51 protein-coding genes and 2 tRNA genes are annotated in these 53,116 nt (G+C 59.0%); 24 read left to right on the top strand and 29 right to left on the bottom strand.

All coding sequences use genetic code 11. The annotated features are described in order from the left end of the window. The 3 genes from CF137_RS12250 to CF137_RS12240 all read right to left on the bottom strand — a co-directional run. Positions 1–137: GTP-binding protein (locus tag CF137_RS12250; protein ID WP_240038550.1), on the bottom strand; the 137-nt coding region annotated here is incomplete at its 3' end. Positions 138–309: 172 nt separating this feature from the next. Further along, a tRNA-Gly gene (locus tag CF137_RS12245) sits at positions 310–384 on the bottom strand. 38 nt (positions 385–422) lie between these two features. Next, positions 423–507, bottom strand: a tRNA-Tyr gene (locus CF137_RS12240). Positions 508–770: 263 nt separating this feature from the next. On the opposite strand from CF137_RS12240, the gene coaA reads away from it, so the two are divergent. Beyond that, on the top strand, positions 771–1,709 hold the full coding sequence (coaA, locus tag CF137_RS12235) for a type I pantothenate kinase (RefSeq protein WP_139719297.1): 939 nt from the start codon (positions 771–773) through the stop codon (positions 1,707–1,709). Positions 1,710–1,790: 81 nt separating this feature from the next. Here the strand turns inward: coaA and birA are convergent, their stop codons facing one another. Together birA and murB are read right to left on the bottom strand one after the other, a co-directional pair. Next, positions 1,791–2,756, bottom strand: a complete 966-nt coding sequence (birA, locus tag CF137_RS12230) for a bifunctional biotin--[acetyl-CoA-carboxylase] ligase/biotin operon repressor BirA (protein ID WP_139719295.1) — start codon at positions 2,754–2,756, stop codon at positions 1,791–1,793. Further along, complete coding sequence (murB, locus tag CF137_RS12225; protein WP_139719293.1) at positions 2,753–3,790, bottom strand: UDP-N-acetylmuramate dehydrogenase; 1,038 nt, start codon at positions 3,788–3,790, stop codon at positions 2,753–2,755. The genes birA and murB overlap by 4 nt, the downstream gene beginning before the upstream one ends. A gap of 127 nt (positions 3,791–3,917) precedes the next feature. Between murB and CF137_RS12220 the strand changes: the two genes are divergently transcribed. The 4 genes from CF137_RS12220 (at position 3,918) to CF137_RS12205 (ending at position 7,163) form a co-directional block, all read left to right on the top strand. Continuing rightward, positions 3,918–4,571, top strand: a complete 654-nt coding sequence (locus CF137_RS12220) for a potassium channel family protein (RefSeq protein ID WP_042017933.1) — start codon at positions 3,918–3,920, stop codon at positions 4,569–4,571. Then, positions 4,568–5,923 carry a TrkH family potassium uptake protein gene (locus CF137_RS12215; RefSeq protein WP_139719291.1) on the top strand — a complete coding sequence of 452 codons (1,356 nt, stop codon included), beginning with the start codon at positions 4,568–4,570 and terminating at the stop codon, positions 5,921–5,923. The genes CF137_RS12220 and CF137_RS12215 overlap by 4 nt, the downstream gene beginning before the upstream one ends. Positions 5,924–6,571: 648 nt before the next feature. Continuing rightward, positions 6,572–6,958, top strand: coding sequence for a hypothetical protein (locus CF137_RS12210; RefSeq protein WP_139719289.1), 387 nt, complete (start codon positions 6,572–6,574; stop codon positions 6,956–6,958). After that, positions 6,951–7,163, top strand: a complete 213-nt coding sequence (locus CF137_RS12205) for a hypothetical protein (protein WP_139719287.1) — start codon at positions 6,951–6,953, stop codon at positions 7,161–7,163. Before CF137_RS12210 ends, CF137_RS12205 begins: the two co-directional genes overlap by 8 nt. A 226-nt stretch (positions 7,164–7,389) precedes the next feature. Here CF137_RS12205 and CF137_RS12200 read toward each other — a convergent pair whose 3' ends face one another. The 3 genes from CF137_RS12200 to CF137_RS12190 all read right to left on the bottom strand — a co-directional run bounded on the left by CF137_RS12200 (position 7,390) and on the right by CF137_RS12190 (position 11,962). Then, positions 7,390–9,372 carry a DNA topoisomerase III gene (locus CF137_RS12200; RefSeq protein WP_139719285.1) on the bottom strand — a complete coding sequence of 661 codons (1,983 nt, stop codon included), beginning with the start codon at positions 9,370–9,372 and terminating at the stop codon, positions 7,390–7,392. A gap of 67 nt (positions 9,373–9,439) precedes the next feature. Beyond that, on the bottom strand, positions 9,440–9,937 hold the full coding sequence (locus tag CF137_RS12195) for a response regulator (RefSeq protein ID WP_139719283.1): 498 nt from the start codon (positions 9,935–9,937) through the stop codon (positions 9,440–9,442). Positions 9,938–9,997: 60 nt separating this feature from the next. Then, positions 9,998–11,962 carry an ATP-binding protein gene (locus CF137_RS12190; RefSeq protein ID WP_139719281.1) on the bottom strand — a complete coding sequence of 655 codons (1,965 nt, stop codon included), beginning with the start codon at positions 11,960–11,962 and terminating at the stop codon, positions 9,998–10,000. 277 nt (positions 11,963–12,239) lie between these two features. Between CF137_RS12190 and CF137_RS12185 the strand changes: the two genes are divergently transcribed. Together CF137_RS12185 and torA are read left to right on the top strand one after the other, a co-directional pair. Further along, entirely contained in the window at positions 12,240–13,370 is a 1,131-nt protein-coding gene (locus CF137_RS12185) for a NapC/NirT family cytochrome c (protein ID WP_139719279.1), read from the top strand. Positions 13,371–13,393: 23 nt separating this feature from the next. Continuing rightward, positions 13,394–15,874 carry a trimethylamine-N-oxide reductase TorA gene (gene torA / locus CF137_RS12180; RefSeq protein ID WP_139719277.1) on the top strand — a complete coding sequence of 827 codons (2,481 nt, stop codon included), beginning with the start codon at positions 13,394–13,396 and terminating at the stop codon, positions 15,872–15,874. A gap of 90 nt (positions 15,875–15,964) precedes the next feature. Here torA and CF137_RS12175 read toward each other — a convergent pair whose 3' ends face one another. From CF137_RS12175 to CF137_RS12160, 4 genes are read right to left on the bottom strand one after another with little or no spacing between them, the layout of a single operon-like run. Next, positions 15,965–16,426 carry a hypothetical protein gene (locus CF137_RS12175; RefSeq protein ID WP_033135304.1) on the bottom strand — a complete coding sequence of 154 codons (462 nt, stop codon included), beginning with the start codon at positions 16,424–16,426 and terminating at the stop codon, positions 15,965–15,967. Between the two features lie 41 nt (positions 16,427–16,467). Continuing rightward, on the bottom strand, positions 16,468–17,817 hold the full coding sequence (locus CF137_RS12170; RefSeq protein ID WP_139719274.1) for a sensor histidine kinase: 1,350 nt from the start codon (positions 17,815–17,817) through the stop codon (positions 16,468–16,470). Then, complete coding sequence (locus CF137_RS12165) at positions 17,814–18,470, bottom strand: AHA_4052 family stress response regulator transcription factor (protein ID WP_139719272.1); 657 nt, start codon at positions 18,468–18,470, stop codon at positions 17,814–17,816. The genes CF137_RS12170 and CF137_RS12165 overlap by 4 nt, the downstream gene beginning before the upstream one ends. A gap of 21 nt (positions 18,471–18,491) precedes the next feature. Then, complete coding sequence (locus CF137_RS12160; RefSeq protein ID WP_101318415.1) at positions 18,492–18,830, bottom strand: PepSY domain-containing protein; 339 nt, start codon at positions 18,828–18,830, stop codon at positions 18,492–18,494. A gap of 63 nt (positions 18,831–18,893) precedes the next feature. Between CF137_RS12160 and CF137_RS12155 the strand changes: the two genes are divergently transcribed. Continuing rightward, the gene (locus CF137_RS12155) at positions 18,894–19,142 is read left to right on the top strand and encodes a PepSY domain-containing protein (protein ID WP_101318417.1); all 249 of its coding nucleotides are present in this window, start codon (positions 18,894–18,896) and stop codon (positions 19,140–19,142) included. Here the strand turns inward: CF137_RS12155 and msrQ are convergent. After that, a complete protein-coding gene (gene msrQ / locus CF137_RS12150; protein ID WP_139719270.1) occupies positions 19,139–19,765 on the bottom strand; it encodes a protein-methionine-sulfoxide reductase heme-binding subunit MsrQ in 627 nt (208 codons plus the stop codon). The genes CF137_RS12155 and msrQ overlap by 4 nt on opposite strands. Next, positions 19,756–20,757: a protein-methionine-sulfoxide reductase catalytic subunit MsrP gene (msrP, locus tag CF137_RS12145; RefSeq protein WP_139719268.1), complete on the bottom strand. Its 1,002-nt coding sequence runs from the start codon at positions 20,755–20,757 to the stop codon at positions 19,756–19,758. Before msrP ends, msrQ begins: the two co-directional genes overlap by 10 nt. A 368-nt stretch (positions 20,758–21,125) precedes the next feature. On the opposite strand from msrP, the gene CF137_RS12135 reads away from it, so the two are divergent. Further along, positions 21,126–21,608, top strand: coding sequence for a DUF1097 domain-containing protein (locus CF137_RS12135; protein ID WP_139719266.1), 483 nt, complete (start codon positions 21,126–21,128; stop codon positions 21,606–21,608). 1 nt (position 21,609) lies between these two features. On the opposite strand, the gene CF137_RS12130 is transcribed toward CF137_RS12135, so the two are convergent. The 4 genes from CF137_RS12130 to cydH all read right to left on the bottom strand — a co-directional run bounded on the left by CF137_RS12130 (position 21,610) and on the right by cydH (position 25,007). Further along, positions 21,610–22,890 carry a sigma 54-interacting transcriptional regulator gene (locus CF137_RS12130; RefSeq protein WP_139719264.1) on the bottom strand — a complete coding sequence of 427 codons (1,281 nt, stop codon included), beginning with the start codon at positions 22,888–22,890 and terminating at the stop codon, positions 21,610–21,612. Beyond that, positions 22,887–23,414 (bottom strand): hypothetical protein, encoded by a 528-nt coding sequence (locus tag CF137_RS12125; protein ID WP_414731102.1) that lies wholly within the window; start codon positions 23,412–23,414, stop codon positions 22,887–22,889. The genes CF137_RS12130 and CF137_RS12125 overlap by 4 nt, the downstream gene beginning before the upstream one ends. After that, positions 23,411–24,811 (bottom strand): sensor histidine kinase, encoded by a 1,401-nt coding sequence (locus tag CF137_RS12120; protein ID WP_139719262.1) that lies wholly within the window; start codon positions 24,809–24,811, stop codon positions 23,411–23,413. The genes CF137_RS12125 and CF137_RS12120 overlap by 4 nt, the downstream gene beginning before the upstream one ends. A 103-nt stretch (positions 24,812–24,914) precedes the next feature. Continuing rightward, a complete protein-coding gene (cydH, locus tag CF137_RS12115; protein WP_101318427.1) occupies positions 24,915–25,007 on the bottom strand; it encodes a cytochrome bd-I oxidase subunit CydH in 93 nt (30 codons plus the stop codon). A gap of 126 nt (positions 25,008–25,133) precedes the next feature. Between cydH and CF137_RS12110 the strand changes: the two genes are divergently transcribed. Then, entirely contained in the window at positions 25,134–25,709 is a 576-nt protein-coding gene (locus tag CF137_RS12110; protein ID WP_139719260.1) for a 2-amino-4-hydroxy-6-hydroxymethyldihydropteridine diphosphokinase, read from the top strand. On the opposite strand, the gene CF137_RS12105 is transcribed toward CF137_RS12110, so the two are convergent. Beyond that, on the bottom strand, positions 25,635–26,339 hold the full coding sequence (locus CF137_RS12105) for an SDR family oxidoreductase (protein ID WP_139719258.1): 705 nt from the start codon (positions 26,337–26,339) through the stop codon (positions 25,635–25,637). The two genes, CF137_RS12110 and CF137_RS12105, sit on opposite strands and share 75 nt — an antisense overlap. Before the next feature lie 162 nt (positions 26,340–26,501). Here CF137_RS12105 and CF137_RS12100 point away from each other — a divergent pair, with 162 nt between their 5' ends. Beyond that, entirely contained in the window at positions 26,502–26,906 is a 405-nt protein-coding gene (locus CF137_RS12100) for a CBS domain-containing protein (protein ID WP_139719255.1), read from the top strand. Here CF137_RS12100 and CF137_RS12095 read toward each other — a convergent pair. Continuing rightward, positions 26,903–27,439: a DUF2301 domain-containing membrane protein gene (locus tag CF137_RS12095; RefSeq protein ID WP_139719253.1), complete on the bottom strand. Its 537-nt coding sequence runs from the start codon at positions 27,437–27,439 to the stop codon at positions 26,903–26,905. The genes CF137_RS12100 and CF137_RS12095 overlap by 4 nt on opposite strands. 87 nt (positions 27,440–27,526) lie before the next feature. Here CF137_RS12095 and CF137_RS12090 point away from each other — a divergent pair, with 87 nt between their 5' ends. Beyond that, positions 27,527–28,291 (top strand): substrate-binding periplasmic protein, encoded by a 765-nt coding sequence (locus CF137_RS12090; protein WP_139719250.1) that lies wholly within the window; start codon positions 27,527–27,529, stop codon positions 28,289–28,291. Positions 28,292–28,376: 85 nt separating this feature from the next. On the opposite strand, the gene asnC is transcribed toward CF137_RS12090, so the two are convergent. Further along, positions 28,377–28,838, bottom strand: a complete 462-nt coding sequence (asnC, locus tag CF137_RS12085; protein WP_033135290.1) for a transcriptional regulator AsnC — start codon at positions 28,836–28,838, stop codon at positions 28,377–28,379. Between the two features lie 154 nt (positions 28,839–28,992). Here asnC and asnA point away from each other — a divergent pair, with 154 nt between their 5' ends. The 6 genes from asnA (at position 28,993) to CF137_RS12055 (ending at position 36,353) form a co-directional block, all read left to right on the top strand. After that, on the top strand, positions 28,993–29,985 hold the full coding sequence (asnA, locus tag CF137_RS12080) for an aspartate--ammonia ligase (RefSeq protein WP_139719248.1): 993 nt from the start codon (positions 28,993–28,995) through the stop codon (positions 29,983–29,985). A 473-nt stretch (positions 29,986–30,458) separates the two neighbouring features. After that, complete coding sequence (locus CF137_RS12075) at positions 30,459–31,247, top strand: substrate-binding periplasmic protein (protein ID WP_139719246.1); 789 nt, start codon at positions 30,459–30,461, stop codon at positions 31,245–31,247. A gap of 148 nt (positions 31,248–31,395) precedes the next feature. Beyond that, entirely contained in the window at positions 31,396–32,064 is a 669-nt protein-coding gene (locus CF137_RS12070) for a helix-turn-helix transcriptional regulator (RefSeq protein ID WP_139719244.1), read from the top strand. Positions 32,065–32,085: 21 nt separating this feature from the next. Beyond that, positions 32,086–33,387: an L-cysteine desulfidase family protein gene (locus tag CF137_RS12065; protein WP_162511938.1), complete on the top strand. Its 1,302-nt coding sequence runs from the start codon at positions 32,086–32,088 to the stop codon at positions 33,385–33,387. Between the two features lie 138 nt (positions 33,388–33,525). Beyond that, complete coding sequence (locus CF137_RS12060) at positions 33,526–34,926, top strand: L-cystine transporter (RefSeq protein WP_101318446.1); 1,401 nt, start codon at positions 33,526–33,528, stop codon at positions 34,924–34,926. A 98-nt stretch (positions 34,927–35,024) separates the two neighbouring features. Then, positions 35,025–36,353, top strand: a complete 1,329-nt coding sequence (locus CF137_RS12055) for a CoA-disulfide reductase (protein ID WP_139719242.1) — start codon at positions 35,025–35,027, stop codon at positions 36,351–36,353. A gap of 137 nt (positions 36,354–36,490) precedes the next feature. Here CF137_RS12055 and CF137_RS12050 read toward each other — a convergent pair whose 3' ends face one another. Further along, entirely contained in the window at positions 36,491–37,246 is a 756-nt protein-coding gene (locus tag CF137_RS12050; RefSeq protein WP_101318450.1) for an outer membrane protein assembly factor BamD, read from the bottom strand. 117 nt (positions 37,247–37,363) lie between these two features. On the opposite strand from CF137_RS12050, the gene rluD reads away from it, so the two are divergent. From rluD to clpB, 3 genes are all read left to right on the top strand, one after another. Then, positions 37,364–38,344 (top strand): 23S rRNA pseudouridine(1911/1915/1917) synthase RluD, encoded by a 981-nt coding sequence (gene rluD / locus CF137_RS12045; RefSeq protein ID WP_101318452.1) that lies wholly within the window; start codon positions 37,364–37,366, stop codon positions 38,342–38,344. A 132-nt stretch (positions 38,345–38,476) separates the two neighbouring features. Further along, on the top strand, positions 38,477–39,214 hold the full coding sequence (pgeF, locus tag CF137_RS12040; protein WP_139719240.1) for a peptidoglycan editing factor PgeF: 738 nt from the start codon (positions 38,477–38,479) through the stop codon (positions 39,212–39,214). 171 nt (positions 39,215–39,385) lie between these two features. After that, a complete protein-coding gene (gene clpB, locus CF137_RS12035) occupies positions 39,386–41,959 on the top strand; it encodes an ATP-dependent chaperone ClpB (protein ID WP_101323362.1) in 2,574 nt (857 codons plus the stop codon). Between the two features lie 334 nt (positions 41,960–42,293). Here the strand turns inward: clpB and CF137_RS12030 are convergent, their stop codons facing one another. The 4 genes from CF137_RS12030 to arcA form a co-directional block, all read right to left on the bottom strand. Then, on the bottom strand, positions 42,294–43,700 hold the full coding sequence (locus CF137_RS12030) for a YfcC family protein (RefSeq protein WP_139719237.1): 1,407 nt from the start codon (positions 43,698–43,700) through the stop codon (positions 42,294–42,296). Positions 43,701–43,823: 123 nt separating this feature from the next. Next, the gene (gene argF / locus CF137_RS12025) at positions 43,824–44,828 is read right to left on the bottom strand and encodes an ornithine carbamoyltransferase (protein ID WP_042017978.1); all 1,005 of its coding nucleotides are present in this window, start codon (positions 44,826–44,828) and stop codon (positions 43,824–43,826) included. 78 nt (positions 44,829–44,906) lie between these two features. Next, entirely contained in the window at positions 44,907–45,833 is a 927-nt protein-coding gene (arcC, locus tag CF137_RS12020) for a carbamate kinase (protein WP_101318460.1), read from the bottom strand. Between the two features lie 62 nt (positions 45,834–45,895). Then, positions 45,896–47,116, bottom strand: a complete 1,221-nt coding sequence (gene arcA, locus CF137_RS12015) for an arginine deiminase (protein ID WP_101318462.1) — start codon at positions 47,114–47,116, stop codon at positions 45,896–45,898. Positions 47,117–47,864: 748 nt separating this feature from the next. Here arcA and CF137_RS22095 point away from each other — a divergent pair. The 3 genes from CF137_RS22095 (at position 47,865) to CF137_RS12005 (ending at position 49,153) form a co-directional block, all read left to right on the top strand. Continuing rightward, positions 47,865–48,041: a hypothetical protein gene (locus tag CF137_RS22095; RefSeq protein ID WP_162850438.1), complete on the top strand. Its 177-nt coding sequence runs from the start codon at positions 47,865–47,867 to the stop codon at positions 48,039–48,041. A gap of 97 nt (positions 48,042–48,138) precedes the next feature. Beyond that, positions 48,139–48,786: an AAA family ATPase gene (locus CF137_RS12010; protein ID WP_042012296.1), complete on the top strand. Its 648-nt coding sequence runs from the start codon at positions 48,139–48,141 to the stop codon at positions 48,784–48,786. Between the two features lies 1 nt (position 48,787). Beyond that, a complete protein-coding gene (locus CF137_RS12005) occupies positions 48,788–49,153 on the top strand; it encodes a CopG family transcriptional regulator (RefSeq protein ID WP_101323359.1) in 366 nt (121 codons plus the stop codon). 717 nt (positions 49,154–49,870) lie between these two features. Here the strand turns inward: CF137_RS12005 and hemN are convergent. Genes hemN through yihI form a run of 3 tightly spaced genes read right to left on the bottom strand, consistent with a single transcriptional unit; the run spans position 49,871 to position 52,318 of the window. Further along, entirely contained in the window at positions 49,871–51,244 is a 1,374-nt protein-coding gene (hemN, locus tag CF137_RS12000) for an oxygen-independent coproporphyrinogen III oxidase (RefSeq protein WP_139719235.1), read from the bottom strand. A gap of 31 nt (positions 51,245–51,275) precedes the next feature. Next, complete coding sequence (locus CF137_RS11995) at positions 51,276–51,716, bottom strand: DUF2489 domain-containing protein (protein WP_042018081.1); 441 nt, start codon at positions 51,714–51,716, stop codon at positions 51,276–51,278. Positions 51,717–51,727: 11 nt separating this feature from the next. Continuing rightward, positions 51,728–52,318 carry a Der GTPase-activating protein YihI gene (gene yihI / locus CF137_RS11990; RefSeq protein WP_139719233.1) on the bottom strand — a complete coding sequence of 197 codons (591 nt, stop codon included), beginning with the start codon at positions 52,316–52,318 and terminating at the stop codon, positions 51,728–51,730. Positions 52,319–53,116: the final 798 nt, after the last annotated feature.

Here is a 53,116-nt window from a genome sequence, read left to right as displayed (position 1 = left end):
GCGAAAGCTTTACCACCGTAGGCCTTGGCCAGTACGCTGGTGATAGCTGCAGTCAGGGTGGTTTTACCGTGGTCAACGTGGCCGATGGTACCCACGTTTACGTGCGGTTTGTTACGCTCAAATTTTTCTTTAGACATGATCGTCCCTCTAAACTAACGCTGAGTACGCGGTGGCAAGCTAACCACAGAACAGTTGATAAGATGGGTTTGAATCTGATGAGGAAGAGAGACTGGAGCTGACAGGCAGATTCAACTGCCGACCTCACCCGCAGGCGTGGTCAATGATATCGTTTGAGCCATATCAGCATCTTGGAGCGGGCAGCGGGAATCGAACCCGCATCATCAGCTTGGAAGGCTGAGGTAATAGCCATTATACGATGCCCGCATTTCTCTAACCCAAAGAACTCAAACCGCAGAGAAATATGGTGGAGGGAGAAGGATTCGAACCTTCGAAGGCAGAGCCGTCAGATTTACAGTCTGATCCCTTTGGCCACTCGGGAACCCCTCCAGATGCCAGATTGTCACAACGGTAATTCTGCTTGCACCCGTTGTTTTTATCGCTTTTGCAGGGCAAATAGACGACAGACATTCAAGCGTCGCGCATTTTATTGTAAGGATTTGGGGGATGCAACCACTGAGCTGGGCAAAATATGCTTTATTGCCGGGAAAATAACAAAAAAATGGCGGCAACCCCGCCAATCCTGCCACGTCCCTTGTCGCTCCCCCCCCCTTGGTGTATGGTCGCCGTGCCCAAGAAACAGTGATGACACCATGACGAAAGAGCATAACCCCTATCTGCAATTTACCCGTGAACAATGGGCGTTATTGCGCGATTCGGTTCCCCTGACCCTGACCGAACACGATCTGCAGACCCTGCGCGGGATCAACGAGAAGGTGTCATTGCGGGAAGTGGAAGAGATCTACCTGCCCCTCTCCCGCCTGCTCAATCTCTATGTCAAAGCCAAACAGCGCCGCAGTCGGGTGCTGGAACAGTTCCTCGGCCAGTCCCGTGGCAAGGGCACCTATATCATCAGCATTGCCGGTAGCGTGGCGGGGGGCAAAAGCACCACAGCCCGCATCTTGCAGGCCCTGCTGGAGCGCTGGCCGGAGCATCCAAGGGTGGAGCTGGTGACCACCGATGGTTTCCTCTATCCCAACCATGTGCTGGAAGCGCGCGGTCTGATGCGCCGCAAGGGGTTCCCGGAGTCCTATGACATCCGTCATCTGGTGGAGTTTGTCACCGACCTGCGCGCCGGCCACGAGAAGGTCGAGGCGCCGGTTTACTCTCACCTGATCTACGACATCATTCCCGATGAGAAGAAGGTGGTGGAGCAGCCGGATATCCTGATCCTGGAGGGGCTGAACGTGCTGCAAAGTGGCATGGATTATCCCCAAGAGCCCCATCGGGTCTTTGTGTCAGATTTTGTCGACTTCTCCATCTATGTGGATGCTGAAGCCGAACTGCTGCGCACCTGGTATATCGAGCGATTCCTCAAGTTCCGCAGCGGCGCCTTCTCGGATCCAGACTCTTACTTTCATCACTATGCCAAGCTGGCCGAAAGCGAGGCAACCCTGATTGCCAACAACCTCTGGAAAGATATCAACTACCTGAACTTGCAGGAAAATATCCTGCCAACCCGCGAGCGGGCCAACCTGATCCTGACCAAGGGACAAGAGCACGCCATCGAGCAGATCAAACTGCGCAAATGATGACAGGGTTTGCCGGATAACGAAGAGGGGGCCCGCAGGCCCCCTCTTCCATTTACCATCATCAACCAGCCTCAATAACGGTCAGTCGCCCCGGCGCAGGGAAATCTCCCCCCCCAGATAGAACTTGATCCCCTCCTCTGTCTCCAGCCGCAGGGCACCGCGATCGTCGATACCGCGCGCGATGCCGCGGATCTCTTGCGCCCCCATCAGCAAGCGCACCGGACGACCGGCAAAGTGATCGAGCCGGTTCCAGTCCTCGACAAAGTGCGACAACCCGTGTTGCTCGAAAGCCACCAAGGCTTGCTGCAGGTAGCAGAGCATGCGGGCAGCAAGCTGATTGCGATCCACCAGTTCCGACTGAATATGACGCAGCTCGGACCAGGCCTGATCGATCTTCTCCCCCTCGCGGGCTGGCATCGCCAGATTAAGACCCACCCCGATCACCAGATGACAGCTGGCACCGGCACTGCCGCTCATCTCCACCAGTATTCCCGCCAGCTTGCGCCCCTGATAATAGAGATCGTTAGGCCATTTGAGCTCGACACCTTGATAGCCAAGGGATTCCAATGCCTGAACCACAGCCACCCCGACCGCCAGACTCAGGCCCATGGCAGCCGCCATCCCCTGCTCCAAACGCCAGTACATACTGAGGATCAGCTGGCAACCAAAGGGGGAGACCCATGGCTTGCCACGACGACCGCGACCGGCAGTCTGGCACTCGGCCAGGCAGCTCTCGCCGGATTGCAACCGGCTGACCCGCTCCAGCAAATACTGGTTGGTCGAGTCGATCACCGGGAAGCAGTGCACCGGCGCCATCGGGGCCAGTGCCTGCAATGTCCCCTGCTCATAGAGTGCCATCGGCACCGCTAGCCGGTAGCCCTTGCCGGTCAGGCTGAACAGATCCAGCCCCAGATCCTTGAGCGCCGCCATGTGCTTGCTCACTGCGGCCCGGCTGATGCCCAACTGCTCGCCCAGCTGCTCACCGGAGTGAAACTGACCATCGCTGAGCAAGGTGATCAGGGTCTGCCTGATGGGGGTCAAGGTCATGAGAGCACCTCATCGAGCCAGGTTTCGCTCTGCGGCCCCATGAAGCGCACTTCGTGCTCCAGCACCACGCCGAACTTCTGCTCCACACAATCGCGGACATGAGCCGCCAGCGCGATCAGCTCCATGGCACTGGCGCCCCCCAGATTGACCAGCACCAGTGCCTGCTCTTGATGAACCGCGGCGCGGCCGATGGCGAACCCTTTCAGACCGCACTGATCGATGAGCCAGCCAGCCGCCAGTTTGGCGTGAGCCTCCCCGGCCGGATAGCAAGGCATCTGCGGGTAGCGCGACTTGAGCTTCTCCGCCAGTGCAGCGGGCACCAGCGGATTTTTGAAGAAACTGCCAGCGTTGCCGAGTACGGCGGGGTCTGGCAGTTTGGCCATGCGGGTGGCACAGACGGTATCGAAGATGGCCTGCGCCGAAGGCGCGTCACCGAGGGCCGCCAGCGGGCCATAGCCCAACACCGGCTGCCACGCCTTGGGCAGCTTGAACCCGACGGCGGTGATCAGGTGGGAATCCTGATATTCATGCTTGAAGATGCTGTCGCGATAACCGAAGCGGCACTGGGCAGCCTCAATCCGTTCGACCTCGCCACTGTGCCAGTTGAATGCCTCGACATAAGCGCAGCAGTCCGCCAGCTCGACCCCGTAGGCACCGATGTTCTGCACCGGCGCAGCCCCGACGGTGCCGGGAATAAGTGCCAGATTCTCCAGCCCGTACCACCCCTGCTGCAAGGTGTGGCGCACCAGCTGATGCCAATCCTCCCCCGCCGCCACATGCAGCAGCCAGTGATCGCCACAATCTTCAGCGGCAATTCCCTTGAGTCGGTTGAGCACCACCAGGCCGAGAAAATCGCTGGTGAAGAGCACATTGCTGCCGCCGCCAAGATTCAGACGGGGGAGCAGACTCAGCTCGGGATCGCTACGCAGGGTAACCAGATCGGCAACCTGCTCCACCTCGGCCAGCCAGAGGCAGTGCGCATCGAGGGCAAGGGTGTTGAGCTTCAACAAGGAGGCGTTGGCATTCAGTTTCATCTGTCTATCCCGGCTTGGTGCAAGGGCGCAGTCTACCTCAAGTTGGTCGGTGACGAAAAACCCGAGATCTTTTCTCGCGAATAACAGTGGGTTAGAGTAGACCGCTTCAACTATTGAGGATGAACTCATGAACAACCAGTTTGCCGTCATCGGCCTGGGTCTGTTTGGCAGCGCGCTATGCGAAGAGCTGCAGCGGCAGGATGCCGAAGTGTTGGCTATCGACATCGACGAGAGCAAAACCCGCCAAATCGCCGCCCTCTGCAACCATGTGATCGTGGCGGATGCCACCGACGAGGCAACCGTTGCCGAGCTGGGTCTGGCCAATTTCGACATCGTCTTCGTCGCCATCGGTGACAACCTGGAGACCAGCATCCTCACCACGCTCGTTCTGAAGGAAGCGGGGGTAAAGAAGGTGTGGGTCAAGGCGCGCGACAAGTTCCACGCCAAAATTTTGCAGAAAGTCGGTGCCGACAAGGTGATCAATCCCGAGTGGGATATGGGGCGCCGGGTCGCCCAGAGCATGCTGGACAACCGGCTGTTCGACTATCTGGAGCTGGGCCACGACATGGTGCTGACCGAGTTCGTCATCGGCCTGCCACAAAACGGCAAGGCGCTCGGTGACCTCCACCTGTTGCAACAGAGCGACTTCCAACTGCTCGCCATCAAGCGCGGTGAGGTGTTGCACAACGTGCTGACCGGCAAGATGGCGCTGCAACTGGGTGACATCCTGATCCTGGCAGGTAACAAGCACGCCATCGACCGCTGGCTCGAAACCTTATGATCAACTGGCGCAGCAGCTACGCCTTTGCCCTTCATCGGGAGCGCGACTCCCGCTGGAGCGAAGCCCGGCTGATCCTCGGCAGCTTTCTGATCATTCTGCTGATTGGCACTATCTTTCTGGTGCAACCCTCCAGCCACAATGGCGAGGTCACCTTCGTCAACGCCCTGTTTACCGCCACCTCGGCCATCAGCGTGACCGGGCTTGGCGTGGTGGACACCGGCACCGCCTTCACCCTGCAGGGGCAGATTTTCCTGCTGATACTGATGGAGATTGGCGGGCTGGGTCAGATGACCATGACCCTGCTGCTGATCGCCATCTTCAGCAAGCGGGTCGGTCTGCGCCAGCAGGTACTGGCCAAAGAGGCGCTGGGGCAGGAGGGCTCGGTCAACATCATCCAGCTGGTCAAACGCATCGTGCTGTTTGCCTTTATTGCCCAGCTGATCGGCACCGGCATCATGGCGATCCGCTGGGTGCCGGAGATGGGCTGGGTGCACGGCCTCTATGTCAGCTTCTTCCATGCGGTATCGGCCTTCAACAACGCTGGTTTTTCGCTGTTTGCCAACAATCTCATCGACTATAGAGATGACCCGGTCATCAGCCTGACCATCGCCGGTCTGCTGATCCTGGGGGGGATTGGTTTCACCGTCATCGTCGATCTGGTACGCAACCGCAGTTGGCGCAAGCTAAAGCTGCACAGCAAACTGATGCTGCTGATGACCCCGGCCCTGTTGCTGGTCGGTACCCTGATGTTCTGGCTGCTGGAGCACAACAACCCGGGCACCCTCGGCAACGCCGGGTTCGGTAGCCAGCTGCTGGCGGCCTTCTTCCAATCTGCCAGCGCCCGTACTGCCGGTTTCAATACCATAGATATCGGGCTGATGACTCCGGCGGCCCTGCTGTTCCTGATGATGCTGATGTTTATCGGTGCCGGGGCAACTTCCACCGGTGGTGGTATCAAGGTGACCACCTTCGCGGTAGTGCTGCTGGCGACCAAGGCGTTTCTGACCAAGCGGCCCCATGTCACCGCCTTTGGCCGCACCCTGTCGCCCCAGATTGTGACCCGCTCGCTGGCCATCATCATCGTCAGCACCATGGTGCTGATGCTGGCGATGTTCCTGCTGATGGTGACCGAGGATCTGCCGTTCGACAAAATCATGTTCGAGACCATCTCGGCATTTGCCACCGTCGGCCTCTCTACCGGCATCACCGCCTCCCTGAGCGAGCCGGGCAAGCTGATCCTGGTGCTGGTGATGATCTGCGGCCGTCTCGGCCCCCTCACCCTGGCCTTTATGCTGGCCCGCCCGGTCGAGACCCGCATCCGTTATCCGGAAGAGAGCGTCTATACCGGTTAACTACTCGCAGGAGAGATATACAGGAAAAGGACCTAGGGCCCTTCGCTCTTCCAGCCGATGACAGGGAAGCATGCGGGTATCGGTCTGTGCTGATACATACCCCACGGGATTGTCCTGATCGCTCATCGGCTCGGGAGAGTGCGCATAGCGTGTCGGAGACAGGGGATGAATGGATAGGGCCTCCCATTCAACGTAAGGCCCTTATATGCACTAAGAACAACATCAAAAAGAACGTTTGATACTGTTATTTATTCGCTCTCTGGGTACCGATGTATAGCGCCACAACCAGTACATTTGCCGTTGCGAACTTTGTAATCACCGCACAAAACACACTTCCGTCCTCTTCCACCAGTTCCTCCATGAGGCGGCATTTCCACTGAAAAACCACATTGGGTACACCGACGTCCTTCCGGAGTCAAAAAGAGAGTTTGCCTCTCACAATGAGGGCACATTTTTCCAGCCATTCAAGATTCCTATATTTGCTACGCCAAGAAGTTCAAAATCCTATCACACATACATATACATACACATATACATTCGCGTGTGTGGCGTGATAAGTTATGAGAGCTAACCGTCATGTAGTGCAGCCCGTTAGTCTGTAGATACCGCCACCGTAGGTGCGAGCCACCAACATAGCTGGAGAAAACAGTGTCAAATATCATTAAATTCCCCCCCCCAAAACAAAAGCAAGTATCTGCACACTCATCTGCTTTTGATGCTTACACCGATGAGCTAGGGATGATCTTTGCTAAAAACCTAAGAAGCAATGAGAGAGCTGAATTATTCAAAAAAATCAAGGGCATACTTAGAGCAAGAGGGATTAAGTTTAGCCTTCAACCAACGTTGTCTTCAGGCCTCAGAAAAAATAAGTTCACTATTTTTTTCAACGAGATAAAGGTTGGGTTTCAACTGGGAAACGTTAAACAGCAAATACCAACAGATGGCTGGTCGATTCGCAAACTCCAAGAATCAAGCGATCCAGCATCTAGTGCTGGATTAATTATCACATTCATTGAGGGTAAAAATCATGGCTAAAGCGCCGAAGAAAGAACCGCAAAACAGTATCGAAACGGGTTTCAAAGAGGTCCAAAAAGCCTACAAAAAAGGCGCAGAAACAACGAACAACACATATGCTCGCCAAGCTGGGCAAGACCTTAAATCTGGTGATGCACGCTTAATGACAACCTATCGCGCGAACAAAAGGTCTATAGAGCGTTTGGGTGAAGAGGATGAGGACTAACATCCCAGCAAAAAATTACTGCGTAGGTAAGAGGGGCTTTATAAATCGGCTCCTCTTTTTCCTGCCAGCTCGTGAAGTCCATCACCAACCGAGATGACAACTTTGGAACGCTTGGTTTCGCTTCGCCCTAGCCAGCACGCAGTGCTAGATCCCGAGTAGTAACCCCTGCCACCTCCCCCTTGCAAGAAGAAGTCAAGCCACTCACTTAGCAAAAAAATACTCTAGGTCATGCTGCCTGGCCTTTACTCGTCCGCTTGCCCGCACTTCTGCCTGAACTCTTGCGAGGCGCAGCGCCGCCAGCGGCCGGACTCTTGCGCCTGGTAAAACGCCGCTTGCCGGCACCCGGCGCCTCCTTGGGCAGGGCGCTGAAGCTGGCGCCGGAGTCCTGCCGCGCCCCTTCAATCAGGCCGTTGAGCTGCTCGGTGAGCGGGCCCATAAACTGCTGGTAGCTGCCGTGACGCTCGGCGATCTGGCCTAGGCTCTGCTCCCACAGCGCAGTCATATCCGGCGTGGTGGCGGTGGCTGGCAACGCCTGCACCAGCGCCCGCCCGGTCGGGGTCGCCTTGATGCTCTTACCCTGACGCACCAGAAAACAGCGCCTGAACAGCAGGTCGATAATGCCTGCCCGGGTCGCTTCGGTGCCAAGACCATCGGTGTCGCGCAGGGTCTTGCGGATCTCGGGATCCTGCACATAGCGGGCGATGCCGGTCATGGCCGCCAGCAGGGTGGCATCGGTGAACGACTTGGGCGGCTGGGTCATCTTCTCCAGCAGCTCGCCCCGCTCGCAGAGCAGTTGCTCCCCCTCTTTCAGGGCAGGCAGGGTGCCCGCTTTCTCTTCGTCGTCATCCTCTTCCACCCCGAGCAGCGCCTTCCAGCCCGCCTTGAGAATGCGCCGCGCCTTGGCCTGAAACAGACCACCGGCGATGCGTAGCAGCACCTTGCTGTCGTTGTATTCGAACGGCGGATAGAACTGCAGCAGGTACTGGCGGGCTACCAGGCTATAGATCTTCGCCTCGTCAGCCCCCAGCGTGGCGGGGTTGCCCTGCTTCTCGGTGGGGATGATGGCGTGGTGAGCATCCACCTTGCTGTCGTTCCACGCCTTGCTGCGGATCTTGCCATCTGCCTCGGCCACTGCCTTGGCCAGCGTGGGCGCCGTGGCGGCAATGGCACCGCGCACCTGCTCGGCCCGCTTGAAGTGATCGGTCGGCAGATAGCGGCTGTCGGAGCGCGGATAGGTGATGAGCTTGTGGCGCTCATAGAGGCTCTGGCAGATGTCGAGCACCCGCTTGGCATCCATGCCGAACCGCTTGGCGGCATCGATCTGCAAGCTGGAGAGGTTGTAGGGCAGCGGCGCTCCCTGCTTGCGGGCCTGCTCCTCCACCGACTCGACCTCTGCGGGCTGGCCGTTGATCCGGTTCACCACCTTGTCGGCCAGCGCCCGGTTGAGCACCCGCCCCTCCTCATCCTGCCACGGCAGACAGGCTTCCGATGGCAGCCACTTGGCGGTGAAACGTTCGTTGCCGTCGGTCAGCAGATGAGCCAACACCTCGTAGAAGGGTTTGGGCACGAAGGCCTCGATCTCGAGATCCCGCCGCACTACCAGCCCCAGCAGCGGGGTCTGCACCCGACCGACCGAGAGCAGCTCGCTGCAACCAGCTTTGCGCCCGAGCAGGGTGTAGGCGCGGGTCATGTTGATGCCGTAGAGCCAGTCGGCCCGACTGCGGGCCAGCGCGGAGACCGCCAGCGGCACGAACTCCTTGTTGTCCCTCAGCTTGTCGAGGGCGCGGCGCACCGCGGGGGGGTTGAGATCGCTGATCAGGCAGCGCTGCACCGGCTTGGTTTTCGGGTAGCCGAGAAAGTCGATCACCTCGTCCACCAGCAGTTGCCCTTCCCGGTCCGGGTCACCGGCGTTGACCACGCAGTCCGCCTGCTTGATCAGCCGCTTGATGACGGTGAGCTGGGTTTTGGTCTTGGGTTTGGCCACCAGCTGCCACTGGGCGGGGATGATGGGGAGATGCTCCATCCGCCACTGCTTGAAGGCGGCGTCATAGGCATCGGGCTCGGCCTGCTCCAGCAGATGGCCGATGCACCAGGTGACCACATCCCCCTGGGCGGTTTCGATAAAGCCGTCGCCCTTCTTGTGGGGCTTGGGCAGGGCATCGGCAATGGCGCGGCCCAGGGTGGGCTTCTCGGCGATAAAGAGTCGCATCGGTGGCTACCTGCAATACTGTATATGTAGACAGTATACAACTGCCACCGCGAAAGCCCAACTGCCCCTATTGGTCGAACGGGTGATCGTGGATGGCGGCAAACAGCCGCGCCTGATTAAGCAGCGGCGCATAGTGAAAGGCGTTGTCGCCATCTTCCGCCAGCAGGTAGTCGGTCAGCTGTTCGCGCACCGCCTCTTGCAGGGTCTCCAGCTGCCACGGCTTGGCAAGGTAGTAGTGCAACCCGCCGCGATTGACCGCCTCGACGGTGGCCTCCAGCCCCGCTTGCCCGGTCAGCAGCAACTTGCGGCTGGCTCTGGTCGCGGCGCGCTGGTTCAGCTCCACCAGAAAATCGACTCCCAAGGTCCCCGGCATGATGTGATCACAGAGGATCAGCGCCAGCTTGTTGCCGTCGCTCTCCCACTCATCCACCACCGCGCGCGCCTCCTCGACACTCTCGGCAGCCTCCAGCTCGAAGTGGGAACGGAACGGGGCGAGATCGTGGATCACCGCATCCAGCACCTCCCGCTCATCGTCCACACACAGGATCAGATAGTGTTTGTTCATTGCTCCTCCTTGGCGACATGGTTTGGCACGCCGCGCGATTGATGCTGGCGACGCGACGGCTCAGGCCGCATGCTCCTTGTGGCGGGGATCGCCCCCGTAACTGGCCTGCCCCATGCCATCCAGCGGCAGACAGACCCGCATCCGGGTGTAGCGGCCCGGTTCGGAGGCCACCTCGATCCGGCCATGATGCTGCTGCACTATCTGCAGCGAGACACTCAAACCAATCCCGAGGCCAAAGTGCCCCTCCCGCTTGGTGGTGAAGTTGAGATCGAAGATCCGCTGCCACAGCTCGGGCTCGATGCCGCAGCCGCTATCCTCGATCTCCACCATGGCCCACTCGGGATCCAGCAATCCGGTGCGTATGGTGAGCCGCCCCGGGCCGCTCATGGCATCCAGACTGTTGGCGATCAGGTTGGTCCACACCTGCTGCAGGGCGACGGGGTGACAGCGCACCAGCGGCAGCGGCTGGTACTCCTTGCAGAGCTCATGGTGTTTGAGGCGGTTCTCGAAAATCATCAGGGTATCCTCCAGCCCCTCGTGCAGGTCCACCAGCGAGGGTTCGGCCCGATCCTGCCTCGCATACTGCTTGAGGCTCTTGACCAGATCGCCGATGCGGCGGGCACACACCTCGATATTGCGCAAAAAGCTGCCGGTCTGCTGGAACAGCTCCAGCCGGGTGAGCAGCGCCGCCCGCTCGGCGGCGGTGCGACTGGCAAACCAGCGCTGCCAGCTCAGCTCGTCATCCAGATTCATCTGCACCGCCAGCCGCGCCTGCTGACGATCGCCAAAGCGCCCCTCCGCCTGCCGGGTCTTGTGACGGATCTCGCTGGTCGAGACCGGCTGGGTGGCCAGCGCCTGACAGAGGGTCTGATTACCCAGTGTCTTGATAGGGGCTGGCAGCTCGAGATTGACCAGATCGGGGATGGCCGCCCGCAGGGTCTCGCTGCCACGGATGATGGCCGCCACCGGATTGTTCAACTCATGGGCGACACCCGCCACCAGCTGGCCCAGCATCGCCATCTTTTCGCTCTCCACCAGCTGGGCGTGGGCGGCATCGAGGGAGTTGAGGGTCTGTTGCAGCCGCATCTCGGTACGGATGCTGTTTTGCAGGCGGCGGTTGAAGTGGCGCAGCAGCAGGTTGGTAAAGGAGGGGAGCAGTTCGCTGCGCGCCTGCATCACCCGGGAGAATTGCAGCTTGTCGAGCTTGATCACCTCGGCGCCGGTCAGGGTCACTGCGGTGGTGAAGGCGGGTTCACCAGTCACGAAGGACATGCCCCCCACCAGCGAGCCGGTGCGGTAGTGCACCACCTCCTGATCGATCCCCTGCTCGTCCCGCTTGCGCAGCACCACCTCCCCCTTGGCGATAAACCAGAGAAAGCTGTTGGCTTCCCCCTCCCGAGTCAGCACATGGCCCGGACTGTAGTGGCGGCAGACCCGCGCCTCGTCGTTGCCATCGAAAAACTGGTAGAGGCCGTCGATCACCACCCGCGACAGCTCCTCATCGCTGCAGTGGGTGTAATCCATAAAACCCTGCCGATAGGCCGCCAGCTGGCGATCGACGTGGGCCCGCAGCAGCTTCTGGTTGTCGAGCACGGCGGCATAGCTCAGCAGGTCAGCCTGGGGTTGGAGCAGCACAAAGTGGCTGGCCTGCTCGATCACCGCCCGGCGCATACTGCCATCGCGCCAGGGGCGTTGCAGGTAGTAGTCGAGACGACCAAGGTTGACCGCCTCGATGATCGATTTCATCTCGGGCTGGCTGCCCAGCAGGATCTTGCGGCACGTCTCGTGGCGGTTGCCGAGGCGGATCAGAAAATCGGCCCCTCGCCCATCCCCCAGATCGCTGTCACACACCACCACGGCGGGCGGCTGCCCCTTGCGGTCCAGCTCGTCGAGGGCCAATTCCGCCGACTCCTGCCCGACCACCACCACCAGCGCAAAATGGCCGAGCAGCGGGGCCAGCTCCTGTTCAAATTCGGCCAGCAGTTGCACGTTGGCGGCGACACACAGCAGTGAGAAAGGGCTCATCAGCGACACTCCGTTGTGGCTCACTGCTCACTATATCAACGAATCCGGCAAGGTTTTGCGAGGGGGCTAACAGCTGGCGTGGAAAGTGTACAAATCGCTCAACTGGCGATTGATTGAATTAAATTCGATAAAGAAGTCAATATCAAAACAAAAGACAAAATGTGACGACAATCAAAAAATATAAACCATGATGGAGGTCAACGCCTTATCCCTGTCATTACTACTACTATTGGGCTAGTACTATGTTGGTAAAAATTGACCACAGGAAAACGCCGCCATGATTGGAAAACTGATAAGAAAAACCTGGTTCTGGCTCCTGCTGCTCGGGGCCCTGCTGGGTGTCGCGGCACTGGGTGTCACCGTCACCGTGCTGCACAAGACCAGCTCCACCGAATTCTGCGTCTCCTGCCACTCCATGCAGACTCCGCTCGCCGAGTATCAGGGCAGCATCCACTTCCAGAATCCCAAGGGGATCCGTGCCGAGTGCGCCGACTGCCACATTCCGGGCGACCCTACCTCCTACCTGTGGACCAAGGTGCGCGCCGTGAAGGATATCTATCACGAAGCGATCGGCACGCTCGACACTCCTGAGAAATATGAAGCCCACAAGCTGCGGATGGCACAGACCGTGTGGGACGAGCTGAAGGCCAGCGACTCCGCCACCTGCCGCAGCTGCCACAGCTACGCAGCGATGGACATTCTGGCCCAGCGCCCCAATGCCCGCGCCGAACACCCGGTCGCCATCAAGGAGGGTCAAACCTGTATCGACTGCCACCGCGGTGTCGCCCACATCATGCCTGACATGAGCGGCCTGGCTGCCGCCGGTGCCAGCGAACTGGCGCAGGCTGCGGCCCAGACCCCGGCTAACGTCACCACCCGTTACGCCATCGCCACCACCCCGCTGTTCCTCGATGCCGCCGCCAAGACTGACGAAGGCACCCTGATGCCCTCCACCAAGGTGGACGTGCTGGCCAACGAAAACGGCCGCGCCAAGGTGCAGATCGAAGGCTGGCAACAGGATGGTGTGAGCGAAGTGTTCTACGCCGCACCGGGCAAACGGATCCTCAGCGTACTGGTCGGCGATGCCGCCAAGAAAGCGCTGGTCACCGGCCAGAGCGAAACCGACAGCGCCACCAACCTCACCTGGCATCAGGTCAAGCTGACCGCCTGGGTCGACCAGACCCAGCTCATCGGCGATCAGGGCAAGCTGTGGCAATACGCCTCCACCCTGATGTCCAACAACTGTACCGGCTGCCACGGCCTCACCGCGCTGGATCACTTCAATGCCAACCAGTGGATCGGCGTCATCAAGGGGATGGAATCTCGTACCTCCCTGACCCCGGAACAGGCTCGCATGCTGACTCAGTATGTCCAGAAACATGCCAGTGACATGAGCGCGACCCACTAAGGCTGGAACAGAGGAACACCGTTATGACTTTTTTCAACGACAACAAGACCAATCTGTCCCGCCGCAACCTGCTCAAGGGCCTCGGCGCCTGTGCAGCCCTGCCCCTGCTCGGCGGCATTTTTCCCAAGAGTGCGCTGGCGCAAGCCATCAGCACCGCATTGAGCCAGTTCCCGACCCTAGTGCCCGCCCAGAAGGGCATTCTGACCGGCGCCCACTGGGGTGCGTTTGAAGCGATCGTCGAGGATGGCCGCATGGTGCGCGTCCAGCCGGTGGCCGATGATCCGGCACCGAACGATCTCATCGACATGGCGCCGTTCCAGGTACACGCCAAGAACCGCATCAAGTACCCCATGGTACGCAAGAGCTGGCTGGAACACGGTCCGGGCGCCAAGCCGGAACTGCGCGGCGCCGACCAGTGGGTACGAGTGAGCTGGGAGAAAGCGATCGAACTGGTGGCCGGTGAAATCCAGCGGGTCCAGAACGACTTCGGCCCGCAGGCGATCCACGCCGGTTCCTACGGCTGGAAGAGTGTCGGCATGTTCCACAACAGCCGCACCCTGCTGCACCGCCTGATGAACCTCTCCGGCGGCTTCACCGGTTATGCCGGTGACTACTCCACCGGCGCGGCGCAGGTGATCATGTCCCACGTGATGGGTTCCATCGAGGTGTACGAGCAGCAGACCGCCTGGCCCAACGTGGTGGAGAATGCCGAACTGGTGGTGCTGTGGGGAGTCAACGCTCAGGTGACCCTGAAAAACAGCTGGAATATTCCGGATCACGAAGGGCAGGCTGGCTTTATGGCACTCAAGGAGAAGGGCACCCGCATCATCAGCATCGACCCCATCTACAACGAGACCGCCAAGCTGGTCGGCGCCGAGTGGATTGCCCCGAACGCCTACACCGACGTGGCCATGATGCTGGGTGTGGCCCACACCCTCTACAGCGAACAGAAGCACGATCAAGCCTTCCTCGATCGCTACAGCGTCGGCTTCGACAAGTTCCTCGCCTACCTGCTCGGCAAGGATGACGGTCAGCCGAAGAGCGCCGAGTGGGCGAGCACCGTCTGCGGCGTCGATGCCAAGGTGATCCGCCAACTGGCCCTCGACATGGCCGCCAAGCGCACCATGATCATGGCCGGTTGGGGCATGCAGCGTCAGCAGCATGGCGAACAGCCGAACTGGATGTTGGTGACCCTGGCCGCCATGCTGGGCCAGATCGGCCTGCCGGGCGGCGGCTACGGCTTCAGCTACCACTACTCCTCCGGTGGCAGCCCCACCGCCAAGGGGGGGATTCTGGCGGGTATCTCCGCTGGCAACGCACCGAAGAACAGCCCGGCACCGATCCCGGTGGCCCGCATCGCCGACTGTCTCGCCAACCCGGGCAAGACCATCGACTTCAACGGCCGCAAGGTGACCTATCCGGACATCAAGCTGGTCTACGTGGCGGGCGGCAACCCCTTCCACCACCATCAGGACACCAACAACCTGCTGCAGGCGTGGCGCAAGCCGCAGACCGTGATCGTTCACGAGCCCTACTGGACCGCTACCGCCAAGCACGCCGATATCGTGCTGCCGGTCACCACCAGCTACGAGCGCAACGATCTGGAGATGGGCGGCGACTACTCCCAGCGCTATGTGTTCCCGATGCACCAGTGCGTACCGCCCCAGCACGAGTCCCGCAACGACTTCGATATTTTCAGCGCCATCGCCGCCAAGCTGGGTGTGCAGGAGCAGTACACCGAAGGCAAGGACGAGATGCTGTGGCTAAAGCAGATGTACGATGGCATGGCGGCGCAAGCCCGTGGTGCCCGGGTGGCGCTGCCGCCGTTCAACATGTTCTGGGAGTCCAACAACTACATCCGCTTCCCGATCCCCGAGGCCAACCGCCAGTGGATCCGTCACGCCGATTTTCGCGAGAACCCGCTGCTGAGCCCGCTCGGCACCCCGTCTGGCAAGATCGAGATCTTCTCCAACACGGTGGCCGGGATGGGTTATGCCGACTGCGCCGGCCATCCCAAGTGGTATGAGCCCAAGGAGTGGGTGAAGAGCGAAGTGGCGGCGCGCTATCCGCTCTCCCTCAACACCGCCCACCCGACCCAGCGGCTGCACTCCCAGCTCGACAACACCCCGCTGCGGGACAAGTTCGCCATCGCCGACCGCGAGGCGATCATGATCCATCCGCTGGACGCCAAGGCCCGCGGCATTGCCCAGGGGGATCTGGTGCGCGCCTTCAACGAGCGCGGCCAGATTTTGGTGGGCGCCCTGCTCTCCGAGGATGTGCGTCAGGGGGTGGTGCGGATCTGCGAAGGGGCCTGGTATGACCCGGCCAAGCCGGGCGAAGCTGGCAGCATCTGCAAGAACGGCAACGTCAACTGCCTCACCTTCGACGAAGGCTCGTCCAGTCTGGCGCAGGGTAACTGTGGCCACATGGCCCAGCTGCAGATCGAGAAGTACACAGGCCCGGTGCTGGCCAACACCGCCCATGCGGTGCCAGCCAACGGCTAAGCTGGTTGCAAGCCAATAAAAACGGCGCCCGAAGGCGCCGTTTTCTTATCTGTATCTGTCTGCCAAAGCGCAGACATGGTCGGGATGGATTTAAAAATCCCCCTCTTCCATATACTCCTGCGCGCACTCCACCAGTTGCGGCCACAGCTCTTCCGGCACCCAGGCGTCCGGGTCATCTTCATCCCCGTCGTACTGGCTCCAGAAGTAGCGGCGCAGGCCGGAGGCAAACTCGTCGCTGATCTCGGCCAGCTCCGAGAGCGGCCCCAGCCAGGCTATGCGGCGCAGGCCGGAGGCGAGATCGTTGATGGCATCCATCAGGGTGCGATCGTCGAAGCTCTGCTCCACCAGCAGGGTGAAGCGCTCCCGCGCCTGTTCGGTCTGATCTTCCTCCAGCTCGCCCACATCGGCCAGCAGGTCGACAAAGTCTTCCAGCAGGAACGCGATCAGGCCATCCCGGTCTTCAAACCACTGGATCTGGGCGCCCTTGACCCCCAGCACAGAGGCATCAAATGAATCGTCAAGGTGACACAGTGCCCACGGATCGTCGGTCATGCTTCTCTTCCTCAGGCTAAAACAAATGCCATATGTTATGCCTAGCTCTCGACTCTTGCCACCTTGGGCAACGAGAGGGAGGCAGCCAGACCGCCCAGTTCGGCGCGGCCCATGATGAAACTGCCCCGATAGGCTTCTGCCAGATCGGAGACAATATTAAGACCCAGCCCGGAGCCCGGCACTTTCTCATCGAGCCGCACCCCGCGCAGCACCGCCTTGGCGATCTGATCCTCGCTCATGCCGGGGCCATCATCTTCAATGCGCAAGGTGATCCAGCCCCCCAGCTCGGCGCTGGAGATGCGTAGCTGAGTGGCCGACCATTTGAAGGCGTTTTCCAGCACGTTACCCACCATCTCGTCGAAGTCCTGCTCCTCCACCCCGACCGCCAGATTGGCGGGCACCTGCAGATCCACCACCTTGCCCGGATAGAGGCGGGAGAAGGCGCGGCAGATGTACTCCACCCGCGCCCGCACCGGCGTCGAGACCCCGAGGATCTTGGCGGCACCGGTGACCCGCGCCTTACCAAGGTGGTAATCGATGTGGCGCTGGATCTGGTCGAGCTGTTCGCCGATGGCGGCCTGATCGTCCGGCGGCAACTGGGCCACCTGATTACGCATGATGCTGAGCGGTGTCTTGAGGGCGTGGGCCAGATTGCCGGTGTGGGAGCGGGCCCGTTGCAGCAACTCGCTATAGTGGTGCAGCAGCCGGTTGATATCCTCCACCAGCGGCTGGATCTCCAGCGGGTAGCGCAGCCGGAACCCCTCCTGATGACCCTGATGGACATAGCCCAGCTCGCGGCGCAGCAGATGTAATGGCCGCAAGCCATAGAGGATCTGGAACATAAAGCCGAGCACCAGACCGGCGGCAGCAAAGCCGAGGCCAAGGAACAGACTGATACGGGTCTTGCTGAGGGTCAGCGTCAGGGCGCTGCTGTCCTTGGCCATCACCAGGGTGAACACCCGATCGGAACCTGGCAGCAGCACGGTACGGGTCATCACCAGCAAGGGCTCGCGATTGGGCCCCTTGCCGACAAACAGATCCGGGTCGCCGAAGGCGGACTTAAGCCCCTCGGTTTTCAAATTGGTATCCCACAGGGAGCGGGAGCGACCCACCACATCGTGGCCCAGCTCCAGCTGCCAGTAGTAGCCTGAGTAGGGCTGGTTAAAACGAGGGTCGGTCATCGCCTCGGTGACCACGGGCAAGCCATCATGCTGCACCTCGATCCGGGCGAGCAGATCATAAACCTGCAAACGCAGGCCGTCGGCCTCCGCCTCCTGCCAGTAGTTGCGCATCATGGTCTGCAAACTGAAGCCGGTGGCGAACAGAAAGAGCCCGCACCACACCAGCGCGATGGCAAGCAGTCGCCCCCGCAGGGTTCTGACCAGCCTCATTCGTTGATCCGGTACCCGAGGCCGCGCACTGTCTCAATCAGATCGGGGTTGGTTTTTTTGCGGATCCGGCCGATGAACACCTCGACGGTGTTGGAGTCGCGGTCAAAATCCTGGGCATAGATGTGGTCGATCAGCTCGCTGCGCGACACCACCTTGCCCCTGTGCTGCATCAGGTAACCCAGCACCCGGAACTCGTGGGCAGTCAGCTTGATGGGGGTCCCTTCGTACCACACCTGGGACGCCGCCATATCGAGCCGCACCCCGCCGATCTCCAGAATGGAGCTGGCGTTGCCCGCCGCCCGCCGCACCAGCGCCTGAACCCGCGCCACCAGCTCGGCCACCTGAAACGGCTTGGTCAGGTAGTCATCGGCGCCGGCATTGAGCCCCTCGATCTTCTCGTGCAACTGGCCACGGGCGGTCAATACCAGCACCGGCGTGTCGATACCCTTGCTGCGCCACTCTTTCAGCACGCTCAGGCCATCGCGCCCCGGCAAACCGAGATCGAGAATAATGGCATCATAGGGCTCGGTCTCACCGAGAAAACCGGCGTCGTTGCCATTGTGGCAAAGGTCGGTGACAAAGCCGGAGAGCCGCAGCTGTTCAGCCAACTGCCCCGCCAGCGTTTTTTCGTCTTCAACAATCAGAATTCGCATCAACAGGCTTCCAAACAGAGGTTATTCATCATCCTCGACCGATGGCTTGGGCGGCTCAAACAGCCGCTCCAGATGGTGGCCCTTGGCCCACACCAGCTCAAGGTTATCGGCCCGATAGGCCACCTTGATCACGCTATTTGCCCGGTCGATAACTCGTAGTTCATAGAGCCAGATACCATCCTCTTCCCCCAGATCTACCCGCAACACCCGCACCGGCAATCTGGCCGCCACCTCCATCATTTCATGGAATGGCCGAACCCGTCCCTCATGGACAGCTTGCTGCAGCTGGGCTTCATCAGGCGTGACCGCCTGTGCCAGCACCGGCAGCAATAACCCGAGCAGAGGGAGCGCTCTATTCATGGATGATTCATCTCCAAAAACCTAACATAATGGCGTTTATAGTCTGCCAGCCATGAATCCGGAATGAATATGATCCCGCGCAGTTTCCTGCTGATCCTTTGTCTGTTGAGTGCCACAAGCTGGGCGGCACAGAGCCGTCTCGACATGGCCGGGCTGGTCAAACTCCTGCTGGCGCAAGGGTATCACGACATTCGGGAAGTGGAGCTGGAAGGGGACAAATTCGAGGTCAAAACCCTCAATCGCCAGGATCAGAAGGTGCATCTCATCATCGATGCCTACACCGGCGAGATCAAACAACAAGAGGCCGATTAGGCCTCTTTTGCATTCCAGCGCCCCCGCCAAGGGCGCAGCAGCTTATCTCTCCTCGGCCACAGCAGGGCGCAGGCCAGCAGCAGGTAGATGAGTGGCTCCCCCCAACCGCTCTTGAGCGACCACCAGTAGTGCACCGGCACCAGCAGGGCGATGGCATAGACCCAGTTGTGCAGCTTCTGCCACACGGCGCCCATTCTGCGCTGCAATGCGGGCAGCGAGGTGATGCTGAGGGCGGCCAGCAGCAGCAATGCCACCATCCCCACCACTATGTAGCTGCGCTTGACCAGCTCGCCGCCAATCAGGCCCCAGTCAAACTGCAGATCCAGCCCCAGCCACGCCATGAAGTGGAGCAGCGCCCAGGCAAAACACCAGAGCCCGAGGGGGCGGCGCAGCTTGATAAGCTGCCCCTGCCGCCAGCGCTTGGCCAGCGGCGACACCAGCAGGGTGAGCAGCAGCAGGTTGAGCGCCCCCTTGCCGAGGTAGTGGATAAGCTCGGGCACCGGATCGCCCCCCAACAGGCCTGCCGGAATGGCAAACCCCAGCCAGAGCAGAAAGCCGAGGGAGCCCAGATGCACCAACGCCCGCAAGCCGCTGATATGGGCCGGTTTCAATCTCAGTACCATTGGCGCAGATCCATCCCCTGATAGAGTGAGGCGACTTCATCGCCATAACCATTGAACATCAGGGTCGGCTGGCGCTTGGCGCCAAACACTCCGCCCTCGCCGATAAAGCGCTCGCTGGCCTGACTCCAGCGCGGGTGATCCACCTGCGGATTGACGTTGGCGTAGAAGCCATATTCGTTGGGAGCCAGCAGGTTCCAGGTGGTGGGGGGCATCTCCTCCACCAGCCGGATCGAGACGATGCTCTTGATGCTCTTGAAGCCATACTTCCACGGCACTACCAAGCGGATCGGCGCGCCATTCTGGGCTGGCAGAGTCTTGCCATAGAGCCCCATCGCAAGGAAAGAGAGAGGGTGCATAGCCTCGTCGATGCGCAGCCCCTCCACATAGGGATACTCGATACCGCCCCCCAGACTGGAGGCCTGCCCCGGCAGCTGTTTCGGATCAAACAGGGTCTCGAAGGCAACAAACTTGGCGCGACTGGTGGGCTCAGCACGGCGGATGATCTCTGCCAGCGAGATACCGTTCCAGGGCAATACCATGGACCAGGCCTCGACGCAGCGCAGCCGGTAGATCCGCTCCTCCAGCTCGCTCTTGTTGATCAGATCCCACACATCGAGGGTAAAGGGCTTGGCCACCTCCCCCTCCACCTTGAGGGTCCAGGGTTCGGGTTTGAGGTAGTGGGCGTTGCGAGCCGGGTCGGACTTGTCGGTGCCGAGCTCATAGAAGTTGTTGTAACTGGTGGCCTTCTCTTCCGGTGTCAGCACCAGATTGACTGGCCGCTCGGCGGGTTTGCTGTTGAGCGGCTTGGTGGCTAACCGGGGGGCATCCTCTTTACCGCGCAGCAGATCGAGCACACCGGCCTGAGTGGGAAAGGCCAGAGTGGCAGCGCCCAGACCCAGCCCCTTGAGAATAAGGCGGCGATCCTGATAAACGGCTTCCGGGGTGACATCCTGTTCGGTGAGGGGGTGAGCGGCACGACGCTTGATCAACATGAAAAACTCCCGGGGCTAAGTAAGGCGATATGGATAAGACCCGCCCCGGCAGATTTTAATTTCACACAAATTTACATCATGTGGTGCAGGGGCAGTGCCTTGGCCATGGTGCCGACCAGAAACAGGACTACGAACACCAGCAGGGGGACGATCACATTGGGCACCATCAGACTCACTCCATGAGCAGGACAGGGCCTCTAACTATGGTCGACCGTTTGGCCGGTCACCAATGAATTTTTTTCGCGAGCGCAAGCGTATTCCCGAGTTGAAAAGGGTGATGAAGATCACACACAATTCGCCCCCCGCTTGCCGCCCGGATTGCCGCAGGTAGGCTGCCCCTTTTGCGAAGCCAACTGAAGAGTCGCCCCATGAGCCCACTGATCGCCATCGCCATCACCACTGGAATTCTCTCCGCCATCTGGGGCTGGATTGCCGTCGCGTTCGGCCTTATCTCCTGGGTCGGCTTTCTCGGCTGCACCAGCTATTTCGCCTCCAGCGGTGGCTACAAGGCGCTGCTGCAGACCATCTTCTGCAACACCAGCGGCATGTTGTGGGCACTGTTGCTGATCCATGGTGACAGCCTGTGGGGGGCGGGCGTGGCGGGTTATGTGATGACAGGTGTGGTCGCAACCCTGATGTGTGTGCAGGCCAAGCAGCAGTGGCTCGGCTACATTCCCGGCACCTTTGCCGGTTGCTGCGCCACCTTCGGGGCGGCTGGCGAGTGGCGGCTGATCCTGCCGTCTCTCATCATCGGTGCCTTGTTCGGTTACCAGATGAAGGCGAGCGGCCTCTGGCTCTCCCATAAAACCCGGAAAGCCGATGCCGCTCCGGCGGTGATTGATCCCGCCTGAGTTATCCCTTCGACTTGAAGTTTACCGCCTCAATTGCGTGCCGATTCAATAGCTTGTAAAAATCGGTACGGTTTCTGCCCGCCATATTGGCCGCCAGGGTCACGTTGCCCTCGGTGGTGCGCAGCAGGCGGATCAGATACTCCTTCTCGAACTCGGCCCGCGCCTCGTTGAACGAGAGGATGCCGCCGCCACCGCCACTCAGGGCTGACTCCACCATGGAGACGCCGATCACCGGACTGCAGCAGAGGCTGGCGAGCTGATCCACCAGATGACAGAGCTGACGCACATTGCCGGGCCAGACTGCGGCAGCCAGCATCGCCAGCGACTCCGGTGAGAAACCCATGGCCGCGCAGTCGCTGTGGCGGCTGCGGTAATCATCGAGGGCCTGACGAGCCAGCAGGGGAATATCCTCACTGCGGGCACTGAGGGACGGCAAGGTGATATTGGCGACGTTGAGGCGGTAGAAGAGATCTTCCCGAAAGCGCCCCTCCTCCATCGCCTTGACCAGATCCTGATGGCTGGAGCTGAGCACCCGCACCTCAGGCGTGCCCTGACCGTACTCCTCCATCACCTGCAGTAATTTGGCCTGCAAGGATTCGGAGAGGCTGCCGATCTCGTCGAGAAACAGGGTCGCCCCCTTGGCCTGCTCGAACAGGCCGGATTGACCATCTTCACCAAACAGCTGCAAGTCGAGTGAGGCCCACGGAATGGCTGCACAGTTGATGGAATAGATCGGCTGGTTGCGGCGATGACTGGCCTGGTGCAGTGCCTGCGCCATGGCTCCCTTGCCGGAACCGGATGGCCCCATGATCAGCACCGGCACCTCCATGGTGGCAATGCTGTGGGCCTGGATCAGCAGCTGTTCCAGCTGGGGATTGCGAGTCAGGATCAGCGACTGCCACTCCTGCTGCTGTTTGGGGCGCGTCAGGCTCAGGGCGTGCTCAATGGTGGAGAACAACTCATCCTTGTTGATGGGTTTGGTCAAAAAGCTGAAGACCCCGGAGCGGGTTGCCTGAATGGCATCGGGAATGGTGCCGTGGGCGGTCATGATGATCACCGGCAACCCCAGCCACTGGGCCTGGATCCGCTCGAACAGCGCCAGCCCGTCCATACCGGCCATCCGCAAGTCGCTCAGCACCAGATCGGCCCGTTGCTGACGCAGCCGGTCGAGCGCCCCTTCCGCACTGTCGGCGGTATCCACTTCATAACCCTGACTGCGCAGTCGCAAACTCATCAGTTTGAGCAGACTGACATCGTCATCCACCAACAAGATCCGACTCATGGAATGACCTCACGGCTCTCGTTCAACTTGCGCTGGTTGAGCTGATCGTCGATGGCGGTCAGCTGTTCGATCTGACGACGCAGTCGCTGGACCTCCTGCCGCTGATCATCCCGACGGCTATCACGCACCAGCAACTGCTCGCCAAGGGCGATCCAGCTGCGCAAAAAAGCCTGCGCGTCGAGACCCAGCTCGGGCAGCATCTTCTTCAAGCGGGCCAGACCCGCGGTGCGATTGGCCACCGATTCGGCGGGATGGGAATCGACCATCGCCAAACTGACCCGACTCTCCAGATCGTCGGCACCTTTGAGCCGCTGACGCTCCTGCACCCGCTGCTGGGGGTGGCTGGCCAGCAGCCAGTCGGAGTATTGCAGGCGTACCTGCATCTCTTTGTTGGCAAACTCCATGCGCTTGGCAAAAGCGATATCGGAGGAATCCCGTGGCTCCTGTTGCGGCAGCAAGGTGCAACCCGCAAGCAGTCCTGCCATCAGGGCTGGAAATACCCGTTGTATCTTCATAGACCTCATTTCAACGTCAACCTGAAGCAGACATCTGCCTGCTCATCCTGTACCAGAACCAGTTCCCCCCCCAGACTATGGGCAGACTCGCGGGCGATGGAGAGGCCCATGCCTGAGCCTTTCAAAACCCCTTGCCGCACTGTACTGCCCTGCTCGAAGGGTTCAAAAATTCGTTGCTGTTCAGCCTCGGGGATCTTTGGCCCCTCGTTGGCCACTTCCAGCCAGCTCATCTGTGCATCCTGCCCAACCCTGATCCAGATATTACCCTCGCTGGCGCCGTAACTGACCGCATTGGAGAAGAGGTTATCGAGGATCAGTCGCAGCCGATAGGGCTCTGCCAACAGCGTCACTGCGCTGGTCGGCAAGTGTACACAGATCTGCTTGGACTCCAATGCCAGCCGGTATTCTGCAGAAAGCTCCGACAACATCTTCAGCAGGGGGACGGGCTCCAGTTCGAACGCCTCCTGCTGGCTGAGCCGGTTGAAGTCGAGCAGCCGCTCGATCAGGGTCTGCAGACGGCGACTGTTCTCATCGAGCATCTGGCAGATCTCCAGCTGATCCGGCGTCAAAGGCCCGACCAGCTGCTCGCAGAGCAGATCCGACCCCTCCCGCAGCACCGCCAGCGGGGTCTTGAGCTCGTGAGAAACATGGCGCAGGAACTGGTACTTCTGCAGCTCCAGCGCCTTGAGTTTGTCGTGCAACCAGAGGATCCGCTGCCCCAGCACCACCAGTTCGGCGGGGCCATCAACCGGGTCAGGATCGGGCTCGACCCCGGCCCCCAGGCTCAAAATGCGCGACTCAATCTGTCGTACCGGGTGGATGATGAGGTAGGTGAAGATAAAGACCAGCAGCAGGCTGATCACCGCCACAAAACCGCTCACCCACCACAGCTCTCTGGTCAGCCCGTTGATGGTCACTTGCACCCAATCCATGTGTTCATCAACCCGGCTGCGGGTGACCATTTCAAGCTGCTTGTTGGCATCGTTGAACTGCTCGAGCTTGTCGCCCGCTACCGCCACCCGGGCCAACGCGGCATCCTGCAAGGTGTCGAACCAGGCAAGCCCCTGATCGAGCCCGCTGTAGAGCTGACCGTCAGAGATGGAGTTGCGATGTTCTGCCAGCAACACCCGATAGCCATCAAGTTGCTGCTGATAATTGGTGAGACTGCGGCGATCGCCCAGCACCGCAAAGCGGCGCAGGGTACGTTCAATGTCGATGGCTTGTGCGGTAAGCAAGGTGGCGCGGCGGGTATCCTTGACCGCCCGCTCCATCTCGTCGCTGGTGAGCTGGCTGAGGTTGGCAAGGGCAGTGCTATTGTGCCAAATCATGCCGCCCAGCGGCATCAATACCAACACGAATCCCATCAATACCACCTGCAGCAGGGAGCGTGGGCGAACCTTGGTCATTATCTCTTCTCTTGCATTCTCACCGGTGCGCCAGCATAGCCGCAGCGCCCCAAAAAACAAAACCGGCCAACAGGCCGGTTCAGGTTATCTGAAACCACTAGGTTCACGCCAATCCGACGGATGCCAGACAGATAATCAGGATCATCGCCAGCGCCCCTGATGCGGTCAACAGCGCCCATTTCAGCTCAACACTCATGCCAACCTCCTTATTCTGCCAATCAGAGCCAGATCACAATCGATAAGATAATGTTACGCCATAGTTAATCCGATAACCGTGAGCTGCGTATACATTTCAGATGAGCCCAATCTGAGGAAGGTGAGCATGTTTTATCTGTGTAGCATAGGTTCCAATCTTGATCCCAACACCCACGTCAGCACCGTACTGGGCGAGCTGCTTGCCCGTTTCGGCCCACTGCAGCTGAGCTCGGTGATCCGCACCGAACCGGTGGGAATGCAATCGCGCAACCACTTTCTCAACTGCCTGGTGATCGTGGAGAGCGGACTCGACCCTGCCAGCCTCAAGCAGATATTTGTGGCCCTCGAAATAGCCCATGGCCGGGATCGCAGCGATCCGCTCTGCAAGGTGCACGATCGGCCGCTCGACATCGATATTCTAGCCAGCAGCACAGACGGTGACTTTGCCACGGCAGAGGTCGATTCCTATCTGGCGGAGCTGCTGGCCGAGCTCTACGGCCATGGCGAGGTGCATGACCCCAAGGTAGCGCTGCAGGTGGCAATCCCCGGCCCGTCGGGCAAGCTCAAGCCCGGCAAGGGCCTGCTGACCCGGCAGGTCGGGCTGGGGCCGCTGGTGCTCGGCGAGCCTTCAGAGGGTGGCCAGCGCGCGCCCGCCATCCACCTTGATGCTGGCTCCCGTCATATAACTGTTCCCCACCAGTAGCTGCACCGCCTGCCAGATGGGCTCCAGCCCCCCCTCCCGCGCCAGCGGTGTTTTCGCCAACACCTGCTGGCGCCACTCTTCACCATGCTCGTCGAGAAACAGGATCGGCCCCGGCTCTATGGTGTTGACCCGCACCGTGGGCGCCAGCTCGCGGGCAAAGCTCATGGCCAGCGAATGGGCCCCCGCCTTGGTCGCCACATAGCTGGCAAAACGGGGAGCCGGGGCATGGATATAGATATCGGTGATGTGAATGATGCTGGCGTTGGGATTGCTTGCCAGCTGAGGGGCCAGCGCCCGGTTAAGCTGGAAGGGGGCCGCCATGTGCACCCGGTAGAACTGCTCGAACTGGGCCAGTTGCGCCGCCGGATCGGCCGCCTGCGGCTCGAAGGCCGAGGCGTTGTGGATCACTAGCGCCAGATCCTGATGGGCCGCCAGCACGTCGATCAGCTTGCCGACCTCCGCCTCGCAGGCAAAATCCGCCTGCACCAGCTCAACCCCCAGCGCCGCCAGCGTGGCCAACTCCGGCCGCTCGCTGCGATAACTGCCAGTCACCTGCCAGCCCGCTGCCACCAGCTGTTCACAGAGATAAAAGCCGAGTCGACGGCCACAGCCCGTTACCAATGCACGCATAGAATCTCCTTTCCCTTTCATGGTCTTGCATGAACGAAGCCCGCCTGCCAGCGGATCACCGCCGATGTCCGGTGCCTATCAATCCCTGTGGCATAAGCCATTGGTCGCGGGCCACCCAGCCGCGTCATAGTGGCGGCATCCCCCCCTTGCGGAGTTACCACCATGCTGAAAGTGCACCATCACATGGGTCGCCTGACCCACTCCCTCACGGCCGGACTCGGCCTGGCCGAGGCGCTGGATCGCCTGCATCAATCGGGTCTTGGCGGCCTGCCGGTGCTGGATGAGCAGAAACGGCTGATCGGCTTTCTTTCCGAACAAGACTGCATTCCCAGCCTGCTCACCGGCAGCTACCACTGCGATACCCGCACCCGGGTGGAAGAGATGATGAACCGCACGCCCCTCTCGGTCGGGCCGGATGACAGCATTCTGGAGCTGGCCCGCCAGATGGCCGATGCCAAGCCCAAGATCTACCCGGTGCTGCAACAGGGCAAGGTGGTCGGCATCATCAGCCGCCGTCAAGTGATGCAGGCCCTCAACCAGCAGATGAAGGTGTGCCAGCAGACCTAGATCTGGTAACGCCCCTTGTCACCGATATCGAAGTGCAGGGGCATCCGCCATTTTGCCAGCGCCAACAAAGTCAGCAGGGCCCCGCAGACCAGCGCCACCAGCGCGGCGGCCCACTCCACTTGCAACCACTCCAGCAACCACAACAGCGGCAGCAGCACGGGCACCAGCCTGATACCGGGAATGGCGAAGCAAAACTGCTCCTTGAACGCCAGCCCGGAGAGGGTCGCCAACGCAGCCCCCAGCACCAGCGCATCCGGCGCCCCCACCGTCGCCAGCACCAGCGCCCCCCAACCAAATCCCTGCAGGATCAGGCGAATCCGCTTGTCGTAGATATGCAGCGAGAAGCCGCAGATAGCGCTTGCCACTGTCAGCGACATCAACCATTGTGCCGACGGGAGCAGTGCCATCCCGCTCAGCAGCGCCGCACCGCGGCAAAGCAGCAGCAGGGCGGCCGCACTCAGGCCAAGGCGGTAGAGCGAGACGGTCAACTTGTCGATCCCGTCCAGCGGGCTCTCGATTTCAGGGTTTGCCATAAACAGTCGCTTCTAACGGATCAGGTGCCATCCAATATACTGGAATCAGGCCTTGGAATATCTTCAAACGGGCTCAGGAGACGTAGTTTGCGTGTGATCCCCCTGCTTTGGCTGCTGTTTCCACTCGGGTTACCCGCCAAAGAGCTGGTGATCTGCGGCACCACGGAGCCCCCGCTCAAGTTTCTCGATGCCGATCAGAAGCCCCAGGGTCTTGATATCGACATCGTCACCGCCATCTTCGGCAAGCTGGGGGTTCCTGTCCGGATAGAACTGATCGACTCCGGCGCTCGCCTCACCCGCAATGCCGAAACCGGTCTCTGCGATATGGTACTAACCCACTCTTACAATGCAGCACGAGAGCGCTATCTCATCTACCCCCAGCAGGCCCATCTTCGCCACAGCTGGCACTTCTTCGTGCGCAAGGCCGACCTGCTGCAGATCCACTACGAGACGCTGGCCGATCTCAAACCCTGGCGCATCGGCGTTACCAGGGATTTCTCCTATACCCCCGAGCTCACCGCGGCCATGGCCGATCCGACCTACCACTTCCAGCAAATTCCGATGAATCGGCTGCAACTGCGCAAACTGCTGGCTGGACGCATCGATACCGTGCCCATGCCGCTGGTCACCGCCTTCACCCAGATCAAGGAGGAGGGGCTGACCGGCAAGGTCGATTACCTGCCCAAGCCGCTCAAGAGCAGCCCCTACTTCAACACCTGGACCCGCGCCAAGGCCGACGAGAATACGCCCGCCCAGATGGCCGCCTACGATGTCGAGCTGCTGCGCATGAAGCGCAACGGCAGCCTCAAGGCGCTCTACGACCAGTACGCCATCCCCTATATCGAACCCTGATTAGCCGCTCAGGGCTGCACATCCCGCAGGATTGGGTTTCGCACGGGAGCTGGATCTCTACGCCCGCCCCCTTATACAACCCGACTCAAGGTTTCACGTCCCGCAAGATCGGGTTCTGCAACGAAATTAACGTTTCAGTGGACTGGATCTCGTCGATGGTCTGGATCTTGTTGATCAACACAATCTGCAGTTCATCGATGGAGCGGGTCATCACCTTCATGAAGATGCTGTAGTGACCCGTGGTGTAGTAAGCCTCCACTACCTCGTCCAGCGCCTGCAGCTTGGCCAGTGCCGAGGGGTAATCCTTGGCGCTCTTCAGATTGATCCCGATAAAGCAGCAGACGTCGTAACCCAACTTCTTCGCGTTCACCTGCACCCGCGTCCCCTCGATGATCCCCGCCTGTTTCATCTTCTCCACCCGCACATGGATGGTGCCCGGGCTGACCGCCAGTTGTTTCGCCAGTTCGGCGTAAGGGATCCGCGCATTTTCCATCAGAGCGGTGAGGATGGCCTGATCGAGATTATCGATCCGGTAATTTTCCGGCATTTTTTTGCACTCCCGTTGACGATACCTCATTAAATAACGGCTTATTTTGAAGAAAAAAACACACAAAGCCTATTTCTATTATCGAATATTGAATTTAGTAGTCATTCCGTTGAAGAATCACCACATCCAACGGGGTTTGAAACAGGAATTCAGCATGAAACAGCACTACATTCGCAGCCAACAGCAGATCAGCTTCGTCAAAGAGATGTTCTCTCGCCAACTCGCCCAACAACTGGGCCTGATGGAGGTGCAAGCCCCCATTCTGAGCCGGGTGGGTGATGGCACTCAGGACAACCTCTCTGGCCACGAGAATGCAGTGCAGGTCAAAGTGAAGACCCTGCCAGAGCACAGCTACGAAGTGGTGCATTCACTGGCCAAATGGAAGCGCCAGACTCTGGGTCGCTTCGGGTTCGGCCCGGGTGAAGGGATCTACACCCACATGAAGGCGCTGCGTCCGGATGAAGACAAGCTCACCCCCATCCACTCCGTCTACGTGGATCAGTGGGACTGGGAGAAAGTAATGCCGAGCGAGCGCCGCGATCTGGCCTATCTGCAGGAAACCGTGCGCGGCATCTGGGCCGCCATCAAGGCCACCGAGCGCGCGGTCTGTGCCGAGCATGAGCTGACCCCCTTCCTGCCGACCGAGATCCAGTTCCTGCACAGCGAAGAGCTGCTGACCCGTTACCCGGATCTCGATGCCAAGGGGCGCGAGCGCGCCATCGCCAAAGAGCTGGGAGCCGTGTTCCTGATCGGTATCGGTGGCGCCCTCTCCCACGGTGAACGCCACGATGTGCGCGCCCCGGACTATGACGACTGGAGCAGCCACAGCGAGCTGGGTCTGGCGGGTCTGAACGGTGACATTCTGGTGTGGAACCCGGTGCTGCAAGACAGCTTCGAGATCTCCTCCATGGGGATCCGGGTCGACGCCGAGGCCCTGCGCCGCCAGCTCGCCATCACCGGCGACGAGGATCGCCTGCAGTACGACTGGCATCAGGATCTGCTGGCCGCACGGATGCCGCAAACCATCGGCGGCGGCATTGGCCAATCCCGTCTGGCCATGCTGCTACTGCAAAAAGAGCATATCGGGCAGGTTCAGGTCGGTGTGTGGCCATCAGAGATGAAGGCCGCTATCCCGGGCATGTTGTAAGCCGGTTTTCTCGTAAAGGAGCATATCGACAAACAGGCACAGGTCTGTGTCTGGCCAGCTGAGATGAAGGCCGCCGTGCCGGGCATGCTGTAAATAATTCAACGGGTCTGGCCTGCACGCCATAGCGCGCGGGTCAGCCCTGAAGGTGTGTGGCGGTGCGGACTGAACGAGCGCAGTCCGGACATGCTGTAAGCCGTGTGGTCATCCCTGATGGCCCGCGGCGAAATCGGGGCTTGCCCCCGCGACCCGCTCAACCCACGCCAGGTCGCGTCACTACATTCCTCCCGGCAATCTTCGGATTGCCGTTTTTTTATGCAGAAAACTGGTGCTCGAATCCTGCGCCAATCTGAATCTGCCGTAGTAAGCCAGCTTTGCCGGTGCCGCGACAAGCAAACAAGCACTCGCCGCCTTTTTGTCCTGTCTATTGCCGGGCTTTGTATATGCTCAAATCATATTGATATGGAGATAGTCCCATGGTGTGGCAGCGGTATTGGCGAAAAACGTGGCAACGGGTATGGCTCTATTGCGGGGTAATCCTATCTGGGTGTTTGGCCAGTGGAGCTCGGGCAGATGAGCCACCGACACTGACACTGCTGGCAGAGGTATGGCCCCCCTATATGATGCTGGATGACAGGGGTGAGCCGGTGGGCGCCGATCTCGATCTGGCCCGCACCGTACTGCGCCAGCTGGGCTATGACACCAAGGTGAAGGTACTGCCCTGGAAACGAGCCGTGAAGCAGGCGCAGTTGAAGGAAGGGGATGCGGTACTCGATATATTCTATGTCGAGACCCGTCAAAGCTGGCTCCACTATCCCGAAGAGCCGCTCTCCCAAAGCGGTGAGGTACTCTTCTATCCTGCTGCTCGTCCAGTGCAGTTAGCCCGGATCTCCGACCTGCAAGGGCTGAGGATCGGCACTCAAGCTGACTACGCCTACAGCAAGGCATTTCTGACCGATCCCGGAGTGATCCGGATGCCGATGACCGGTGAGGGGAATGCCGTCAAACAGCTGCATCTGATGATGGCCGGCCGACTGGATGGGGTGGTACTCAACGAGCGGGTCGGGCGCTATCTGCTGCACACCCAGGGACTGCAGGATCAGGTGCGCCATCACCTGTTCCCACTGACCGATGATGACCGCAACTTCCTCGCATTTACCCACAAGCCCGGCCACGATCAGCTGGCTATCCGCTTCTCGGAAGCACTCAAACGGTTCAAGCAGACCCCCGCCTATCAAGAGCTGCTGGCTCGCTATCACCTCTGATTGACCACAGCGTCTGTGCGTGGCTTCACAATTTTTCGCACTTTGTTAAAAGGCGGGCATAATGACGTGCAAAAAGGGGATGCCGCTCAACATTAGTTGATCTTGTTGATAGTAGAATCAACTGCGGTTTACTCAACGTTACTCATATATGTCCACAGCAGCCACCACTGACCACATCAATGCGTTAACCGATGAAGAGCGCCATCTGATCGCCAGTTTCGAACCGGCCGTCGAGGCGTTGGCAGCCCTGTTTGGTACCGGCTGCGAGGTCGTGCTGCATGCCTTCGATAATCTGGATGCCTCAGTCATCAAGATTGCCAACGGCCATGTCACTGGCCGTGGCGCGGGGGCCCCCGTCACTGACTTTGCCCTCAACCGCTTGCAAGGAGAGGCCGGTAGCCAGTGGAGCAGCTACTTCAGCCGCACCCGCGAGGGAGCGTTGATGAAGTCCTCCTCCATCACCATCAGCAACCGGTTGGGCAAGCCTATCGGCATGCTCTGTGTGAACTTCAGTCTGAATACCTCCCTCGGTAGCCTGCTCGATACCTTTGTGCAGCCTGCCGCACCGGCGCAGCTCAATAACGAAACCTTTGCCAGCTCGGTGGACGATCTGGTGACCCAGGTGATTGAGAAGGTGGATCAGGACAGTTCACTCGCCAGCACGGTGCGCAATAAGGAGATAGTGACCCGGCTCTACGACATGGGGATCTTCGAGATCAAGGAGGCGGCCCAGCTGGTCGCCCGGATGCTCGGCATCTCCCGTCATACCGTCTATTTGCACATCCGCAATCACAAGGCGGACCTGAACAAGCCATAACGGCCTGCGGGCGCCATGAACATGAGAAACACCGCAATGAAAGCACAATGGACCGACTTTATTACCCTGCTCAAGCGGGAAGTGGTACCGGCCCTGGGCTGTACCGAGCCGATGTCGGTCGCGCTGGCGGCGGCTAATTGTCGCAAGCTGCTGGGGGAGACCCCGACTCGCATCAGCGTCTGGGTCAGTGGCAACCTGTTCAAGAACGGCATGGGCGTCGGGGTGCCGGGCACCGGCATGATCGGCCTGCCGGTGGCGGCGGCAGTCGGTATCACCGGCGGCAACCCCGATGCCGGGCTGGAGGTGCTCAACACCTTGACGCCAGAACAGGTGGAAGCGGCCAAACTGCTGTTGCCCTGCATTGCGGTGGATGTGAAAGATGTGCCGGACGTGCTCTATGCCGAGGTGCTGGCCGAGGTCGAAGGCCACAGCGCCCGGGTGGTGATCTGTACCGACCACACCCGCATCATTCTGATGGAAAAGGATGGCGAGGTGCTGATGGAGCAAGACAGCGCGCCCGGGGTGCAGATCCAGCCCGCCAAATCCGCCAAGCCGACCATGACCTTGCAACAGATCGTGGAGTTTGCCCTTGAAGTGCCGCTGGCCGAGATCGACTTCATCAAGGCGGCAGCCACCATGAATCAGGCGCTGGCAGATGAAGGGCTGCACGGTTACGGCCTGCAGATCGGCAAGATCCTCACCGAACAGGTAGAGCGCAAGCTGCTCTCCGACGATCTGATGACCCTGGCGATGCGCCTCTCCTCCGCCGCTTCCGATGCACGGATGGATGGCGCCATGCTGCCCGCCATGTCCAACTCTGGCTCGGGCAATCAGGGGATTGCTGCCACCATGCCAGTGGTCGCTGCCGCCCGCTTCCTCAAGGCAAGCGACGAGCAGCTGACCCGGGCACTGGTGATGAGCCATCTGGTGGCCATCTACATCAAGACCTATCAGAACAAGCTATCGGCTCTTTGCGCCGCCAGTACCGCCGCCATGGGCTCCGGTGCGGCCATCACCTGGCTGCTGGGCGGTCAGTATCAACAGATCAGCCACTGCATCAACAACATGATTGGCGATGTCTCCGGCATCATCTGCGATGGCGCGGGCAGCGCCTGCTCCATGAAGGTCTCCACCTCCACCTCGGCGGCGGTGAAGTCCTCGCTGATGGCCATCAACAACCTGCATGTGCCCCAAAGCGAAGGGATCGTCTCCGATGACGTGGACGAGACCATCGCCAATCTGGGCCGCCTCTCCAAAAAGGGGATGCTGGATACCGATATCGAGATCATCAACATCATGCGAGCGAAACAGCAGAAGCGTTGAGTTCGCGCTAAGGGGGGCAACAGACCCCCCTGGTTCATGTCATGACGGGTCAGGCCGTCTGACACTACGGTTGCCAGGACAAGCATGGCGCTTGTTCTTATTTCTCGGGCGTAAGCCCGCTTTTTGGGGAGTCATACCATGACATTCAGCGTTATCGGTAATCTGGCCATCCTGGCCATGTTGCTGTTCTTTCTCTACCGGTTACAGCAAAAACATGTGAGCTTCACCCGCAGGGTGTTTGCCGGTCTGGGCCTTGGCATCCTGTTCGGTGCCGCTCTGCAGCTGCTCTATGGCGCCGGTTCACCGGTCATAGTCCAGACCATCGACTATCTGGATATCGTGGGTGGCGGTTATGTGAAGCTGCTGCAGATGATCATCATCCCGCTGATCATGGTCTCCATCATCAGCGCCATCTTGAAGCTCAATGGCGGTACCGCCCTTGGCAAGATTAGCGCCATGACCATAGGCGTACTGATCTTCACCACCGCCATTGCCGCCGGTGCGGGCATCCTGATGTCCAACCTGTTCGGCCTGACCGCCGAAGGGCTGACCTCCGGCGCCGCCGAGAGCGCCCGTGGTGCCGCGCTGCAGACTACCCTCGGTAGCGTCGAGAGCATGTCGTTTGCCAAGATGATGCTGGAGTTCATCCCTGCCAACCCCTTCCTCGACATGACAGGGGCGCGCAAGACCTCCACCATCGCCGTGGTGATCTTCTCCATCTTCATCGGCATCTCTGCCACCGGCATCGCTCGCAAGAAGCCGGAGATCTTCGCCAGTTTCGGCCACTTCATCGCCGTGGCTCACGCCATCGTGATGCGAATGGTGACCCTGGTGCTGCGTCTGACCCCGTTTGGCGTGCTGGCGCTGATGACCAAGGTGGTCTCTGGCTCCAACTACACCGACATCATCAACTTGCTTAGCTTCGTCATGGCCTCTTATGGTGCCATCGCTATCATGTTCGCGGTACACCTGCTGCTGGTGAGCATGGTCGGCATCAACCCGCTGCGTTTCCTCAAGAAGATCACCCCGGTGCTGGCCTTTGCCTTCACCTCGCGCACCAGCGCGGGCTCCATCCCGATGAACGTACAGACCCAGACCAAGTCACTGGGTATTCCGGAAGGGATCGCCAACTTCGCCGCCTCCTTCGGTTCCACCATCGGCCAGAACGGCTGTGCCGGTATCTATCCGGCGATGCTGGCGGTGATGATTGCCCCGACTGTCGGGGTCAACCCGATGGATCCCGGCTTCATCATGACCCTGATCGCCATTATCACCGTCAGCTCCTTCGGGGTGGCCGGGATTGGTGGTGGTGCTACCTTTGCTGCGCTGATCGTGCTCTCCGCGCTGGACTTCCCGGTGGCGCTGGCCGGTCTGCTGATCTCCATCGAGCCGCTGATCGACATGGGCCGCACCGCGCTGAACGTCTCCGGCTCCATCACCGCAGGGACGGTCACCAGCCGCCTGATGGGCGAAACCGACATGCATGTGTTCAACAGCGATCACGAAGTGAGTCTGGACGGCGAAGAGTCCACCGTCTGATTTGCTGCAGGTTGATCTGCGCGTGGAAAGGGGTGACCCTTTCCCGCCATAGACCGCAGGGAGGGCATGCCCTCCCTGCGCCATTGAGAGGAAAAACTATGAGAATCCTGATCATCGGTGGCGAAGCCGCCGGTATGAGTGCGGCCGCCAAGGCGCGCCGACTGGCCAAAGAGGCCGAAATCGTGGTGTATGAAGCCTCCGAGGTGATCTCCTTCGGTGCCTGCGGCCTGCCTTACTTCGTCGGTGACGAGTTTCAGGAGCCCGGCTACATGGCCGAGTTCACCCCCGAGCAGTTCGCCGCCAAGGGGATCGAGGTCAAGATTGGCCATCGGGTGCTGAGCGTCGACGCAACAGCCCAGACCCTGCAGGTGGAGCACAACGGCGACACCTTCACCGATCGCTACGATCGGCTGATGATCGCCACCGGTGCCCGCGAAGTGATGCCCCCCATCCCCGGCTTGCAGCAACAAGGGGTATTTAGTCTGCGCCGCATGGCCGACGGACTGGCGCTGAAGGCGGCGGTACAAGACAAGAACAATCGCCGCGCAGTGGTGATCGGCTCCGGCTTTATCGGGCTGGAAGTGGTAGAGGCGCTGGTCCATCAGGGCAAAGAGGTGCGGCTGATCGAGCTGGCGGATCGGGTCATCCCTGATGCGTTTGATGGCGAGATCACCCAACACATCGAAACCGAACTGCGCGAGCAAGGGGTCTCTCTCCATCTGGGTGAGCGAGTTGAAGCGCTGCTGGGGGATGGCCGGGTGACCGGCGTGCGAACCTGCCAGGGCGAGTACGAGGCCGATATCGTGGTGGTCTGCACCGGGGTCAAGCCCAACACCGAGTTTCTGGCCGATACCGGCATCGAGCGGCTCGGCAACGGCGCCATCAAGGTGGACCGGCAGGGGCGCAGCTCGCTGGCCAATGTCTGGTCGGCTGGCGACTGTGCCAGCGTCTGGCACAGCGTGAAGCAGCAGCAGGTCTATGTGCCGCTCGCCACCATCGCCAACAAGCTGGGGCGCATGGTGGGTGAGAACCTGGCCGGGGCCGAGCAGGAGTTCCCGGGCACCCTCGGCTCTGCGGCGCTCAAAGTGCTGGGGCTGGAGGCGGGCCGTACCGGCCTCTGTGAGCAGGAAGCCAAGGCGATGGGCATCGACTATCGCACCGTGGTGATCAAGGACAAGTGCCACACCAACTACTGCCCGGGCCAGTCCGACATCCACATCAAGCTGGTCTATGAAGCGGGCAGCAAGCGGCTGCTGGGCGGCCAGATCCTCGGTCGCAAGGGGGCGGTCCACCGCATCGACGCGCTGGCGGTGGCCATCACCATGGGAGTGACCACCGAGCAGCTCGGCATGCTGGACTTTGCCTACGCGCCGCCCTTCTCCCGCACCTGGGATGCCCTGAACGTGGCAGGCAATGTAGCCAAGTAGCCGAACCGTAATGACGGCGCATCAGCTGCGCCGTCAGCCAATTTATCCGCCGACCACGCTGGTCTGCAGATAAATTGCAGGCATAAAAAAACCGATGCCTTGGCATCGGTTTTTTGTTACCGGTTCATTCACATTACTCAGCCACGGCCGAGACGATTGTCCGGGTAGTTCTTGGCCAGCACTTCGCGGGCATTCTTGGCCAGCTGCGGCATCTTCAGGGTCTCGTAGGACTCGACCATGATCTCCAGCGCAGCCTCGGTTTCAGCGGTGTCGGGATAAGTCTCGACAATCAGCTTGGCCCGGTTGGCAGCGGCGATGAGCGCATCACGCTTGACGTAGTACTTGGCCACGCTCAGGTCATATCTGGCCAAGCGATTCTTCAAGCCAGTCATGCGCGCGCGTGCATCGGCGGCATAGACGCTGTTGGGATAATTCTGCAGCAGGGTCTTGAAATCCTGGAAGGCCTGACGGGCATAAGCCGGGTCTTTGTCGTCCCGATCGATTCCGAACAAGTCCTGGAAGAAATTATAATCCGCCGCCATGTTGGTCAGGCCGCGCATATAGAAGACGTAATCGATATTTTTATGCGCCGGATTAAGGCGGATAAAACGGTCGATATTGGCAATCGCCTGAGCGGTGTCATCCTGCTTGTAGTAGGCATAGATGAGGTCAAGCTGAACCTGGTTTGAGTAAGCACCGAACGGATAACGAGAGTCCAAAGCCTCAAGTAATTCAGTAGCTTGCACGTAATTACCAACATCCAGTTTGAGGCGTGCTTTCTGGTACAGGGTCTCCGGCGGTTCGTCGGGTACCTTGGGTTTGGTGCTGGAACAGCCCGTGATCAAGGTAGCGACCAAGGCGAGCGACATCAGCAGGTGAGACTTCTTTCCCATCAACAACATCCGGTCCATTTCCACGAAATTGGCAAAGTATCCGTTATGCTTGGCTAAAAGAAAAGCTAGAATACCCTGATTATTTCGAATTGATACCCCCCGCTCAAGAGACCATACATGAGCCAGCATATTGAACTGACAGGCGAATTCCAGGATCACCAATTCGGGCAGCGACTCGACCAGGCCCTGGCCGAATTGTTTCCAGACTACTCCCGCACCCGCATCAAGGAGTGGATTTTACAGGACAGAGTGACCCTGGACGGTCAGGTTGCCAACACCCCGCGCGAGAAAGTGATTGCCGGGCAACAGGTGCATGTGGATGTCGAGCTGGAAGATGACACCCGCTGGGATGCCCAGGATATCGCGCTCAACATCGTGTATGAGGATGAGCATATTCTGGTGATCGACAAACCGGCTGGACTGGTAGTTCACCCGGGTGCAGGTACACCGGATGGCACCATCCTCAATGCCCTGTTGCACCGTTACCCCAGCATTGCCGAAGTGCCCCGTGCCGGCATAGTGCACCGTCTGGATAAAGACACCACAGGTCTGATGGTAGTTGCCAAGACAGTGCCAGCCCAGACTCATCTGGTGGAAGCGCTGCAGGCGCGCCAGATCACCCGTGAGTACGAAGCAATCGCCATCGGTCACATGACCGCAGGCGGCACTGTGGATGCGCCGATTGGGCGTCACCCGACCCAGCGTACCCACATGGATGTGGTGCCCAATGGCCGACCTTCCGTGACTCACTATCGGGTACATGAGAAGTTCCGTGGTCACACCCGTCTGCGTCTGCGCCTGGAAACCGGCCGTACCCACCAGATCCGTGTCCACATGGCACACATCAAGCACCCGCTGGTGGGTGACCCGGCATACGGTGGCCGTTTGCGCCTGCTGCGCAACGCGACCCCTGAGCTGACCCAGATGCTGCGTGGCTTCAACCGTCAGGCGCTGCATGCCACCATGCTGCAACTGGCACACCCCATCACAGGTGAAGTGATGCAGTGGCACTCCCCAACCCCGCAAGACATGGTGGAGCTGATGGAAGTGCTGCGTGCCGATACCCTCGTTAATCCGGATGACATCGTCTGGAGTTGATGAGCCAGGCGGGTATGCGACCGATCTTGCCGTAACCCGCCATCAAGCATGTCTGACACCCCAAACGGGGCGCCTTAACTGATGACAGCTAAGGCGCCCCGTTTTTATATCGGTGAATTGAAGGAGTCACAGATGAAATGGATCGAACCTGACTGGCCCGCGCCGGCCAACGTCAGAGCCCTGTCAACCACTCGGGATGGCGGGGTAAGCGAGGGGGTTTTCGCCGGGCTGAATCTGGGTGCCCATGTGGGGGATGATCTGGCGCGGGTCGAGGCCAATCGTGGCCACCTGCAACAGGTAGCGGCCATTCCCGGCCCCCTCAACTGGCTTAATCAGGTACACGGCACCGTCGTTCATCCGGTCAGTTGCCATTATGAGCAGGCACCGGACGCCGACGCGGCGTGCGCCCATGAAGTGGAGCAGGCCTGTATCGTGATGACCGCCGACTGCCTGCCGGTGCTGTTTTGTGATCGGGCCGGTACTGTGGTCGCCTCCGCCCATGCTGGCTGGCGTGGACTGAAAGAGGGCGTGCTGGAGGCGAGTATCGCCGCCATGGCTTGCGATCCTGTCGATATCCTTGCCTGGCTTGGCCCGGCCATCGGCCCCACCGCGTTCGAAGTGGGTGGTGAGGTGCGCGATGCCTTTATGGCGGAGCAGGCCGAGGCGGCGGCAGCCTTTGTGCCCTCCCCCAACCAGGGTAAGTGGCTGGCGGATATCTACCAGCTAGCGCGGTTGCGGCTGGCCCGCGCCGGGGTGAACGCCGTTTACGGCGGTGAGCACTGCACTTTCAGCGATGGCGAGCAGTTTTACTCCTATCGCCGCGACGGCCAGACCGGCCGGATGGCCTCCCTTATCTGGCTGACGGCCTGATTGCGCTCCCCGTCCTTTGGCTCAACAGGACGGGGATCCCGCCCCCGCCCCGTGTTGCAGAAAAAATAACCAGCCCTGCCCCTTGAAATAACCCGTACCGGCCGCATCTTTCTTGTCAGAAAGTTATGTTGTTTGCCGCGCAAGCGGCGTCTGCCTCAAAGGGGGAGTGCGATGCGTCTCGATCGCCTGACCAGCAAATTCCAGGTTGCTATTTCCGATGCCCAGTCACTTGCACTGGGTCGTGATCACCAATTTATCGAACCCGTCCACTTGATGACCGCACTGGTCAATCAGAACGGCGGATCAATCCGTCCACTGCTTACCCTGACCGGAATGGACATCAATACCCTGCGCTCGCGCCTTGGCGAAGAGCTGGATCGACTGCCCAAGGTAAGCGGGGTAGAGGGGGATGTTCAACTCTCCAGCGGCCTCGGCCGCCTGCTCAACGTCTGCGACAAACTGGCCCAGCAGCGCAAGGATCAGTTCATCTCATCCGAACTGTTCGTGCTGGCGGCCCTCGACGAGAAAGGCAATCTGGGTGAGCTGTTGCGCGCTCAGGGCCTGAGTAAAGAGAAGCTTGAAACTGCCATCGACAAGGTGCGCGGCGGTAGAAAAATTGAAGATGCCAATGCCGAAGAGAACCGTCAGGCGCTGGAGAAGTACACCATAGATCTGACCGAGCGGGCCGAACTCGGCAAACTCGACCCGGTGATCGGTCGTGATGACGAGATCCGCCGCACCATTCAGGTGCTGCAGCGCCGCACCAAGAACAACCCCGTGTTGATCGGTGCTCCCGGGGTCGGCAAGACCGCCATCGTGGAAGGGCTGGCTCAGCGCATCATCAACGGTGAAGTGCCGGAAGGGCTCAAGAACAAGCGGGTGCTCTCCCTCGACATGGGGGCACTGGTGGCCGGTGCCAAGTATCGCGGCGAGTTTGAAGAGCGGCTCAAAGCGGTACTGAGCGATCTGGCCAAAGAGGAAGGCAACGTCATCCTCTTTATCGACGAACTGCACACCATGGTCGGCGCCGGCAAGGGCGAAGGGGCCATGGATGCCGGCAATATGCTGAAACCGGCACTGGCCCGTGGCGACCTGCACTGCGTTGGTGCGACCACGCTGGATGAGTACCGTCAGTACATCGAGAAGGATGCTGCGCTTGAGCGCCGTTTCCAGAAGGTGCTGGTGGAAGAGCCGAGCGTGGAGGACACCATCGCCATCCTGCGCGGCCTCAAAGAGCGTTACGAGCTGCACCATCACGTGCAGATCACCGACCCGGCAATTGTGGCGGCAGCCCAGCTGTCGCACCGCTACATTGCGGATCGCCAGCTGCCGGACAAGGCCATCGACCTGATTGACGAGGCGGCGGCCAGCATCCGACTGCAGATCGACTCCAAGCCGGAGGCCCTCGATCGTCTCGAGCGTCGCATCATCCAGCTGAAACTCGAACAGCAGGCGCTGATGAAGGAGGATGACGACGCCAGTCGCAAACGGCTGGATCTGATCAATCAGGAGATTGGCGAAAAAGATCGGGAATACAACGAACTGGACGAAGTGTGGAAGGCCGAGAAGGCCGCCCTTGCCGGTACCCAGCATATCAAGGCGGCGCTGGAACAAGCCCGTCAGGATCTCGAAGTGGCACGCCGTGCTGGCGATCTGGGGCGGATGTCCGAGCTGCAATATGGTCGCATCCCCGAGCTGGAGAAACAGCTGGATCTCGCCACTCAGGCCGAGATGCAGGAGACCAGCCTGCTACGTAACCGGGTCACCGACGTGGAGATCGCCGACGTGCTGGCCCGTGCCACCGGCATTCCGGTGGCGCGGATGCTGGAAGGGGAGCGCGACAAGCTGCTGCGGATGGAAGAGCAGCTGCACAGCCGGGTGATCGGGCAGGAAGAGGCGGTTGAAGCCGTTTCCAACGCCATTCGCCGCTCCCGTGCCGGACTGTCGGATCCCAACCGCCCTATCGGCTCCTTCCTGTTTTTGGGGCCAACCGGGGTGGGCAAGACCGAGCTGTGCAAGGCGCTGGCAGAGTTCCTGTTTGATACCCAGGATGCCATGGTGCGGATCGACATGTCCGAGTTCATGGAGAAACACAGTGTAGCCCGTCTGGTGGGGGCGCCTCCCGGATATGTGGGTTACGAAGAGGGCGGTTATCTGACCGAGGCGGTACGCCGTCGCCCCTACTCGGTGATCCTGCTGGACGAAGTGGAGAAAGCCCACCCGGATGTGTTCAACATCCTGTTGCAGGTGCTCGATGATGGCCGCCTGACCGATGGTCAGGGCCGCACCGTCGATTTTCGCAACACTGTGGTGATCATGACCTCGAATCTGGGTTCTGATCTGATCCAGGAGCACCACTCCGAGAAGGATTACGAGGAGATGAAAGCCCTGCTGATGGAGGTGCTGACCCGCAGCTTCCGGCCGGAATTTATCAACCGGATCGACGAGACTGTGGTATTCCATCCCCTCGATGAGGCTCACATCAAATCCATCGCCCGCATCCAGCTCAAGAGCCTGATGGGCCGACTGGAGGCGCAGGGTTACGAGGTGACGGTGAGTGAAGCGCTGCTCGACAAGCTGGTACACGCTGGGTTCGATCCTGTCTACGGAGCACGCCCGCTCAAACGGGCAATCCAGCAAAAAGTGGAGAACCCGCTGGCGCAGGCCCTGCTCTCCGGTCGCATCGTGCCCGGCAAGACGCTGGTACTCGGGGCCGACAGCAACGGCTTGACCATGACCCAGTAAGTGGCCCGATGAAAGACCAACCCGTCACACCTTGCTGCTGACAAAACGCCATCGCTCGGTGTGCAAGAGCTAAAAAACCCCGAAACCATGGGAATGGTTTCGGGGTTTTTATCGCCATCACTGTCATTCGTGACTTCATTCATCCTGTCACGGCACTCAGTACTTCGGACTCTCCCCCTCTTCGCTTACTCTCGCGCTCATCCCCTCTCTGCGCAGAGAGTGGCTGCTGGACTACCGCGCCAACCCCACAGCGGGATATTCAAAAAATAATGCCAGTCAGGCTAACTGACTGGCATTCACCCTCGCGAGCTGTTGTTACATCTTGCGAGTCATCTTAGGAGAGCAGCGCCCCCAGGCTCAGGCAGACCACAATCAGCACAGTCAGGATACCGAGCAGCGGAGCCACCCATTTCAGCCAGCGCACATAGGGCACCTTGGCGATGGCCAGACCGCCCATCACCACGGCGGAGGTCGGGGTGACCAGGTTCACCAGACCGGACGCTGACTGGTAAGCAGTCACCACCAGATCGCGACCCACGTTGGCGAAGTCGGCCAGCGGCGCCATGATCGGCATGGTCAGTACGGCCAGACCAGAGGAGGACGGCACCAGAAAGGAGAGCACCAATTCCAGCACGAACATCACGTTGATGAACACCACGGTAGAAAGACCGGTCACGATCCCTTCTGCGCTGTGCAAAATGGTGTGGGTGATCATGCCGTTATCCATCACCACCACGATACCGCGGGCGATACCGATGATCAGGGCCACACCCAGCAGGTCGCGGGCACCGTCGATAAAGTTTGTGGTCAGCTCCTCTTCGCTCATGCGGGAGATGATACCGACTATGATGGCGGCAGCCAGGAACACGCCGGAGATCTGCGCCATCCACCAGCCCAGCACGGCCACACCGTAGATCATCACGGCGAAGGCGGCAACGAAGATACCCAGCACGATTTTACGGGTCAGGGTGAACTCCAGCATCTGGTCGCTCTTGTTGCCAAGGAAGTGGGCACGGTTCTCTTCCCACTTGTCAGCCACCAGGGATTTGCTCGGATCGCTGCGCACCATCTTGGCGTAACGCATGACGTAGGTGACACAGATCAGCCAGCCAGCTATCAGCATGGCGACACGCAGCCAGATACCGTCGGTAAAGGAGATACCGGCCGCGTTGGCGGCAATCACAGTGGCAAACGGGTTGATGGTAGAGCCTAGGGTACCGATACCGGCCCCCAGCAACACGGTTGCCGCAGCGACGACCGGGTCGAAACGGGCAGCCATCATCACCGGCACCAGCAGGGTGTAGAAGGGCAGCGACTCTTCAGCCATGCCGTAGATGGTACCCCCTGCGGCGAACAACGCCATCAGGATCGGGATCATCCACTCTTCACGACCACGCAGGCGGTCGGTAACACGTTCAATACCGGCATCGATGGCCCCGGTCTTGGTCACAATGCCAAGAAAACCACCGATGATCAGGATAAAGAGGGAGACGTCGATGGCGCCTGCCTCATAGGTTTCGTGGTTGTAGAGGCCATCGATAGGTGCCAGCAGCACATCGACGATCCCCTGAGGATTCCCCTCCACCAGCTTGTAGGTACCCGCCACCGGCACTTCTTTGCCGAGGGCTTCGTTCATGGTCATCTCGTATTTGCCGGCCGGCACTATCCAGCTCAGGGCGGCCACCAGGGCGATCAGCACAAACAGTATCGTGTAGGCTGACGGGAACTTGAATTTGGTCATGGTCCAGCTTCCTTCTGTGGGTGTGGTATCCATGCAGGCTGCGGGTTGTAGGGTTAGAGGTATTATGCCGCTGTCACATGGTCGAAAAGCCGGGGGTTGCCCCCCGGCACCACTACTGCGACCTTAGTCGCCCAGCGTAGCAACCATCACTGCCTTGATGGTGTGCATCCGGTTTTCGGCCTCGTCGAACACGATGCTGTGCTCGGATTCGAACACCTCCTCGGTCACTTCCAGGCCTTTCATGCCATATTTCTCAGCCACTTCCTTGCCCATGGTAGTCTCGTCGTTATGGAACGCCGGCAGACAGTGCATGAACTTCACGTCAGGGTTCTTGGTGGCGTTGATGACATCCATGTTGATCTGGTACGGGGTCATCAGTTTCACCCGCTGATCCCAGGCTTCTTTCGCTTCGCCCATGGAAACCCAGACGTCGGTGTAGAGGAAGTCGGTGCCCAGCACACCCTCTTTCACATCTTCGGTCAGGGTGATGCGCGCGCCGGTCTCTTCGGCGATCAGGCGGCACTTGGCAACCAGATCCTCTTCCGGCCAGAAGGCTTTCGGCGCGACCAGACGAATATCCATGCCCATCTTGGCGGCACCGACCATCAGGGAGTTACCCATGTTGTTACGGGCATCACCCAGGTAGGCGAACTTGATTTGATCCAGACGCTTGCCCTTGCCGTGCTCCAGCATGGTCATGAAGTCGGCCAGGATCTGGGTCGGGTGGAATTCGTTGGTCAGGCCGTTCCAGACCGGGACACCGGCGTAAGCGCCCAGCTCTTCCACGATCTCCTGGCCGTAGCCGCGGTATTCGATGCCGTCATACATGCGGCCCAGTACCCGGGCGGTGTCCTTCATGGACTCCTTGTGACCGATCTGGGAACCGCTTGGGCCGAGGTAGGAGACTTGCGCCCCCTGGTCGAAGGCCGCCACTTCAAACGCACAGCGGGTGCGGGTAGAGGTCTTCTCGAAAATCAGGGCGATGTTCTTGCCGGTCAGGTGTTTGCGCTCATAGCCACCGTATTTGGCTTTTTTCAGGTCGATGGCCAAGTCGATCATGTATTGGATTTCGCGTGGGGTGAAGTCCAGCAGTTTCAGGAAGTTACGGTTACGCAGATTAAAAGCCATGATGAGTTCTCTCTATATTTGTTGCAGACCAATTCGGGCAGTAGTGTTGACTACGCATTCTCAGTACAGATTCGTTAACTAGGCATGTTCGGTGCGAGTGGCGACGATATTGGTACCGGCTTCGCCCTTGAGGATGGCCAAGCCATCTTCCAGCGAACCGATGCCGACCATGCCACCGGTCGCTTTGACAAATTCACAGGAGGCTTCGACTTTCGGTCCCATGGAGCCTGCGTCGAATTTGACCCCGGCCAGCTCGTCCGGGCTGGTGACCCGCAGCGGATGCTGGGTCGGCTTGCCCCAATCCAGATAGACGGCATCGGCATCGGTCAGGATCAGCAGGGCGTCAGCCTTGATCTGCTTGGCCAGATAGGCGGCAGACATGTCTTTGTCGATCACCGCTTCGATACCGGTCAGGCTCTGGCCATCCCAGGTCACCGGAATGCCACCACCACCGGTACAGATGATGAGGTGGCCCTGAGCGATCAGAGTTTCGATGGCATCACCTTCGATGATGCGCTGTGGCAGCGGGGACGGCACCACGCGGCGGAAGAACTTGCCATCAGCCTTGACCACCCAGTGTTTCTCTTCTGCCAGAGCGCGGGCTTCCGCTTCGTCATAGACGGGGCCGATAAATTTGGTCGGATTGGCAAATGCCGGATCCTTGGGATCGACCTGCACCTGAGTCAGCAACGCGGTGACGTTGCGGCTCGGCATCAGATTTTTCAGCTCCTGGATCAGCATGTAGCCGATCATGCCCTGAGACTCGGCACCCAGCACATCCAGCGGATAAGGAGAGACCTTGGTGTAGGCACTGTTTTGCAGGGCCAGCAGGCCGACTTGCGGGCCGTTGCCATGCACCAGCACCACGTTGTACTCCTGAGCGATCAGGGCGATGGTCTTGGCGGCAGTGGCGATGTTCTTGCGCTGAATGTCCGCCTCAAGGGGCTCACCACGACGGAGCAGTGCATTACCACCCAGAGCGACGACGACAGTTGGTTTTTTCATAGTGGTTAATCTCGATTTTGGGTCTGTGTGGCGCCAGCCTCTGCCGGCGCCACGCCGTCTCATCAGATGCTGTCGCGTTCCATCGGGCAGCTCATGCAGCGGGCGCCGCCGCGGCCACGGCCCAGTTCATCACCCGGAATGGAGAGAACTGTGATACCGGCCTTGTCATATTTCTCGTTGGTGTAGGTGTTGCGCTCATAACCCACCACCACGCCGGGACGTACGGTCAGTACGTTGTTGGCATCGTTCCACTGCTCGCGTTCGGCTTCGAAGCTGTCACCGCCAGTAGTGATGAGCTTGAGCTGATCGACACCCAGCGCCTTCTCGATGGCGGTAACGAAGTAACCCTCTTCCTTGATGTTCATGCCGGTGGCGCCGCCCGGAGTCAGACTCCAGCACTGCAGATCTTTGCGAACCACTTCTGGATAAACGGAGAAGGTATCTATATCCATGTGAGTCATGACTGTATCCAGGTGCATGCAGCTACGGTGTTTCGGCAGCTCCATGGCGATGACCTGTTTGGCCTGACCATGTTTGAACAGGCTGCGAGCCAGATGCTCGACCCCTTGTGGCGTAGTACGCTCGGACATACCGATGAGCACAGCACCACGGCCGATGACCAGTACGTCCCCCCCCTCAATAGTGGAGTTGTCGTAGTCATGATCTTCGTCACCGAAGTACTTGATGAAGTCCTGCCCGGCAAACATCGGGTGCCAGCGGTAGATAGCCTTCACATGGTTGGTTTCGCGGCGACGGGCTGGCTTGGCCATCGGGTTGATGGAGACGCCACCGTAGACCCAGCAGGAGGTATCACGGGTAAAGAGGTGGTTAGGCAGCGGTTCAATGATGAAATCGGTTGGGGTGTGCATGCCAACAACCATGTTGACGCCGCGGTGAGGCATCTCGGAGTAGGTCAGGCCACCCGTCAGAATCCGGGCCAGTTCACGGTGCGGCATATCAGCAAGGAAGCAACGCACATCGTTGGCCAGAGAAGAGCCGAGGCGATAATCGGAGACCTGATGTTGCAGCAGCCAGGTTTTGGCTTCCGGCACATCCAGGGTTTCGGCCAGCATATTAGTCAGCAGGAAAACTTCGACATTCTGATCGCGCAGTACCTGAGCGAATTTGTCGTGCTCCTGACCGGCACGCTCTACAGACAAGACATCATCGAACAGCAGGTCCTGGCAGTTGGAAGGGGTCAGACGCTTCAGACTGAGGTTGGGGCGGTGCAACATGACACGGCGCAATTGGCCAACTTCAGAACCTACATTAAATTTGCTCATGATTAAATTCCGTCTAGCAGTGGTCCCTGCGAGTGATTGAATAGATTCCTTCTATTCATGCTCGTGGCTAAGGCGGGATATTCTTTATGTAGGGTATTCGGCTTATGTTCTATCCTGCCCTTGCCTTTCGAGACCGAGGTTAGACCTGCAAACCAACGCAAACTTAGACATTGATCACATTCACTCAGAACTGAATATATTCACCGCTCAATCTATGACCCCAGTAGCAAATCGCACATTTTCCAAACACTCCATGCTGAATAGCCATGCACAACCACCCTGCTATATTTCAGTTTGATTCGTTTTTTATTCATTCATGGTCAATGGCCGGATTAAATTAAAAAACAATAAAACCTTTAAAATCAATTAAATGAAAACATTTAAACAGGAGAGATGAATATTACCGTCTCGCTATTGAATACATCAGCATGACCACCGGATCGGAGGAGAAATAAAAACTCATATCCCCACACTTCATTGCATAAATCTTTTCTTGTCCCAGATCATGGCATTGATGTAATCCCCTTAGCTCCCTGCCCTGCACGCAATACTCTTCCCGATCCGATTCAACTCAATATGCACAAAGTGCGCATCCAGGCAGCTAACTATCCCGGTGAATCATCACAACGCCTTTTGATACTTTTTTCATTAACTGAATTTATTGGTCTCACCTTGCACTGCCACCAACCTCGACTTAACTCAGACAGTGATCCAGATCACATATGGATGGTTCAACCAAGGAGTTGTTATGAAGATGAAACCCATGCTGCTGCTCGCCACTTTGTTCCTGACTGCTCTACCAAGCCTCAGCCAGGCCGAAGGAGCTCCCGCCATGCCCATGGTGGTCTGCCATGTCGACAAGGCCCCCCAAATGCTGGTGCCCGACTATGTCTGCCGCTGGCATGGAGGTAAGGTTCATTACTAGTCGAAACAGCGAGAGGAGCATCACTCCTCTCGCCTTGTGATGAGACAGGCTCCTCCTATACTGAAATCAGCAGTTTTCTCATGGATAGGGGAACGTCATGATCTTGTTGGTCGGTGGAGAGAAGGGGGGAAGTGGCAAGAGCTGCCTGGCACAAAATCTGGCGGTCTACCTCAGATCCCAATTTCAGGGGGAAGTGTTACTGGTCGATTGCGACCCGCAGCGCACCACCTCTGACTGGATTCAGGAGCGCAATGACAACCCGGAGCTGCCACAAATCAACTGCGTTCAGCTCTACGGCAATATCCGCAACGATCTGCTCAGCCTGAAGAACCGCTACGACTACGTCATCGTCGATTGCGGTGGGCAAGACAACCGGGCACTGCGCTCCACTATGGCTGTCGCCACTCACGCCCTGATCCCCCTGCGCCCCAAGCGTCGCGACCTCAAGACCCTGCCCCATATGGAAGATCTCATCACCACCTGCAAGATGGTCAATCCGACACTCAATGCAGCAGTAGTGCTGACCCAGTGCCCCGCCCTGCCCAATCAGGTCAAACGCATTCTGGAGGCGAAAGAGGTCTGCTCTTCGTTCGGTGTCGATGTCCTGAACGCCATCACCTACGGCCGCAATGTTTACGATGACAGCGAAGAAAAGGGGTTATCAGTGATGGAGATCGAGCCTGACGGCAAATCTGCTGAAGAGATCAGGACCATCGCCAAAGAGTTCCTGCAAGTGGGGGTATGAGATGGGCCTGGCTGATCTGAAAAAAAAGCACCAGTTGCATCATCAAAAGAAGTTCACCGTTGACGAGTTTATCGAAGATGCGGAGTTCTACGCAAAAGGCACCCCCAAGGTGGTCAGCCTGGAACTGAACCAGCATAGGGATGAAGCCTTGTCCGCACTGGCCTTTATCGAGAGTGGTGAACACCTTAAACCCAGCTATAAGAAGGCCACCTTCTCGATGAGCGCGGTGGCCATCGACGAACTGGGCAATCTGACCCAGCAAGATGGCATGAACAAATCCCTGTTGCTGCGCCTTTTCACTCACTACTTCTCTTCGCTCACCCCGGAAGAGCGCCAGACCATCTATGAGCGACTCCAGCGCTCATAATTTCCCCATTCAGCCGATCTTTTGGCGCATCGCCAACCGACCCCGAATGACCACCATCAGACCGCAAAATCTGTTTCCAAAGTAACCAAAAAGCCGTGTAAGAGATCTGCCATTCCATATGTAAGCCAACCGCCGAAAAGATCCCCGAGATAATCGGAAGATGGGATCTTAAAACATGACAATGGAACACTTAACATCATGTTTATAAATGAATAAATAGAAACACCCTGCTTTCGAAACAGCTAATGACAAAAACGTTTTCCAATCTGACGTTGTAGCCGGTAAGAAAATCCTTATAGTTACTCATGCACGGACGCAATGAAGTCGGTCAGGAAGACTGGCTGCCAGGGTTAGGCAAATGGACTCACCACAGGATATGGTAAAGGACACCTCCCAGGACGGAGAAAGTGCGACGGGACAGGATGACTCGTCAGGCCAAGATGGCTAAAGGACACCCCAAAGGATTGGGAAGGGGAAACCTAAAGGAAGAGGTAAACAGTCAGGGATTGCAGGGAGCAACTTCGTTCAAGGATATGAGCGATACGACTACCGGGGGCGACGCAAGTCGCCCCCATCTTTTTGTCTGCGTTTCACCGCCCCATTGCTTGCCTCAGCGCAGCACCTTCTTGTCAGAACTTTCTCGACCCTCAGCTTAAGCAAAAATACCTATGGAAAGGGCGCCACAATGACGCCCTTTTCTGATCGGCAAACAAAAACTTATATCACGCGAGAGAACTGCTGTTGGCGCGCCTTGTTGCGCAGATAAACATCGAAGCACATGCAGATATTGCGGATCAACAGCTGCCCCGTGGACGAAACCTCCAGCCCAGCATCTGTCATGCGCACCAGTCCATCGTTGATGAAAGTCTGCAGCAGCTTGAGATCTTCAGCGAAATACTCCTTGAAGTTCAGGCCGAACATCTGCTCGACAACGGCAAAGTTAAGGCGAAAATCACAGATAAGCCGCTTGATCACCTCACGGCGGATCAGGTCATCCTGATTGAGCGAGCAACCTTTCCACTGAGCATGGCCCAGCTCTGTAACTTGGGCGTAGTACGCTTTTAGCTCTTTCTGATTCTGGGAGTAGGCATCGCCGATCATACTGATGGAAGAGACCCCCAGTCCCAGCAGATCGCAATCACCCTGGGTGGTGTAGCCCTGGAAGTTGCGGTGCAACGTACCCTCACGCTGCGCTACTGCCAGCTCGTCATCGGGTTTGGCGAAATGATCCATGCCGATGAATTGGTAACCCTGGCCGGTCAGAAAGGCGATCGTATCCTGCAGCATGGCCAGCTTCTCCTGCGGAGCAGGCATATCGTCTTCTTTCAGCTTGCGCTGGGCCGCGAAGCGACTCGGCAGATGGGCATAGTTGAAAATAGAGAGGCGGGCCGGATCGGTTTTTAGCACCTCTTCCAGCGTATGGTGGAAACTGGCACGATCCTGATGCGGCAGGCCATAGATAAGGTCGAGGTTGGTAGAGCGAAAGCCCAACGTGCGGGCCCGTTCCAACATGGCTTTAATAAAGTCGTTGTCCTGCTCGCGGTTTACCGCGACCTGCACAGCCTTGTTAAAGTCCTGTACCCCGAGGCTGATGCGGTTGAAGCCGACTTCTCGCAGCACATCCAGCATGGTAATGGCGATCTCGCGCGGATCGACCTCGATGCTGAACTCTCCCTCTTCGGCGAAGTGGAAGTGCTCACGCAGCATGGCCATCAGACGGCGCGTCTGTGCTTCATCCAGATAGGTGGGCGTACCGCCACCCCAGTGCAGCTGGGTGACCAGCCGATGCTTGAAGAGCGGTGCCTGCGCCTTGATCTCTTGTTCGAGGTAGTCGAGGTACTCGTCAGCCTTGTGCTGATGGCGGGTAATGACCTTGTTGCAGCCGCAGTAATAGCAGAGCTTGTGACAGAAAGGGATATGCACGTAGAGCGACAGATTGCGCTCGGGATACTGGCCGGCAGCGCGGACAAAATCCGGATAGCCGAAGCCCTCGTTGAACTCCAGCGCGGTGGGATAAGAGGTATATCGCGGGCCGCTGTAGTTATACTTTTCGATCAGGGCCTGATCCCACACAATCTGTTCTACTTGCACGCTCGCTTCCTCTCTTGTTGTTATTGACGGCTCATCGGCCTAACTGAAAATCCTTCAGTTGGGCCACATCCTTGAGGATCTGAGCCTCCAGCTCTGCCTCGTAGCCACTGCGGTCGAGATCCATCCTCATCACTTGGTTGCGTTTGAGGGCTCGCCTGGCCTCATGAGTCGGCATATCTTTCACCTTCTCATACAGTCCGTACAGACCCGGGAACTCGGTTGCAAATACCCGCCCACCCTTGATCTGCAACGCATCTAACAGATTGGTCAGTCGAATGGCACCTTCGGAGTAGTCGCACTGCCCCTCCTGCACCGCATGGGCAATAACTCGCACACTATCCAGAATTAGCTCATTGCGGGCAGCAATCGCCTGCGACTGCATTCCTTGCTGTCGTTTGAGCCTGGCTAGCAGCATACCGGCATAGATGGCCAAGCCTGACAAAATCAGGCCGCCCAACAGGGCGGCCAGCATCCACTCACTCATCACTTTTTCTTCGGCTCAGGTTTTGGCTCAGGCTTGTAATCGACCTGAGTGAAACGATCCCACAGCTCCTCTTCGGAAGCAGGCTGTTGTGGTTCGTCGAACCCGCCATCATCATCACCATCGAACGGGAGGTCATCCTCGTCTTCATCGTTATCGTTATCGATGATCCCCAGCTCATCCATCAGCACCTGATAACGGTCAACACGCTGATCAACCCAGGCCTGCTCGGCAGCTTCCAGGGTTTCACCGGCATCAAGACGATCCAGCAGATCATTCAAGCGATCATCATTTTCGATAGAGGCCAGCTCCTGCTCAGGCGTCATCGCCAGTTTCTTCTCTTTTAGCGGCTTGGTCGTCGTCGGCTTCTTCTGCTTTTCATCCAGCACCAATACAACCGGCTTGCGTGAACCGATCCGTGGGTCTTTGGGCTGCTTATTCGAGTTATTGTTTTGTTGCTCGGCTTGCTGACGAGAGCCTGCCTTCAGGCCCTTGCGCTTGGCAGCCCGCTTACGCTCACGACCTTCCTGAGCACTGACATCAGATTCTTGGCGCTTACCGGTAGGCTTGCGAGTGGGTTGTTTAGCAGACATGAATGGCTAACTCCGAAAAATAACTGGATTGAACCCGAACCCGGGATGATCTGACCCGGTGGGATACGATGCGAGGAACAGTAAGGCTGGAACAAGAACAGGATCTCGCCCCAACTCGGCCAAAAGTGGCCACTGAACACCGCAGGATCGGTATCCTCTGGGCATGTTGCTGGTATTTTGACACAGAATGGCTAATCGGGTTAATGACCCCAACGAAAAAAGGCAGCCGAAGCTGCCTTGATATGTTTATGCGAGTAGATCCTGAAGGGCAAAACAGTATGCTTTACCCTTTCTACTTAAGACTTCTCATCACGTCATATCTTGGTGTGGTCATCCTGACCTTATGTTAAGTCGTTCCTGAATGTGCGTGTGCCTGTTTGACCCGCCTCGACCGCATCCTGCCATCGTGCCGGGGAGTCTGCATCCCGCAACCCATCCCGCTCCGGAGATGGTCACCATCCTGATCCTTCAATCCCTTGCCAGCTCATGCGAGCCCATGGCATCCCGCCACGCCTGCCATCCTCTGCTCACAACATCCCGTTGTGAAAACCGCCACCCAATCCGTGGGTGAATCCATTGAGTCTACTGTATCAACTCTATAAGGTGGCTCAATCCACTCAAAGCATTCTCAATATGCCGAAAAATATCAAATTGCACATAATCAATTGATAAATAATAAATATTTAAAATTGTATGCAATTTAATGAGCCTTGGCCTGCCGCGAGAATGGAAGATCTCTTACAGAACGGGGGGATTAAACCGAGCATTATCGCCAAGCCATAAAAAAGGCTATGTCCC

This window comes from Aeromonas sobria, assembly GCF_006243315.1.
GTDB classification, from domain to species: domain Bacteria; phylum Pseudomonadota; class Gammaproteobacteria; order Enterobacterales; family Aeromonadaceae; genus Aeromonas; species Aeromonas sobria_A.
The sequence above is the reverse complement of the archived record's forward strand: the minus strand, read 5'-3'. Positions and strand labels throughout refer to the sequence as shown.

What these genes read in the sequence shown, in the direction of transcription:
- birA (WP_139719295.1), bottom strand. Translation starts at nt 2,756, where the DNA reads ATGACCTTGACCCCCATCAGGCAGACCCTGATCACCTTGCTCAGCGAT.
- CF137_RS12170 (WP_139719274.1), bottom strand. Translation starts at nt 17,817, where the DNA reads ATGAGGCTGGTCAGAACCCTGCGGGGGCGACTGCTTGCCATCGCGCTG.
- CF137_RS12155 (WP_101318417.1), top strand. Translation starts at nt 18,894, where the DNA reads ATGAATATGATCCCGCGCAGTTTCCTGCTGATCCTTTGTCTGTTGAGT.
- CF137_RS22095 (WP_162850438.1), top strand. Translation starts at nt 47,865, where the DNA reads ATGAAGATGAAACCCATGCTGCTGCTCGCCACTTTGTTCCTGACTGCT.
- CF137_RS12130 (WP_139719264.1), bottom strand. Translation starts at nt 22,890, where the DNA reads ATGAGTCGGATCTTGTTGGTGGATGACGATGTCAGTCTGCTCAAACTG.
- asnA (WP_139719248.1), top strand. Translation starts at nt 28,993, where the DNA reads ATGAAACAGCACTACATTCGCAGCCAACAGCAGATCAGCTTCGTCAAA.
- CF137_RS12095 (WP_139719253.1), bottom strand. Translation starts at nt 27,439, where the DNA reads ATGGCAAACCCTGAAATCGAGAGCCCGCTGGACGGGATCGACAAGTTG.
- CF137_RS12185 (WP_139719279.1), top strand. Translation starts at nt 12,240, where the DNA reads ATGATTGGAAAACTGATAAGAAAAACCTGGTTCTGGCTCCTGCTGCTC.
- CF137_RS12175 (WP_033135304.1), bottom strand. Translation starts at nt 16,426, where the DNA reads ATGACCGACGATCCGTGGGCACTGTGTCACCTTGACGATTCATTTGAT.
- arcC (WP_101318460.1), bottom strand. Translation starts at nt 45,833, where the DNA reads ATGAAAAAACCAACTGTCGTCGTCGCTCTGGGTGGTAATGCACTGCTC.
- CF137_RS12030 (WP_139719237.1), bottom strand. Translation starts at nt 43,700, where the DNA reads ATGACCAAATTCAAGTTCCCGTCAGCCTACACGATACTGTTTGTGCTG.
- rluD (WP_101318452.1), top strand. Translation starts at nt 37,364, where the DNA reads ATGAGCCAGCATATTGAACTGACAGGCGAATTCCAGGATCACCAATTC.
- CF137_RS12005 (WP_101323359.1), top strand. Translation starts at nt 48,788, where the DNA reads ATGGGCCTGGCTGATCTGAAAAAAAAGCACCAGTTGCATCATCAAAAG.
- CF137_RS12160 (WP_101318415.1), bottom strand. Translation starts at nt 18,830, where the DNA reads ATGAATAGAGCGCTCCCTCTGCTCGGGTTATTGCTGCCGGTGCTGGCA.
- CF137_RS12055 (WP_139719242.1), top strand. Translation starts at nt 35,025, where the DNA reads ATGAGAATCCTGATCATCGGTGGCGAAGCCGCCGGTATGAGTGCGGCC.
- cydH (WP_101318427.1), bottom strand. Translation starts at nt 25,007, where the DNA reads ATGAGTGTTGAGCTGAAATGGGCGCTGTTGACCGCATCAGGGGCGCTG.
- CF137_RS12100 (WP_139719255.1), top strand. Translation starts at nt 26,502, where the DNA reads ATGCTGAAAGTGCACCATCACATGGGTCGCCTGACCCACTCCCTCACG.
- CF137_RS12200 (WP_139719285.1), bottom strand. Translation starts at nt 9,372, where the DNA reads ATGCGACTCTTTATCGCCGAGAAGCCCACCCTGGGCCGCGCCATTGCC.
- coaA (WP_139719297.1), top strand. Translation starts at nt 771, where the DNA reads ATGACGAAAGAGCATAACCCCTATCTGCAATTTACCCGTGAACAATGG.
- CF137_RS12190 (WP_139719281.1), bottom strand. Translation starts at nt 11,962, where the DNA reads ATGAGCCCTTTCTCACTGCTGTGTGTCGCCGCCAACGTGCAACTGCTG.
- CF137_RS12205 (WP_139719287.1), top strand. Translation starts at nt 6,951, where the DNA reads ATGGCTAAAGCGCCGAAGAAAGAACCGCAAAACAGTATCGAAACGGGT.
- CF137_RS12010 (WP_042012296.1), top strand. Translation starts at nt 48,139, where the DNA reads ATGATCTTGTTGGTCGGTGGAGAGAAGGGGGGAAGTGGCAAGAGCTGC.
- CF137_RS12135 (WP_139719266.1), top strand. Translation starts at nt 21,126, where the DNA reads ATGAGCCCACTGATCGCCATCGCCATCACCACTGGAATTCTCTCCGCC.
- arcA (WP_101318462.1), bottom strand. Translation starts at nt 47,116, where the DNA reads ATGAGCAAATTTAATGTAGGTTCTGAAGTTGGCCAATTGCGCCGTGTC.
- argF (WP_042017978.1), bottom strand. Translation starts at nt 44,828, where the DNA reads ATGGCTTTTAATCTGCGTAACCGTAACTTCCTGAAACTGCTGGACTTC.
- msrQ (WP_139719270.1), bottom strand. Translation starts at nt 19,765, where the DNA reads ATGGTACTGAGATTGAAACCGGCCCATATCAGCGGCTTGCGGGCGTTG.
- CF137_RS12120 (WP_139719262.1), bottom strand. Translation starts at nt 24,811, where the DNA reads ATGACCAAGGTTCGCCCACGCTCCCTGCTGCAGGTGGTATTGATGGGA.
- CF137_RS12215 (WP_139719291.1), top strand. Translation starts at nt 4,568, where the DNA reads ATGATCAACTGGCGCAGCAGCTACGCCTTTGCCCTTCATCGGGAGCGC.
- CF137_RS12110 (WP_139719260.1), top strand. Translation starts at nt 25,134, where the DNA reads ATGTTTTATCTGTGTAGCATAGGTTCCAATCTTGATCCCAACACCCAC.
- CF137_RS12050 (WP_101318450.1), bottom strand. Translation starts at nt 37,246, where the DNA reads ATGGGAAAGAAGTCTCACCTGCTGATGTCGCTCGCCTTGGTCGCTACC.
- CF137_RS11995 (WP_042018081.1), bottom strand. Translation starts at nt 51,716, where the DNA reads ATGCTGGCCGCCCTGTTGGGCGGCCTGATTTTGTCAGGCTTGGCCATC.
- CF137_RS12220 (WP_042017933.1), top strand. Translation starts at nt 3,918, where the DNA reads ATGAACAACCAGTTTGCCGTCATCGGCCTGGGTCTGTTTGGCAGCGCG.
- CF137_RS12165 (WP_139719272.1), bottom strand. Translation starts at nt 18,470, where the DNA reads ATGCGAATTCTGATTGTTGAAGACGAAAAAACGCTGGCGGGGCAGTTG.
- CF137_RS12125 (WP_414731102.1), bottom strand. Translation starts at nt 23,414, where the DNA reads ATGAGGTCTATGAAGATACAACGGGTATTTCCAGCCCTGATGGCAGGA.
- msrP (WP_139719268.1), bottom strand. Translation starts at nt 20,757, where the DNA reads ATGTTGATCAAGCGTCGTGCCGCTCACCCCCTCACCGAACAGGATGTC.
- CF137_RS12070 (WP_139719244.1), top strand. Translation starts at nt 31,396, where the DNA reads ATGTCCACAGCAGCCACCACTGACCACATCAATGCGTTAACCGATGAA.
- pgeF (WP_139719240.1), top strand. Translation starts at nt 38,477, where the DNA reads ATGAAATGGATCGAACCTGACTGGCCCGCGCCGGCCAACGTCAGAGCC.
- asnC (WP_033135290.1), bottom strand. Translation starts at nt 28,838, where the DNA reads ATGCCGGAAAATTACCGGATCGATAATCTCGATCAGGCCATCCTCACC.
- yihI (WP_139719233.1), bottom strand. Translation starts at nt 52,318, where the DNA reads ATGTCTGCTAAACAACCCACTCGCAAGCCTACCGGTAAGCGCCAAGAA.
- CF137_RS12075 (WP_139719246.1), top strand. Translation starts at nt 30,459, where the DNA reads ATGGTGTGGCAGCGGTATTGGCGAAAAACGTGGCAACGGGTATGGCTC.
- CF137_RS12105 (WP_139719258.1), bottom strand. Translation starts at nt 26,339, where the DNA reads ATGCGTGCATTGGTAACGGGCTGTGGCCGTCGACTCGGCTTTTATCTC.
- CF137_RS12195 (WP_139719283.1), bottom strand. Translation starts at nt 9,937, where the DNA reads ATGAACAAACACTATCTGATCCTGTGTGTGGACGATGAGCGGGAGGTG.
- torA (WP_139719277.1), top strand. Translation starts at nt 13,394, where the DNA reads ATGACTTTTTTCAACGACAACAAGACCAATCTGTCCCGCCGCAACCTG.
- CF137_RS12060 (WP_101318446.1), top strand. Translation starts at nt 33,526, where the DNA reads ATGACATTCAGCGTTATCGGTAATCTGGCCATCCTGGCCATGTTGCTG.
- murB (WP_139719293.1), bottom strand. Translation starts at nt 3,790, where the DNA reads ATGAAACTGAATGCCAACGCCTCCTTGTTGAAGCTCAACACCCTTGCC.
- clpB (WP_101323362.1), top strand. Translation starts at nt 39,386, where the DNA reads ATGCGTCTCGATCGCCTGACCAGCAAATTCCAGGTTGCTATTTCCGAT.
- CF137_RS12065 (WP_162511938.1), top strand. Translation starts at nt 32,086, where the DNA reads ATGAGAAACACCGCAATGAAAGCACAATGGACCGACTTTATTACCCTG.